Below are 55,983 nucleotides of genomic sequence, written 5' to 3'. Positions count from 1 at the left end.
CCGTGGCTTTGCCGACGGTGTCGGCCAGCACACTGGCCGCGGCCGGCCAGACTGCGGGCGACACCGCATTTACCATTCTGCTGACCAATTGCACGCCCGATACGGGGGCGGTGCGCACGCATTTTGAGGCGGGTGCAACCGTGAATTCCAATGGCCGCGTGACTCAGCAGACCGGTACCGCGACGCAGGTGGATATCCAGCTGCTGAACGGTGATGGTTCGGTGATCAAGGCCGGTGACCCTGTTGCGACGCAAAACTCGAAGTCGACCAACATCAATGCGGGTTCGGCATCGCTGCCGTACATCGCTCGTTACTTTGCGACTGGTCAAGCGACGGCCGGCACGGTGAGCACGATGGTGAATTACTCAATCGCCTATCAGTGACGATCTCAAGGTGAATTGAAGATGGTGTCTCGCGCACCATCTTCGTCCAGATTACCCCTCCAGGAAACATGATCATGAAGGCGAAGTATGTCTTTCGCTCCGTGCTGTGCGCGACGGTATTGGGCCTCGGTGCATTCAACGCATTGCAGGCGCATGCCTCTATCGTGATTGCGGCAACGCGGGTGATCTATCCGGCGAAAGAACGGGAGGTCATGGTCAAGTTGAGCAATGAAGGCAAGGGTCCCCGCCTGACCCAGGTATGGATCGACAATGGCGATGAGCGGGCCGGGCCTGCCGCGCAGGAAGTGCCGTTCACCATCGCGCCGCCCGTGGCACGGATCGATCCCGGCAAGACACAGACGCTGCGCGTTTCCTATACCGGAGAAGCGCTGCCTCAGGACCGCGAATCCGTGTTCTGGCTCAACGTTCTGGATATCCCGCCGCAAGTGCAGGACGATGGCGTCCAAGCCAACCTCTTGCAAGTCGCCGTTCGTTCGCGCATCAAATTGTTTTTCCGACCCGCAGGCTTGCCCGGCACCGCTGAAGAGGCCCCCGCCCGGATTCAGTGGCGGGTGGTGCCCGGTGGAATCGAGGCCAGGAATCCCTCTGCCTACCATGTGTCCTTTACCGAAATCGAGGTTGTTTCCAGTGCAAGGACAGCGACGTTCGATGAGGGTGGCATGGTATCTCCGGGACAGACCACAGTCTTCCCCTTGAAAGGGGACGTCCAGGCAAGCACCGCTACCAAAGTGCGATCACAGGCCATCAATGACTACGGTGGCGTGCAACGCAACGAGATTCCGTTGCTACGGCACTGAATGCACTGGGCGGTGACAGCGTCACTGCCCCTCCAACCCGATCCGTTTTCGAATGTGCACGATACCGCCTCTGGCTCGGTAGGGGCGTGTTCGGTCCAAGGCAAGGTTCACGATCATGCAAAAAGCCAAAAGTCCGCCGATTCCCCTGTCTCGGTACCCGATGCGGGCCGTGGTTGTGCCGATGTTGCTGGTTGGCGCCTCAGTCGCCGTCGCGGCGCCGGCCCACGCGCAGGTGGTTGCCGAGGTGCAGTTCAACGAAGGGTTCCTGCAAAGAGCGCCTGGTGAGGGTATCGACATCAGTCGTTTCAGCAAAGGCAATATCGCCGCGCCCGGGCAGTATCGTGCTGATCTATTCGTGAATCAGGTCTGGCAGGGGGCGATCGATGTCACGCTGCGCGCGCTCGGCGACGATAAGGCTGACGTGCAGCCATGTTTCGACCGTCCCTCGCTCGAACGCCTGGGGGTCGATGTCATGAAGATCCCGGAGCCGGCCGCTACATCGCTGGCAGGATCCCTTTGCGTGCCGCTTCCCGTGCTGATCGCGGATGCTACCGCCATCTATGACAGCAGTGAGCTGCGCCTGGATGTCAGCATTCCGCAGGCGTTCATGGCGCGTAACGCGCGTGGCTATGTCGACCCAAAATTCTGGGATGACGGCATCAATGCCGCCAAGCTGCAGTACAACGCCAGCACGTACCGGTCCGAAAGCTACGGGACCTCGTATTCGCAGAGTTATGTTGGTTTGAACGCCGGATTCAACGTCGGCCCTTGGCGATTCAATCACACGGGCAGCTATAGCCACAGTGATCTGAGCGGCAGCCAGTATCAGGCCATGCAAACCAATGTCAGGCGATCGATCGCCGCAGTCAAGAGCCAACTGACGGTCGGTGATGGCTATACCGACGGCGCGTTGTTCGAGTCCGTGGGCTTTCGCGGCTTGCAAATGGCCAGCGACGACCGGATGTACCCCGAATCCCAGCGCGGCTACGCCCCGCTTGTCCGTGGCATTGCCTCGTCGGCGGCCCGTGTTCAGGTGCGTCAGAACGGCAACATCATCTACGAAACAACGGTTCAACCGGGCGCGTTCGAAATCAACGACCTGTATGCCACTGGCTACGGTGGCGATCTGGAGGTGATCGTGACCGAAGCGAACGGCAGCGTGCACATCACGAAAGTGCCGTACGCCGCGGCTGTCAATGCGCTGCGCCCAGGCGTCACGCGCTATTCGGTCACGGGTGGACGCTATCGAAACATCAATACCGCCTACAAGCCGTTCATGCTTCAGAGCACCGTGCAGCACGGTATCTCGAACTTGGTGACGGGGTACGGCGGCGCCACATTCGCCGAGGACTACGGTTCCATCATGATGGGGGCGGCGCTGAACACCGACTATGGCGCATTTGGTGCAGACGTGACGTACGCGCGCACCAAGCTGCGCAACGAGCCGGACCGCAGTGGCCAAAGTTATCGGCTCAGCTATTCCAAACTGATCGATGCCACCAATACCAACTTGACACTGGCTGCATACCGCTACTCGACACGTGGCTATCTTGGGCTGGCTGATGCCATGGCGCTTTCGGACCTGGACCACCGAAACCTGGCACAGGACATGCTCGGCATTCAGCGCGGCCGTCTACAGCTGACCCTGAACCAGAATCTGGCACAGGGTTGGGGCAACTTCTACCTGACGGGCTCCACGCAGGATTACTGGAACCGTAGCGGTCGCGATACGCAGTTCACCTTCGGCTACAACAATTTCTATGGACGCATGAGCTACGGGATCGCCGCTTCACGCGAGTTCAACCTGACGCAACGAGAGTGGGGCAATCGCGTCATCCTTACGTTCGGCATTCCGCTTGGGAAAAGTGCCGGTGCGCCGATGTCGATGACCAGCCTGGAGCACGAATCGAGGGGGCTGACCAGTGTGCGCGAGTCGGTGAGCGGCTCCGTCGGTGACAACAACCAATTCAGTTACGGACTGAACGCGGCGCGATCCTCGGGAGGCGCAAGCCGCGTCAGCACGTCTGTGGGGGCCAGTGGCGCCTATGTGACGCCGATGACCACTTTGAGCGCCAGCGTCAGCAAGGGCAGCAACTACAACCAGTACAGCGCTGGCATGTCGGGCGGCATGGTTGCTTACGCCGGAGGCGTGGCGTTTACGCCAACTGCGGGAGAGACCATGGCGATTATCGAGGCAAAGGATGCGGCCGGGGCGCGCGTGATAAATGCTGCGGGTCTCAAGCTGGATCCTTGGGGGCGCGCGATCGCCGCCAACATGATTCCCTTCTCGCGTAATCAAGTCGAGATCGACCCGAAGGGCCTGCCGTTGAACGTGGAGCTCAAATCAACGACGGAAAGCACCAATCCCACTGCCGGGGCGGTGACCTTGGTGAAGTTCGATACGCAGAAGGTCGGCATGCCGGTGCTGATCCGGGCCAGACAAGCGAATGGGAAACCGTTGCCCTTTGGGGCTACCGTCCTGGATTCTGCCGGGATGGAGATTGGCGTGGTCGGCCAGGGCAGCAAGATCCTTGCTCGGATAAGCAAGAATGCCGACGATCTAACCGTTAGATGGGGAGATACCCAGGCCGGGCAATGTCGCTTGACGTACGCGGTTCCCGCGGCGGAATTCGACAGTGGCGACGCCCGCTCGTATCGCCAGGTGGAGGCGGTATGCGTATCTTGAATCAATCCATTCGGATGCTGGTCATTGCGGGTTGCTCCGCCTGGCTTGGATGTTCGGCTCCGCTATCCGAGGCATCGATCCTGATCGGGGGAACCCGTGTGGTCTACGACGAAGACCAGACGGAAGTGACGCTGAAGTTGGTCAACGAGGGTGACGAGCCAGCGCTCATACAGTCGTGGATCGATGCCGGCGACTTGCATGACATTCCCTCCAACGCTGAGACGCCGTTCATCATCACGCCTCCGATCATGCGGCTTGGGCCTTCCCGATCTCAGAGCCTGCGTATCGTTCATACAGGCGAAGGGCTGCCCCAGGACCGCGAATCCGTTTTCTGGCTGAATGTGCTCGAAGTGCCGCCAAAGCCGGCTGCCGATGCCAATCAGTTGCAGTTGGCCGTTCGTTCTCGCATCAAGCTCTTCTACCGGCCCGCACACCTGAAGGGCTTGGCGGAGGTCGCGCCTGCGGCCTTGACGTGGCGCCTGACGCGTATTGATGGACTGCCGGCGGTTCAAGCCCATAACCCGACGCCATTCAACGTGTCGCTGACAGAGATTCGCGTGACGGCTGGCGGCAATACCGCGCATTTCGGTGAAGGCGGCATGGTCGGCCCAGGGGCAACATTGGCCTTTCCCTTCAAGGACGGCAGCGTGGCAAGTGGCGAGACCCCTGCCACCGTGCACTACCGATCACTGGACGATATCGGCGCCCCGGTGGACAGCGAGGCACCGTTACAGACCCGCGCCGACTGATCCCCCCATCAGAAACGGAGCATGCAATGAGAAATAAGATGCGAACATTGATAGAGCGGATGACCTTGAGTAATAGTGCACGCCGTCAGAAGGCGTGGATGCTGGCGGCATTTCTAGGTTGGATGTTGCTCGGCTCTGACATGGCAGCCGCGCAATCCTGCACGGGTGCCGCGGAGTCGATTACCGTGCAGTTGCCAGCAACAGCCACCGTTGCTCGCGACGCACCGAATGGTACGACGTTGCTGACAAATTGGTTTTCGGCTGGCAACAACAGCTACTTCGTATGCAGGGGGTCGGATAGCGGTTCGGGTATGGGCTTTAGACCGCACGCTGGGCTCACCAAGTCTGGGATGATGGTCAATACCGCGGATGGAACCTATACGGTCTGGAATACCGACGTGCCTGGGATCGGCATCGCGATTGCGGTGCGTACCTTTGCAAATGGTTGTGGATTGCTGGCATGGCAGGACCTTGGTCACCCAAACAGCGGCGCATTTCCGCCCGGATGGGTAGGCCGTGGTTGCAACGAAAGGGGCACAGTCCGAAACGGTGGGTGGGTAAGGGTCGCGCTGGTTAAGACGGGCAGCGCTACCGGTGGCACTGTCACGGGCACGGTCACGGGCAGCAGTCTATTGGAAGGGGCATCAATGACGAGGGCCAACGGTGCTATTGCATATACCCCGGGCACGTCGAACATGAAGACCTTCGGGATTTCACCCATCAGGGTGACCGTCGCCGCCTGCACGACAGAGCCTGTTCCTGTCCCCATGGGTTCGTACCCACAGTCTGTATTCAAGGGCAAAGGCCTGGCCGCCAGCCCCGTTTCATTCAACGTCTTGGTCAATGCCTGCCCCGCCGGCCTCAATAGCGTTCAATATCAGTTCGTGCCCGTCAATGCCGTGCTCGACCCGGCGAACGGTGTTCTCGCGCTATCAAACGATTCGACGGCGACGGGCATCGGTCTGCAACTGAAGGATAGCAATGACACTGCAGTGCAGTACAACAAGCAATACACGCTGACGGCATACAGCAAAGCCACGGGCGGCTCGTATTCCATTCCTTTGAGGGCGGCCTATTATCAGACTGCCGACACGGTGACGCCGGGTAGCGCGAACGCGATGCTTACGTTCACGATGACCTATCAATAGCGCGTGGTCGACAGGCGGGTCGTTAAGCCGATCCGTATTGAAAGGACTTGAGGCCCTGTCGGCGTATCCGCGGGGCTTTAACTTGCCCACGCCGACGGAATTTCGGTGGCCCCGCCTCCGATCATGAGGTGAACAGTCCGTGGTGCACGCAGAACATGATCAGTTCATGGTCGTTCTCTGCACCCAGCTTGCGCATCGCGGCCATCTTGTGTGCGCTTACTGTGGTGACGCTGCGCTTCAGATGTGCTGCAATCTCGCTTACGCTCATGCCGGAAAACAGGTAGCGCAGGATTTCCATTTCCTTGCCCGTCAGTTGGGACACTTTTTCGTCCACCCCCTCGATCGTCCCGGCACGCGGCCGCAGCTTCGCGGCAGAAGCGCCGCCGCGCAAGATGGACGCAATCGAGGCTCCCAGTCCCACGAGATTGTCGCTTTTCAGGAGCACGCCCACCACGCCCAGCCGGTACAGGCTGGACGCGATCAGAGGCGAGGAGATCATCGTCAAGACCAGTAACCTGACCTCGGGATAGTTGTTGCGTATGTAGCCGATCAGTTTGGCGCCGTCGCCATAGCGGGTTGGGCCCGGCATGTTGTAGTCCGTGATGACGACGTGGGGACGCAACTTGATGATGTGGTCTATCAGCTCGTCGGACGAACGCGCCTCCGCCACGATTTCGTAGTCGGGGAACTGAGATAGGATGTGTTTCATGCCCACCGTCACGATGGGATGATCGTCGGCCAGCACGATACGCGTTTTGCCATGCATGTTGTTCTCCTGCTGCTAGCTATCCAGGATTCCGGGGCGGGCCATTGCCGCTCTCACTTCCTCGATCTTGCTCTGGAGGATGCCGATGAAGTGGTCGATGTCGATCTCAAATTCCGGCGTGATTCCAGAAGCGGTCAGGTCCGCCTCCATCGTGACACAGGCCTGCGACATTCCCGCGCTATTGGCCATCAACAATCCGCCACGGACCCGGTGCAGGATGTCCCGCACCGCCTGCGCATCCCGGTGCGCGACCGCCTCCCGCAGCGCCAACGTGTCCGCGGACATTGCGACAACGAAGGATTGGCGAATAAAGTCGGGCACATCATCGGCCGCAGCGTCGCCTGTCCCCGATGAGACCGCGTCGTTCGCAGACGCTTCGGAGCAGGCGTGGAGCAGGGCTGTCCTTAGCGCGTCGGCGGTCACGGGCTTCACCAGCCACGCATCCATCAAGACATCCGATTCGGTAGCAGCCAGTATCTCCGACACCGCATTGGCCGTCACGCAGACTGCCGGCCGCTTCATGCCCCGGCCCCGCAGCTGCGTCACCAGCTCGCGGCCGTTCATTGCGGGCATGTTCATGTCGGTCAGCAAGAGGTCGAAAGCCTCGTCCGACCAGCGTTCGAGCGCGTCTCGTGGATCGCCGCAGAGCGTGACCTCACAGCCCAGCGATTGCAGTTGGCGGCCTAGCACCTCCTGGTTGAGCGGGCTGTCGTCAACCACAAGCACGCGCAGCGCCAATCGGCTTGCCACCTGTTGGGGATCCGGTGCGCGCTCGGCCTCGTCTGGCGACATCAAGGAAGCCTGGCCGGCGGCCAGCTTCACGGCCAAGGCAATGGACCGGATGGCGTGGCTGTTCACCTGCCATCCGTGCAAGATGGGGTCGGGTTGCAAAGGGCCCGCCTGTATGCAGAACACTTGCCGCGCATGGGCCGGGAATGGGCTCATTTGCTCCGGCATGATCTGCAACAGCACCGCGCTGGCATCCATCTGTTGGCGCTCTACACCTATTATGTGGCACAGCGCACCCCATTTCCCCAACCAACTGCTGTAGTAGTCGCGCAGCTCCTGCGTCGGCGCCCGCACATAGACCTTAATGCCGTCCAAGGCGTGCGCCATCTGGGCGCGGGCGGCAGGGAGGGCTGCCGCGAAAGGGATTCTGACGAGAAAAGTGCTACCCACGTTGCGCTGGCTGACGACCTCGATTCCCCCGCCCATCAGTTGCGCCAATGTATGGCAGATGGCGAGGCCAAGTCCCGTGCCGCCTGCGGCGAGACGAGAGGATCGAGCTTGGTAAAACGGTTCGAAAACGTGGGGGAGCTCAGACTCAGACATGCCGACTCCACTGTCCGAGATGCGCCAAAGCAAGCGTGCCGAGCCATCCTCCAGACCTTCTGCCGTCAGCGCGACGACGATACGCCCGATCTCTGTGAACTTGATGGCGTTGCTGACAAGATTGGTCAGTATCTGGCGCAATCGGCCGGCATCCCCTGCCAGGAACTCGGGCACCGCGACGTCCACCACGCAATGCAGGAACAAGCCTTTATCGGCGGCCTTCGCGCCGTACATCTGAACCACGCCTTCGGTAAGGTCCAGCGGTGAAAACCGCTCCTCGTGCAAGGTCAGCCCGCCAGCCTCGATCTTCGACATGTCGAGCACATCCCCAATTACGTTAAGCAACTGGTCGGAAGAGGCCTGGATGGTGCGAACGAAACCGCGTTGGACCTCGGACATGGGGGTGGCTGCCAGCAATTCCAGCATGCCCAGCGCGCCGTACAGGGGCGTGCGGATTTCATGGCTCATCGTGGCGAGGAACGTGGATTTGGCGGCGTTGGACTCGTCAGCGGCCTGCCTGGCCCGGACCAGCGTCTCTTTCGCTTCCGCGTCGTCGCTCACGTCGCGAAAGGTGCAGAGCAAGGCGGCCTTGTCCTCATAGCGCGTTCGTTGATACGTGGCGAGAACGTGGCGTTGCCCAAGCATCAAGTGGAAACCCTCCTGCGACAGCGGATCCGCTTCGTCATGGGTGGTCGCGCATTTGACCGCGGCAGCACGGAGCGAGGCATCGCCTCCGAACCAATCGAACGCAATGTCGTTGGCGCGCAATACTCTGCCAGCCGGCCACTCGCAGACGATCACGGCCAGCTGAGCCGCATCAATGACTTGCCGACCGAACGCCTCGCTTTCCTCTATCCGCTTCCGTTGCCGTTGCCCCGGCTCGTAAAAGCGGCGCAAATACCATTTCGCCAGGAGCAGGGTCACGATACTGCTGATCAGCGTAAGAATGACGACGGCAGCCAGTCGTGGAATCAGTTCGTCCGAGTAGTAGCGGTAGGGAATCACGTAGCGGACTGACAGGCCGCTGCTACCGTCCACGCGATAAATCAAGCCCTCTGAGCGAAATGCCCATCCTGGACTGACGTCCGCCAGCGTGGATCGTTCGGCGCTCAGGCTGTGTCCCGCCCCATCGTAAAACTCCACACGGGAAACATGGCTCGGTCCCGCCCCGATTTCGCCGCCTGCGGCCTGCGCCAGCAGCGAATTCTCGATATCAATTGGCGCAACGGCAATCCACTTTTGGTTGACCAGGACCGGCGGAAATCCGGATTCTGAAACGTCGATCAATCGATATATCAGCCCCGCCGTCGAGCCATCGGGCAGCGTGATCACCGCGAACTGGACAGCATCCGTCGTGTTGACAGCGCGGCTCTCGATTTCATTCCAGACGAATTCCCGATTCCGGCACGCGTTCACGCGGCGGGCATGCAGTGTATTTTGGTTCAGCACGCAAGTCGTGCTGATCTTCACTTTCGCATCCTGGGACATGAGCATCATCGAGGGTGCGAGCGACGACGTCTGCGCAAGATGGCTATAGAACTGAAGCGCCGTTATCACGCCGAACATGCCGAACGCCGTATGCGCGGTATCGCTAGACGTCGGCGCCTCAAGCTGCAGGTTCAAATCGAATGAGCGATCGCTAACTTCATATCGTTGCGGCTCGCCGGAAGCGGGTATAGACGTGACCATCAAGCTGCGCTTGATGGAAGGGAAGAAATCCTGATCGCTGACCGGAGCAAGCCTGGCCAATGCCGTCTTGATGGCGTCGACGTCTTCTTGCAGGTGCTCCATGCCGTGCGTCAGCCGCTGACCGGCAATGCCGATTTCACGCTCTAGCGTGGCATAGCCCAGAGAGGTCGCCAGGACAAGCAAGGAAGCAAGGCTCAGAGCCGCGATTTGAATTTGCCGAGAGGTAATACCTGGCATAGGCTGTGGACGCATGATTGACGAGCGCAAACACGCTGAGCTTCCAAGAAGAAGAAAGGTGCGGCAACGACAGTATTATGAAACTGAAGTGAATAAATGCAATGGGTTGGGCCCTTTCTTTTGAGTTCAATGCCCGGTTATCGCACCCGCCATGCAGGTGGTCTTATTTTTGCTGGATTCGCCATTGTTTTGGTCGCCGCACCGGGCATCGCGGGTCTCGTTCTCTCCGGCCTTGCGCAGCAGCTGCAACAGCAGGGCCGCGCTCAATGCTCCCGAAACAAAAAATCCTTGCACCGCAAAACAGCCCAATTGCGCGAGGAGTTGGTGCTGCGTTGCCGTTTCAACCCCTTCGGCTACCACAGGCAACCCGAGGCGATCCCCGAGCATCACGGCACTTTCGACAATAGCTCGGCTTTTTTCATCGTCCACGAACCGCTGAATGAAGGAGCGGTCTATCTTGAGTTCCGTGAATGGCGTCGTGACAAGGTTGTATAAGGAACTGTAGCCTTGGCCAAAATCGTCTTGCGACAGGCCGAAGCCCATCATGCGCAAGCGGCAAGCGCCCGCGTAGTAGTCGCTGGCACGATTGGTCGTGCTGTTTTCCGTCAATTCGAAGCAAATCCGGGACGGGTCGCCTTGCAGGCTCCTGACCGCTTCGTAGAGCCGGTCAGGCAAGCCGCGGTCGTCCAGCAGGCGGGTGGGCAGGTTGACGGAAACGGTCAAGGAATAGCCGGCGGCCCGCCAAGCAGCCTGGTCACGCAGGCTTTGTTCCACAACGTGAAATGTGAGCTGCTCTTCCAGTCCATGCAAGGCCACGGCCGGCAGGAAGCTGGACGGCAACAATACGGTACCGTCGGGGCACAGCCAGCGGACCAGCGCCTCCACGCCATACACGGTGCCTTGAGCCAGCGCTTGTTTGGGCTGGTACCAGACCTGAATTTCACCGCTGGTAATGGCGCGGGCCATGCGGTCCCTGTCGCTGGAAATCGGCAAGGCCGCGGCCGCGAAGGGAGGCAATCCGGATCGGGCCTGACGCTTGATCAACGTCCGGATATCCTCCAGCAGGACGGGCTTGCAGAACTGTCCCACCACTTCGATGGACAACAGCTTTGCCAGCAGGCAAACCGTCCCGACCAGTTGCTTCGGCGACGAACTGATCAGCGCCAGCCGTGGCCGGCGCTCCAGCTCCGCGATGCGCTGAATCAGCTGCACGCCGTCGAAGCCCGGCATCATCAGGTCCGTCATGACCAGATCGAACGGCACCGCGCGAATCCGCTCCAGCGCGTCTGCGCCATTGGCAGCCGTTTCCACATAGGAAACGCCTTCGCCGCGCATCAGCCCGGATATGTACTCGCGCTGCAGATGTTGGTCGTCAACTATCAGAATCTTCATGGACACGTGGGCTCCCGAGTGCGGGGGAATTCGTGCCGCAGTCTACGTCCGTCCAGGCGTGTGACGCATCCGGACAATTCCGATTTTTACGCTGGTCGCCGCAGCGAATGTCGTCATGCCTGAGGAGCCTGCCGCCAACAGTGGGAGGCTTGGCCCGACGTTCGATTTCTCGGATTTCTCCTATTCAGCCGACCTGATTGACGTTGATAGGATGCGTTCCCGACAGACGGTCAACCCGGCTCACAAAAAATAGGCAAAGCCTGACCCCATGCCAGTCCATAAGATTTTTTTGATTCTTACCTTGATTCTCACCCTGATTTCCTGCGCTGCGGTATTCCTCTCCAGGAGAAAACCGGTCCTGATGCTGCTCTGCTTCGTTTCCTTACTGGTTTTGTCGACCTTGAGTTGCATGCAGGCAATGAGCTCGCATCTTGGCGGCTACTCCCGTTGACGCGGGTTGCAGCGTCGAATGCTCCCCATGCAATCCGTTCACGCCGGCATGTACGGCGCCAGCAGCGATCTGCCATAGGGCGAAGCCAGAAAAACAAAGACGCCAATATTGACCGCTACCGTGATCCAGAACACGGCGCGGAAGGCCGGCTTCACCGACTTGTGCCTGAGCCATTCCTGCGCGACCAACGCACCGGGCCAGCCCCCGATCAGCGCGAGGATATGCAAGGTCTTCTCGGGAATGCGCTGCCGGTTGGCGCGGGCGGCCGCCTTGTCGACGGCGTAGACCGTGAACGTGAGCGCGCTCAGCGCGAGATAGCCCAGCCCTACGGCGATCGGCACCCGCCACAGCAAGGCGGCCAGCCCATAGGCGAACACGAACGCCGCCGCCAGCAGCAAAGGCGGGCCGCTTTTGCGCCCTGTGCGAGGCCCTGACGGGCGTCGGGTCACGGCCTGTGGGCGACCCGCGCATGGAGTCGGGCGCGTCGCGATTGCGTGTGTTCCAGCATGCCGGCAGGCAGCGGTTGGAAATCGGCTTCGATGGCTTTGCTCATGCGTTCCACTTGCTCAAGTCATCGACAGGACGGGGCAGATAACCCTCCAGCGTCTGCGCGATCCATGCGGGGTCAATGTAGTTGTAGGTAGATTCGATCACCCAGGATAAGAACTCCTGTGGACCGCCATTCAAATAAGGAGGGGGAGACACCGGCTTGAAGACGGTCGGCAGTTTGTCATGCACCGACGCGTCGTTCAGCACGAACCCCAGCTCCTGCACGACTGGCCAGGCCAGCGGATGCTGCAGATCGATGGTCAGCTTGACCCACCAGTACGCGTCGGGCGTGACTTTCGAAGACAGCACGGTCGTCCCGGGCAGCCGCGACAGATAGTCCACCAATTGCGGCAATCCCACCTTCAGCACGTTGGGGTCGATCGCCTCGACGGGCGGGGTGACGGCTTCCAGCTTCTTCAGGATGTGCGCGTGCAGGGTGCGTTGCGCATCGGCGGCTTCGCGTTCAAGGGGCTTCAAGAGACTGGAGGGTAGGGTGAGTTCCATGGCTTCCCGGTTGTTGGACTCTGATGGGTCGGCCAATGTTAACCGCCCGTCTGCCGCACTCGTCCGCTACGGCCGGCACTAAGCGCCGCGATCGATTTCCACCACCGCCTTGCCGATCTGCACGCGGCTTTCGATGCGTTCGTGGGCTTGGGCGACCGTCTCCAGCGTGTAGCGTCCGGCGATTTCCATCGTCAACGCACCGGAAGCCAGGGCGGCCCACACCGCATCGGCGCGGCGTTGCACGGTCTGCGCATCTTGCATGTGATCGGCCAGCCTGGGACGGGTAAGGAACAGCGATCCGCTTTCGCCGAGTTCGATGGGATCCAGGTCCTGCAATGAACCCGACACGGATCCGTAATTGACGACCAAGCCCCGTGTGCGCGTCGCCCGGAAGCTGTCGCGCAGCGTCTTGCGGCCTATGGAATCGAACGCCACGTCCACGCCGCCGCCCGCGGTCGCTTCCAGGACGTCGTCGGCGAACTGGCCGTCACCATAGAGGAAGGCTGCGTCCGCGCCGCGCGCCATGGCGACGCTGCATTTTTCCGCATTGCTGGCGGTGGCGTAGACGGTCGCGCCCAGATGCTTGGCCCACTGGACCAATAGCTGTCCGATGCTGCCGGATGCCGCATGGATAAGGCACGTCGCGCCGGCTTGCAATCGCGCGACGTCCTGCACCAGATAGTGGGCGGTGCTTCCCTGGAAGATCGCTGCCGCCGCGACATCGTACGCAACGGTGTCGGGCAGGCGCGCGCACCGGGCGGCGGGGATACGCGCATAGTCCGCGTAGCTGCCCCATGCGATGCACCAGGCAACGCGATCGCCCGCCTTCACCGTCGTCACGTTGTGGCCGACGGCGATGACGCGGCCCGCGCCTTCCATGCCCAGCGTGCACGGCAAGCGCACGGGGTAGGTGCGCGACGCGGCGTACTTGCCTTGACGCGTGTGGATGTCCATGAAGTTGACGCCGGCATACGCGACGCGCACCAGGACGTCGTCCGGGCCGGGCTCGGGGACGGGCGCGTCCTGCCGCCATTGAAGGACGTCGGGGCCGCCGTATTGTTCGATAGAAATGGCTCTCATGATGGTTTCCGCTGCTGTGTGTGGAGTCGTGCTTTGTTGAAGAGTCGGGCGCGCCTGGCGCGCCGCTAGTTCACGGCGATGCCCGTCCGGGCGATCAGTGCCTGCCATCGGATGGATTCAGCACGCACCAGGTCGGTGAATTCCTGGGGCGTGCCGCCGCCAAGTTCATTGCCTTGCGCCAGCATCTGTTCGCGGATGCCGGGGTCTTGCAGGGCACGGTTCACCACCTCGTTCAGCTGCTGGATCACGGTGGGCGGCATGCCGGCCGGACCGATCAGTCCTTGCCAGTTTTCCATGTGAAAGCCGGGCACGCCCGCTTGCGCCATCGTAGGAACGTCGGGCGCGATCGGCGAGCGGTGTTCGCTTGTGATCGCCAGTGCGCGCAGCTTTCCGGACCGCGTGTAGGGAATCGCGGAGTACATGGGTTCGAACAGGAAATCCAGGTGGCCGCCGATCAGGTCGGTGACCGCCGCGGCGCCGCCCTTGTACGGCACGTGCGTCACGGGCGCGCCGGTCAGGCTTTTCAACAGTTCACCCGACAGGTGGTGGGCGCTGCCCACGCCGCTGGATCCGTAGGAAAAACCGCCAGGCTTTGCGCGGGCGGCTGCCAGCAGCGACGGGACGTCGCGTTGGGGCGAGTCCGCACTGACGACCAGCATCAACGGGCCGCGCTCGATCAGCGCGATCATCGTCAGTGACGACACGGGGTCGAACCCGCTGGCCGGCATCAGGCTGCGATTGACCGACAACGGGGCCAGGTTGCCCATGCCCAGGGTGTAGCCGTCGGGTTTCGCCCGGGCGACGGCTTCGGTGCCGATATTGCCTGCCGCGCCGGGGCGATTCTGCACGATCACGGGCTGGCCGAGCGCCTGCGCGATGAACGCGCCGAATTGGCGAGCGCGCTGGTCCGTGCTGCCGCCAGCCACATACGCCACGATCAAGGTGATCGGCGCGGCCGGGTAGGCAGGGGCGGCGCGGGCGGTGTTGAACAAGGCGGGCAGGGCGGGCAATGCCAACCCCGCGCGAAGAAAATGTCTGCGTTGCATGGAGGTCTCCTGGTCTTGTGCTCTGCATTCAGAGTCAGGGCAACCCTTGCAAAACCCGTGCCAGGGGTGCGGGATGGCCAGGTCCATTGATAAGAAAGGATTTTTTTAAATGGCGGGCATTTTCGGTAATCCGGGTTGATCTATATTTGAAACACAAGCATTCAAAAATGAGACAGCCCAATGCCAGCCCACCAGCCTTACCCGGCGCCGACGCCCAGCCCGGTTTCACTCTGGGCCGTCAGCGCCTATGAGCTGCTGCCCCTGGTGCAGCGTTGCGCGCCGGATTACGCGGAGCGCGCGCGCGTGCAGGTCCTGAAGGCCCATTTCGACGACGCCGTAGACATGATCCGCGCCAAGCTGCGCACGGAATCTTGCGATGTGATCCTGACGGCGGGCGCGAACGCCGATTATTTACGGTCGCAGTTGGACGTTCCGGTAGTCGCCGTTCGCGTGGGGGGGTACGACGTCATGGCCGCATTGGCGCGTGCGCGCCAGGTGTCAGACCGCATCGCATTGATGCTGTACCGGCTTGTGCCCGAGGAAATGCGGCAGTTCATCCAAGAGTTCGACCTGAAACTGGACGTGCGCGCCTACGACACCGAGAACGACGCCCGCAATACCGTGGCGGCATTGCGGGCCGACGGCGTGCAGGTGGTGATCGGCGCCGGCCTGGCCGTGCACCTTGCGCAGCAGCAAGGCATGGCCGGCGTGTTCCTGTATTCGCGCAATTCGGTCAACGCGGCGTTGGAAGACGCGATCAACCTGGTGGTGGCGCAGCAGGCCGAGAAGTCGCGCCGCATTACCTTGGCGAACGTGCTGGAGCACTTGCACGAAGGGGTCGTCGCCGTCGATGCGCGAGGCTGTGTCGTGGCGGCCAATCCGGCCGCGCAGATGCTGACGGGCAGTGCCCCGCCCTTGGCGATCGGCGCGCCGTTGAATGCAGGCGTGGCGGAACTCGATCCCGGCCCGGCATTGCGCAACGCATCGCGGGGCGGTTCGGGCGTGTTCACCTTTCAGGGGAGGCAGGTCGTGGTGGACAGCACGGTGCTGCACGAAGGCGGGGTGGCGGCAGGCGCGGTCTACACCTTGCGCGAATCCAACGACGTGCGGCAGGCATTCCACAAGCTGCGCCGCCACGAACGCCGCAAGGGCGCGGGCGCGAGCTATACGCTGGACCAGATCGTGCAGGCGTCGCCGACGATGCAGGCCGTGGTCCGCCGGTGCCGCATCTATGCCACGCGCGGGGAGGCGACGGTGCTGATCACCGGGCCAAGCGGAGTCGGCAAGGAGCTGCTGGCGCAGGGCATGCACCACGCCAGTCCGCGCCGTCACCATGCGTTCGTGGCGGTCAACTGCGGCGCGTTGACGGAAAGCCTGCTGGAAAGCGAGCTGTTCGGCTATGAGGAAGGGGCCTTCACCGGCGCGCGCCGGTCGGGCAAAGCGGGACTGGTCGAAGCCGCGCATCAGGGCACCTTGTTCCTGGACGAGATCGCGGAGCTGCCCTTTGCGCTGCAGACCCGCTTGCTGCGCGTGCTGCAGGAACGGGAAATCACGCGCGTGGGCGCGGTCACCGCTACGTCAGTGGACCTGCGCGTCATCGTGGCGACGCACCGCGACCTGTTGGCGATGGTGCGCGAGGGCACGTTTCGCGAAGACCTGTACTACCGCATTGCAGTCCTGTGCGTGGCCGTGCCGCCACTGAAGTCGCGGCCGGCCGATGTTGACGCGTTGTCGCGGCGATTCGTGTCGCAGGCGATGCGCGATGCGGGCCTGGACCAGTACGAACAAGCGGTGTTGGACGTTTTACCTGCGGCCCTGGCGGATCATGATTGGCCAGGCAATGGACGCGAACTGGAAAACGTGGCGCAGCGGATTGCGATGGCGTGTGCGGAACGGGATGCGCCGCTGGATGCGGCGGCAATCCGGGCATTGCTGGACAGGCCGGGCGGGCTGGGCGTGGACGATGCCGCCACGCTGACGTCTGTGCGGCGATCGGGGGAGCGAGAGTACGCGCAAGCGGTGCTTGCCGAGTGCGGAGGCAATCACGCCGCCGCGGCGCGTAAATTGGGCGTCAGCCGCAGCACGCTATGGCGCAAATTGCGCGGCTCAGGCGGCTAGCCGCCGTAACGTCTGGGCGCGGCCCACCCGGCAGTGGACGGGCCGCGCCCAGACGTCAATCATCCAGCGACGGCACCGTGCCGATCTGCATCAGGATGCGCGGCGATTCCATATCGCCGGTTTCTTTGTCGATCAACACTTCATAGGCGGCGACCCCCGCGAATTTGGAGGCCATGGAATTGGCGATCCGGATGGCTCCGAATTCGCTGCTGGCCGGACGGATTTCACCTGGCGCGACACCGTTGGCGGCGGCGCGGTAGGGAACGACGATGTACTGAACAAGATGAGCGGCTTCGGACACAGGATTCTCCTGGACGACAGTTTTTCGGGCGAGCGAAATGTATCACGTCGAACTGTGTTTTTGTACAGTATTTTTTGACACGGCGCCCACAAAATTTCGCTTGGCGGGAAAACCCCTAGCGCGCAACGATTGCCCGATTTCGGCCTCGCCTCTATTATTTTCGAAAATCTTCTGATTTTTATAAAAAGAGGGAAAGGGATGGAATCCAACCGGTACGACGCCTACCGCGAAGACACCGCAGGCCGCGCCAACGTGGCCGATTCGCCGGAGCGCATCGCCTATTACCAGGAGTTGGCGCGCCTGGAGACGGGCGCGCTGTGGACGGTGGCGAACAAGATCGAGCCCTGGGCGCCGCGGTCCGCCTCGGTGCCGGTGGTGTGGCGCTATCAGGACTTGCGCGGCCATGTGCTGCGGTCGGCCGAGCTGGTGTCGCCCGAAGAGGCGGGCCGGCGGGTCATCTATCTGAACAATCCCGGCCGGCGCGACGTGGCCGCCGCCGTGGGCTGGCTGTATTCGGGCCTGCAGGTGATGCAGCCCGGGGAACTGGCGTCTGCGCACAAGCATTCGCATTCCGCGCTGCGTTTCATCATGGAAGGGCAGGGTGCGTACACCGTGGTCGACGGCCACAAGATGACGCTGGGCGCCAACGATTTCGTGCTGACGCCCAACGGCACCTGGCACGAGCACGGCGTGTCCGAAGACGGCACCACCTGCATCTGGCAGGATGGGCTGGACATTCCGCTGGTCAACGCGCTGGAGGCCGGCTTCTACGCCGTGCATCCCGACCTGAACCAGACGGTGACGTACCCGGTGGATGACACCAGCGCGGCCTGGGGCCACGCGGCGTTGCGGCCGCAGGTGTCGGGCTGGACGAAGCCCTATTCGCCGCTGTTCAAGTATGAATGGGAACCCACCTACGAGGCGTTGCGCCGCTATGCGCGCACCACCGCCGGCAGCCCGTACGACGGCATTTTGCTGGAATACGTGAACCCGGCGACCGGCGGCCCCGTCATGCCCACCATCGGCGCCAGCATGCAGTTGCTGCGCGCGGGCGAGCACACCAAGGCGCACCGCCACACCGGCAGCTTCATCTATCAAGTCGCCAAAGGCAGCGGCTATTCCATCATCGACGGCAAACGCTACGACTGGACCGAACGCGACATCTTCTGCGTGCCGTCCTGGGCCATCCATGAACACGTGAACCTGTCGGCGAACGACGACGCCTGCCTGTTCTGCTTCAACGACCTGCCGGTGATGCGGTCGCTGGCGCTCTACCGCGAAGAAGCGGTCAAGGAAAACGACGGCCATCAAGTGCTGATCTAGCGTCGCCCGACCCCCTTTCAAATTTTCATCCGCCGCGCGGGCGCCGTTCCGCGCGCCTGACTCAACTCATCCTGAATTTATGGAGTTCCTATGCGTTTGGTGACTTTTCGCGCTCATCCCACCGCCGCCGCACGGCTTGGCGCGTTGGCCGAAGGCTATGTGGTGGACCTGGCCTTGCTGGGCGCCGCCGGCGGCGTGGACCTGCCCGACGACATGCTGGCCTTCATTGACCTGGGTCCCGTGGCGGTCGCGCAGGCCAGCCGGCTGATGGAGTCGTACCGCGGCAATTGGCCCGTTGGCACGGCGCTGCCGCAGGAAAACGTGAAGCTGCTGGCGCCGATCCCGCGGCCGCGCAAGAACATCTTCGGCATTGGCCTGAACTACGTGGAGCACGTCGCGGAATCCAGCCGTACGCTGGACACCTCGGCCGACTTGCCCAAGCAGCCGGTGATCTTTTCCAAACCGCCCACCACCGTCATCGGCCCGGGCGACGCCATCGAGCACAACGCCAAGATCACGCAGCAGCTGGACTGGGAAGTGGAACTGGCCGTGATCATGGGCCGGCGCGCACAGCGCGTGGCCGAGGCCGACGCGCTGTCCTACGTGTTCGGCTACAGCGTCATGCTGGACATGAGCGCGCGCGACTGCCGCCGCGCCGGGCAGTGGATCTATTCGAAGGGCCAGGACACCTACGCGCCGTTCGGCCCCTGCATCGTTACCGCCGACGAGATCCCTGATCCGCAGGTGCTGGACCTGTGGCTGACGGTCAACGGCGAAAAGAAGCAGGGATCCAACACGCGGCACATGCTGTTCAAGGTGCCGTTCCTGATCTCGGACATCAGCGCCGGCATCACGCTGGAGCCGGGCGACATCATCGCCACCGGCACGCCGGAAGGCGTGGGCGCGGGCCGCAAGCCGCAGGAATGGCTGTGGCCGGGCGATGTGGTGGTGGCGTGCGTGGAAGGTATCGGCACGCTGCGCCATCCGGTGGTGGCGGTCTAGCGCAACAGGCAATCGGGCCCGGCTGCCAGGCGGGCCACGCAGTCTTCAAGGGGAAAAACATGATCAAGAAACAGAAAAAAGGCGGCCTGTCCGCCGCGCTTGCCGCCGTAATGGGCACGGTTGCCGCGATGGGCGCGGCGCATGCCGCAGACCCCGTCAAGATCGGCTTCATCGCTACGTTGTCCACGCCGGCGGGCTATATCGGCGAAGACGAGCGCGACGCCTTCAATCTGGCGATCAAGCAAGGCGACGGCAAGCTGGGCGGCGTGCCGGTGCAACTGGTCATCGAAGACGATGGCTTGAAGCCCGCCAACGCCAAGCAGGCGGCCGACCGCTTGCTGCAATCGGGCGTGAAGCTCTTTACGGGCGTGAATTTCTCGAACGTGCTGGCCGCCGTCGTGCCCAGCGTGGTGAAGTCGGGCGCCTTCTACGTGAGCCTGAACCCCGGCCCGTCGAATTTCGCGGGCGAGAAATGCGACCCCAACTATTTCGTGGCGTCGTATCAGAACGATGCCTTCCATACGGCGGGCGGCGTGGCCGCCAACGAGCTGGGCTACAAGCGCGTGGTGCTGCTGGCGCCCAACTACCAAGCCGGCCGCGATGCGATCGAGGGCTTCAAGCGCACCTACAAGGGCGAGGTGGTGGCCGAGATCTACACCAAGCTCGACCAGTCCGACTTTTCGGTGGAACTGGCGCGGCTGCGTTCGCTGGCGCCTGAGGCCATCTACCAGTTCCATCCTGGCGGTACCGGCATCAACTTCGTCAAGCAGTACGCGGCGGCGGGATTGAACAAGAGCATCCCGATGCTGATGCCCAGCTTTTCGATGGATGCGCGCATGATCCAGGCAACCGGCGACGCGTCGGCGGGGTCCTACACCACCGGTATCTGGTCGCAGGACTTCGACAATCCGCAGTCCAAGGCGTTCGTGAAGGCGTTCAAGGAAGCCTATGGCCGCGTGCCGACGGACTACGCGATGCAGGCGTACGACACCGCCAACCTGATCGGCGCTGGCCTGAAGGCCACCGGTGGCGACTTGTCGAAGGCGGCGGAATTTCGCGCGGCGCTGCGCAATCCGGCGTTCACGTCCCTGCGCGGCAAGTTCAGCATGAACACCAATCAGCATCCCATCCAGGACCTCTACCTGATGCGGATCGGCAAGGACAGCGACGGCACGTTGTCGCCGCATCTGGTCCGCAAGCTGGTGTCCGACGATAAGGACGCCTACGCCCAATTCTGCAAGATGCCATCATGACGCTTTTGTTCGAACAGCTGCTGAACGGCTTGCAGTTCGGCGCCATGCTTTTCATGCTGGCGGCCGGACTGACGCTGATCTTCGGGATCATGGGGGTCGTGAACCTGACGCACGGGTCCTTCTACATGGTGGGCGCGTATTGCGCGGCCTACGCCATCGGCACCACCGGCTCCTTCCTGGCGGGCGTGCTGGCCGCCTTGCTGGGCGCGGGCCTGTATGGCGTGTCGGTCGAGGTGCTGGTGATCCGCAAGCTGTACAAGCGCGACCATCTCTACCAGGTGCTGGCCACGTTTGGCCTGCTGCTGTTTTCGAACGAAGCGGTCAGCCTGATCTTCGGCCGGCGCCCGCCGCTGGTGGGCATTCCGTCGTTCCTCGAAGGCGCGGTGACGCTGGCGCCGGGATTCCAGTATCCGGTGATCCGCCTGTCGTTCATCGCGATCGGCGCGCTGGTGGCGGTGGGCTTGTGGTGGCTGGTCAACCGCACGCGCATCGGCATGCTGATCCGCGCCGGCGCCGACGACCGCGAAATGGTGGACGCGCTGGGCGTCGACATCCGCAAGCTCTACACGCTGGTGTTCGGCCTGGGCGCCTTGCTGTGCGGGCTGGCTGGCGTGATGGCCGCGCCGTTGCTGGCCGTCGAGATCGGCATGGGCGAACGCATCCTGATCACGACCTTTGTCGTCATCGTGATCGGCGGCGTCGGTTCGGTGCGCGGCGCCCTGGCGGGCGCTTTGCTGGTGGGCATGGTGGACAGCCTGGGGCGGGCCTTCCTGCCGCAGCTGTTGTCCACGGTGTTCTCGCCCGCCACGGCGGACCCGTTGGCGGCTGGCCTGGCGTCGGCCAGTATCTATGTGCTGATGGCGATCGTGCTGATCGCCAAGCCGGGCGGCTTGTTTCCGGCGCGGGGATGATGATGGCAAAGACTCTTTCGAATCGCGCCCGCTGGGGCCTGGCCGGCCTGGCCGTACTGATCCTGTTGCCGGCCGCGGCGCTGGCGTCGGGTTCGCCGTTCCTGATCGGCGTGGTGACGCGCTTTTTGATCTACGGGCTGGCCGCGGTCAGCCTGGACCTGGTGATCGGGTACGGCGCCATGGTCAGCTTCGGCCACGCCATGTTCTTCGGACTGGGCGGCTACGCAGTCGGCATCATCGCCTTCCATACCGCCGAGGCGGGGCCGATCTTCGGTTGGGCGGGCAGCAACGCGGCGCTGGTGGTGTGGCCGATCGCGCTTGCCGTGTGCGCGCTGGCCGGCTGGATCTTCGGCTACCTGGCGCTGCGCACGCGGGGCGTGCAGTTCATCATGATCACGCTGGCGTTCGGCCAGATGGTGTATTTCGTGCTGGTGTCGCTGCAGTTCTACGGCGGCGACGATGGGCTGATGATCCCGCAACGCAACGTGCTGCCGGGCATCAACCTGGAAAGCCCGACGGTGTTCTATTACGTGTGCCTGGCCGTGCTGACGGCATGGACGCTGTTCTGCATCCGCGTCACCAACTCGCGTTTCGGCATGGTGCTGCAGGCGCTGCGCCAGAGCGAACGGCGCGCGGTGAACCTGGGCGTGGCGCCTACCCCGTACCGGTTGAGCGCCTTCGTGCTGTCGGCCGTGGGCACGGGCCTGGCCGGCGTGCTGTGGGCCAACTATGCGGGGCTGGTCACGCCCGACATGGCCGCGTGGACCAAGTCCGGAGAATTGATGGCCATCGTGATCCTGGGCGGCGTGGGCACGCTGCTGGGGCCGATCGCGGGCGCGGCGGTGTTCCTGGGGCTGGAGCAGTTGCTGTCGTCCTTGACCGAGCACTGGCTGCTGTACATGGGGCCGATCCTGGTGCTGGTGGTGTTGTGGGGCCAGAAGGGCCTGTTCGGGAAACTGCTGGAGACGCGCCATGCCGACTGATGCAAGCACAAGCCTGCTGCTTCTCACGCAGCTGCGGAAAGCCTTTGACGCGGTGGTGGCCACCAACGGCGTGGACCTGGACGTGCAGGCGGGCGAGATCCACGCCATCATCGGCCCCAACGGCGCCGGCAAGTCCACGCTGATCGCGCAGATCTGCGGCGAGATCCGGCCGGATTCCGGCAGTATCCATCTGAACGGCCAGGACGTGACGGCGTTGCGCGCTTTCGAGCGCGCCCGGCTGGGCTTGGGGCGGTCGTTCCAGATCACGGAGCTTTGCCACGAATACACCGCGCTGGAAAACGTGATCCTGTCGCGCATGCTCAAGGGCGGCCGGGCCTTCCAGGCCTGGACCAACCCGCGCCACGACGAGGCATTGAAGTCCGAGGCCATGCAATGGTTGACGCACGTAGGGCTGGAGGACCGCCGCCACGTGCGGTCGGCGGACTTGGCGCACGGCGAAAAGCGGCAGCTGGAGCTGGCCGTGGCGCTGGCGCGGTCGCCGCGGTTGTTGCTGCTGGACGAGCCGATGGCCGGCATGGGGCCCGAGGAATCGGCGCGCATGACGCGATTGCTGCAAGGCATGAAAGGCAACTACGGCATCTTGCTGGTCGAACACGATATGGACGCCGTCTTCGCCCTGGCCGACCGCATCAGCGTGCTGGTCTATGGGCGGGTGGTGTTCAGCGGCACGCCCGACGAGGTGCGCCGCCATCCCGAGGTGCGCGCGGCCTATCTGGGAGAAGAACATGTTGAAGGTTGACGGGCTGACCGGCGGTTACGGCTCCAGCAAGGTGCTGTTCGGCATGTCGTTCGAGGCCAGCGAAGGCGAGGTGATTTCGCTGATCGGCCGCAACGGCATGGGCAAGACCACCACCATCAAGACCCTGATGGGGATGCTGCCCGCTACCGGTGGCGCGGTGCAGTTCCGCGGCCGGACGCTGGGAAAGTCCGCGCCCAGTACCGTCGCGCGGCTGGGCGTGGGCCTGGTGCCTGAAGGGCGGCGCGTGTTCGGCTCGCTGTCGGTACAGGAGAACCTGGTGGCGACGGCGCGTTTCGCGGCGGGCGGCTGGGATCTGGAGCGCGTCTACGCGCTGTTTCCGCGCTTGAAAGAGCGCCGCGCGCAGTCGTCGCGCACCTTGTCCGGCGGCGAGCAGCAGATGCTGGTGGTGGGCCGCGCGCTGATGACCAACCCCAAGCTGCTGATCCTGGACGAGGCCACCGAAGGGCTGGCGCCGCTGATCCGGCAAGAGATCTGGCGCTGCCTGCGCGCGCTGAAGGGCGAGGGGCAGACCATCCTGGTGATCGACAAGAACCTTCCCGAGATGGCCACGCTTGTCGACCGCCACTACATCGTGGACAAGGGCCGGGTGGCGTGGTCCGGCAAGCCGGCCGAGCTGTCCGCGCAGCCGGAACTGGCGCAGCGCTATCTGGGGATATGACGCAGGTAGAATGACCCGCCCGCAAGCGGGCCGGCGGGCAAGCCGCCGACATCTGGAGAGCATGTTGAAGCCAAGAATCAAAGCTTCCCGCCCGGACGACACCGGATCGGACGGGAACGCTGAAGTAGAGGAAATCACGCTGTCCGAGCAGGTCTACCGCCTGCTCCGGCGCGACATCATGAGCGGCGTTTTCGCACCCGGCCAATCCCTGCGGCTGGAACTGCTCAAGCAACGCTACGGCAGCAGCTTTTCCCCAATCCGCGAGGCGCTCAACCGCTTGCGCAGCGAACGCATGGTCATCAACACCACCTCGCGCGGCTTCAGCATCGCGCCGTTGTCGGTGGAAGAAATGTGGGACGCCTGTGAAACCCGCATCCTGATCGATTGCGATGCGTTGCGGCGTTCGCTGGCCAATGCCGACGATGCCTGGGAAGCGCGGCTGGTCGGCGCCTTTCATGCCTTGACGTTGGCCGCGCAGCGCGCGGGCGACGCGCAGCCGCCTTCCGAAGAGCTGGAGGAATTGCTTGAGGCGCGGCACCTGGATTTCCACCATGCGCTGATCGGCGCGTGCCGCTCGCATTGGCTGCTGGACCTGTCCACGCAGCTCTATGCGCAAACCGAGCGCTACCGCCGTCCGGCGCGCGCCGGCGCCACGGCCTACGGGCCGGAACGCAATGTCGACGATGAGCACCGCCGGTTGCTGGACGCCGCGATCTCGCGCGACGTCGAAGGCTCGGTCGCCATGCTGGCCGCACATTACCGCAAGACCGCGCAATTCATCGAACGCATCATTTCGCAGCCAGACACGCAGGCCCGCCATGCATGACACGGATATCGACCTTTTCTTTCCCACCATCGCCGAACGCGAAGTCCAGTACAACGCGCGCGAATCGGTGCCGGATTTCGACGCTTGCGTGCGGCGCTACGCCGAGTCGTCGGCCCGGGTGCGCACGCGCCGCCCCGGCGTTCTGGACCTGCGCTACGGCATGGGCCAGGATGAACGGCTGGACTTGTTCCTGCCGGCCGCCTCGCGCGCGCCGGCGCCGCTGTTCGTGTTCATCCACGGCGGCTACTGGCGCGCGCAGCGCAAGGAAGACGCGCCGGTGATGGCCGAGGCGTTCAACGCCGCCGGCGCTGCCGTCGCGACGCTGGAATACACGCTGGTGCCCGAAGCCACGCTGGGCGAAGTGGTGCGTGAAGTGCGTTCCGCCGTGGCGTGGCTGTATCGGAACGCCGCCGCCTACGGGGTGGATCCGAACCGCCTGTATATCGGGGGCAGCTCGGCCGGCGGCCATCTGGCCGGCATGCTGGCCGCGCCCGGCTGGCCCGCCCGGTATGGCGTGCCGGACGACGTGATAAAGGGGACCCTGGCGCTAAGCGGCCTGTTCGACCTGCGGCCGCTGTGCGGCATCCTGCCCAACACCTGGCTACAGCTGACCCCCGAGCAGGCGGCGCATCAGAGTCCGATCTTCAATCTGCCTGAACGCGCCGGCCCGATGCTGCTGGCGGTGGGCGGGCTGGAGACGCAGGGCTTCAAGAACCAGACCGCGGCGTTTGAAGCGGCCTGGAACGGCGCGGGCCTGGCGTCCACGCGCATCCCCACGCCGCATTGCAACCACTTCGACCTGGTCAACGAACTGGAAGACCCGGACAGCGACCTGACCCGGGCCACGCTGGCCATGATGGGGCTGGCGGCGCGTTGATCCCGCAGGCTCGGCGACCCGGCTGCCGGCGGTCGGGCGGTCGGCCGATGGCGTAAGCTTGCGCCTCATGGCCGACCTGAAACTCCTTGAAGACCTGATCGCGCTGGCGCGCACCGGCAGCTTCGTGCGCGCGGCCGAACTGCGCCACGTGACGCATCCCGCGTTCGGGCGGCGGATCCGTGCGCTGGAAGCCTGGGCGGGGGCGTCGCTGGTCGAACGGCAGCATCTGCCGGTCACGCTGACCCCGGAAGGCGAGGCGCTGCTGAAGACCGCCACCCAGGTGGTCGAGCAGATGGGGCTGGTGCGCCACCGCATCCGCAGTTCGGGCGCGGGTGGCGAAGCCGTGCTGCGCATCGCCACGGGCCGCAGCCTGGCCCGCACGCTGGTGGCGGACTGGATCGCGCGTCTGCGGCACCGCACGCCCAAGGTGCTGACCGAAGGCACGCAGGTGGAGCTGTCCACCGGCAAGGCGCAGGACCTGGTGGTGCGGCTGGAGCAGGGCAAGGTGGACCTGCTGTGCTGCTACGAGCACCCGGCGCTGTCGGTGCCGCTCAGCCCGGCGCGCTACCGCTACATGACGTTGGCGACCGACAAGCTGGTGCCGGTCAGCCAGGTGGACGCGCGCGGCCGCGCCCGCTACACGCTGCAAGACGGCGGTCCGCCCGTGCCGTTGATCACGTATACGGGCGGCCTGGCGATGGAGCGCATCGTCGGCGACCGCCTGGAGACCACGCCTTACGCGCTGACCCCGTTTGTGCGCAGCGATTCCCTGGACGCCGCACATGGCGCGGTGGCCAAGGGCGTGGGCGTGGCGTGGCTGCCGTGGTCGATGGTGGCGGCCGATTGCCGCCGGGGCGCGTTGGCCGCGCTTGGCGGGCGCAGCGAAGAAATCGCCTTCGAGGTGCGGCTGTACCGACCCCGGGCCCGGCTGACGGACCTGGCGGAAGCGGCCTGGGAGGCCACCGCCAACCGCAAGGCCTGACCTGCAGGCAGGCGACCAAGCCGAATAAGCACGAAGATGTGCCGTTTTGGCACGGATGGCGTGTGCGCCGCCCGTGAAAATGTGGCGCTAAACCTCAAACGAGACGGCCACGCCGTCCACCTCCAGCACCCCAAGGAAGAAAACATGATGTCCATCCTGCATCCGCTGCGTGCAGCGCTTGTTGCGCTCTGTGCCGCCTCGGCCGTTGCCGCCGCACCCGCCGCCCTGGCGGCCGACTATCCCGCCCGCAGCGTGTCGCTGATCGTCGGCTACCCGGCCGGCGGCAGCCTCGACCTGACCGCCCGCCTGCTGGGTGAAGAACTGGGCAAGCGCCTGGGCCAGACCGTGGTGGTGGAAAACGTGGGCGGCGCCGGCGGCACGATCGGCGCGCAACGCGTGGCGCGCGCCGCACCCGACGGCTACACGATCTTTCTGGGCTCCACCAACGAAATGGTGATCGCCCGCATGATCAACACCGCGGTCAAGTACGACAGCGCGAAGGATTTCACCGCCCTGGGGCTGGTGGCCTCGCAGCCGATGCTGTTGGCGGCCAGCAAGAATTCGGGCGTGAAGACCGCCGCCGACTATCTGAAGAAGCTGCGCGGCGCAGAGCCGGGCACGTTCAACTATGGGTCGTCCGGCGTGGGCACCACGCTGCACCTGGCCGGCGAAATGATCAACCAGGCCACCGGCACCCGCGCCGAACACGTGCCGTACCGCGGGGTGTCGCCGCTGGTCACGGACCTGATGAGCGGCCAGCTGGATTACGGCATGCTGGTGCTGTCCTCGGGGCTGCCGCAAGTGCGCAGCGGCAACATCGTGGCGCTGGGCCTGACCGAGAACAAGCGGTCGCCGGCCGCGCCCGAGATCGCGCCGCTGGCCGCGACGCCGGGCTTCGAGTCGGTGGACATCAACCTGTGGTTCGCGCTGTACGGTCCCGCTGGCTTGCCCGAGCCCGTCGTCGCCAAGCTGCGCGGTGTGCTGGACGAAACGCTGAAGTCCGAAGCCTTCCGTGCCAAGATGCAGGAAGCTGGCGGCGAAGTGGCCAAGCCGGGCGTCGATCTGGCCGCCTATCAAGCCGAAGAGACGAAGAAGTACGGCGCGCTGGTCAAGGCGGCGAAGATCGAAGCGCAATAAATCAGACTCCGTCATTTCAGGCTTTCATCAATCGCAAGACCAGGCAGACAAGCGGACATCATCATGGAATTCAAGCTTCCCGTTCCCGACCTGAGCGCCGAGCGCGCCGGCAACACCGATACGCCGGGCGTCTGGCATTTTGATTCGGGCGTGCCGGGCCGGGCGCTGATGGTGTCCGCGCTGGTTCACGGCAACGAACTGTGTGGCGCCTGGGCGCTGAAAGACCTGCTGGCCGCCGGTGTGAAGCCGCGCCGCGGCAGTTTGACGCTGGCGTTCTGTAATCTGGACGCCTTCGACCGGTTTGATCACGCCAACCACGACGCCTCGCGCTTCGTGGCCGAAGACATGAACCGCGTCTGGAGCGCCGAGCGCCTGGACAACCCGACCACGCCGGACCGCCAACGCGGCGCGGCGCTGCGTCCCTGGGTGCAGCGCGCGGACTGGTTGCTGGACCTGCATTCCATGCATGAGCCGGGCGCGCCCCTGCTGTTGACGGGCGTCCTGCCGCGCAACATCGCGCTGGCGCGCCGCCTGAAGGCGCCGCAACACGTGATTGTGGACGCGGGCCACAAGGACGGCGTGCGCATGCGCGATTTCGCGCAGTTCGGCGACCCCGCGCGTGAAGACGCCTGCGCCTTGCTGATCGAATGCGGCTTCCACGGCGAGCTGGCCTCGCGCGACGTGGCGCGCGACATGGTGGCGCGCATGCTGGTCGAATCCGGGGTGGTCGATGCGGCGGACGTGCCCGCCGGTTGGCTGCTGCCCGATCCCGCCGCGCAGCGCGTGCTGGAAGTGACGAATGCGGTCGTCGCGCCGTCGATGGACGTGACGTTCTCAGAAGCCTGGACCGGTCTGGAAACGCTGGAAAAGGCGGGGGCCGTGATCGGCTGGGCGGATGGCCAACCCATCGTGACCCCCTACGACAATTGCACGCTGATCATGCCGTCGCTGCGCCAGCTGAAACCCGGCGTGACGGTGGTGCGCCTGGCGCGCGACTACGCGGGCTGATCCGTTCGCGCTATTTCTGCGGCGTGTAGCGCAGTTCGTCCAGCTGATAGCCTTGCGCCGTTGCGGCGGCCAGGGCCTTGTCCAGTTCTTCCTTGGGCAGTTGCGGGGAACGCGACAATATCCACAGGTACTTGCGGTCAGGCGTGCCGACCACGGACCAGCGGTACTCCGGGTCCAGGCCGATCACCCAGTAATCGCCCTTGAACGGCTTGACGAACGTCACTTCAAGCTTGGCGTTGTTGCTGCCTTCGACGACGGTCGCGGTGCCCGAGGCCGAATCGATATCGCCATCCTTGGTGCGGCAGCGGTTGTTCACGCCCACGGTGCCGTCGGCATGCGCGGTGTATTCGGCGGTGGTGTCTCCCACGCAGTTGCGCTGGAAGAACATGGGGAAATTCGCGATTTCGTACCACATGCCGGCGTAACGCTTCAGGTCCACCGATTCCACGGTCTGCATGGCCGGCGGCGCGGCATGGGCGATTCCCGCCATGCTGGCTGCCAGGGCCAGCAAGAATGTTGCAGTGCGGCGCATGGAAAAAACCTCCTGATTGACAGACGTGGTTCGCGGCGCCGGCTTGGCCGGCGCCGCGAACCCAAACCCTAACGATACGCCTTATTTGCGCGGGGCTTTCAGGGCCTCGTGGTAGCGCGCGACGTAGGTGGCGAAATCCACCGTGTCCGACTGTTCGATGCGCTGTTGCTCCATCGTGGACTGCGCCGCGGCTTGCTCATAGGCGGCAGCCAGATCCGAGGGCAGGGCTTGCGCGCGCAGCGTCTCGGCATGCTTGCGGCTTTGCTGCAGCGAGTAGTCGTGGAACGACAGGCCGCTGCGCTTGAGCGAGTCCAGCAGGCGGGCCGACGGCGTGGCGTCCGGCTGATCGAGCTTGGCGCGCTGCGCCTCCAGGGCCTCGGCGTAGGCGCTGCCGCCCAATGCGGAATCGAACAGCGCGGCGTACGGCGCAATCTGATCCAGCAGTTCGTGGCCCCATTGCGCCAGCGTCACGGACTGGCCTTCGCGGTCCAGCGTCAGGCCCGGCTTGCGGCCTTGCTTGACGACTGTCGAGAAATTGTCGGCGCTGCGCTGACAGTAGCCGTTGGCGGGGAAGAAGGGGCTGTCGGAGGCGGTGCAAAACAGCAGGAACGCGTCGACGAAACGGCTGGTGCTGGCGTCGATGCCGACGGGCGAGTCCGGATCGATGTCCAGGCACCGCACTTCCACGTATTGCACGCCGCGTTCGGCCAGCGCCGTGATGGGGCGTTCGCAGCGGCCGGTGGCGCGCTTGGGGCGGATGCTGGAGTAGTACTCGTTTTCAATCTGCAGCACGTTGGTGTTCAGCTGGATCCATTCCCCGTTCCGATGCGTGCCCAGCTTCTGGTAATCCGGCCAGGGCTGGGTCACGGCGTCGTACAGACGGCCCAGGAACGTGTCCAGGTCGTTGTAGCAAAGCTTCAACTGCGACTGCGCCTTGTTCTGGTAGCCCAGGTCGCTCATGCGCAGGCTGGTGGCGTAGGGCAGATACAGCGTGTGGTCACCCAGGCTTTCAAGCGGATGCTCGCGGCCGCGCAGGAAGTCGCTGGCCAGCGCGGGCGCCGCGCCGAACAAGTACATCAGCAGCCAGGAGTAGCGCGTGAAGTTTCGGATCAGTCCGATATAGCCGCGCGAACGGCGGTCTTGCACCGAGCCCGGCTGCGTATCCAGCACGGACCAGAGGTCTTCGGCCAACGAAAAGTTGTAGTGCACGCCGGCGATGCACTGCATCGTCTTGCCATAGCGTTCCGCCAGCCCGCGGCGGTACACGTGCTTGAGCATGCCGGTGTTGGACTTGCCGTACCAGGCGATGGGGATGTCCGCTTCGGCGGGAAGCGTCGCGGGCATGGACTGGTTCCAGATCAGTTCATGGTCCAGCACGCTGTAGACGTGGCGGTGGGTATTGGTCAATTCGGCCAGCAGCGCGTCCACATCCGTGTGCGTACCGGTGATCAGTTCCAGCAGCGACTCGGAATAGTCGGTGGTGACGTGTTCGTTGGTCAGCGCCGAACCCAGGCCGGCCGGGTGCGGCGTGCGGGACAGGATGCCCTGCTCGTCCACGCGCAGGCCTTCTTTCTCGATGCCTCGCAGCGTCTGGGTCAGCAGCGAGCGGTTGGCCTCTAGGCGGGAGAGGCGGTTGGCGGCGGTATCAGTCACGGATTCTTCTCGTTGGGGTCTGTCGCCGGATTTTACGGGGTGCCGGCTTCCTGTGCCGAGGGAGCCAGTACTGGGCGCAGGGACAATACCTGCGCCGTGCGGGCCAACCACTCGTCCAGATCAGCATAAACCGGATCGGAAATGGGGGCCGTTTCATTGAAGATCTCGTGCCAGGCGGTGTCGTACCAGCGCAGCGTCAGCAGTTCGGCCGGAGCGCGCTGGGCGAACTGGCGGCTGCCCTCGGCGGCGACGATGGCGTCGTCTCCGGCCACCATCAACAGCGTGCGGCAGGGCAGCAGTCCGGATTCGCGCAGGGCCTCCTGGCCGCTTTCGTCCACGAAGCGGGCCAGCCTGCCCGTCATGCGGCGCCGCACCAGCGGGTCTGCGCGGTAGGCCTTCACCACGGCCCGGTCGTGCGAGATCCGGGCGGGCGCCAGGCCGTGGGGCACGCGGAGGTCGGGCGCGTGCAGGGACATCCAGGTGAGGGTGCGGCGCACCCACTGTGGCACGTGAACCACGAACGGCGGCGAACTCAGCACCAGGGCGTCCAGCTCGGCCATGCGGCGCAGCGCGATTCGCACCGCTACCAGCGCGCCCAGGCTGTGGGCCAGCAGGATCGGCGGCCGGCCTTGGGCGAGGGTCCAGGCGTGCAGCCGGTCGACGGCGTCGGTAACGAGGTCTTCCTGGTGGCTCAGCGTGGCGGCCGCGCCGCCCGAGCGGCCGTGGCCGCGATGGTCGTGCGCGCCCACGGCCCAGCCGCGGGCGGTCAGCCAGCGGGCCAGGCGGTCATAGCGCCCGGCGTGTTCGCTCAGGCCGTGCATCAGGTAGATGCTGGGCGTGCCCGGGCCTGTGATCGGCGGCGGCACGTTCGGGGCGGCGGACCAGACATAATTGGCCAATAGGGTGCCGTCGGGCGCGGGGGTCATGGAAATCGGCGACAATTTCTGGATTCCTTGAAATGGATAGACCGTCCAGGTCCTCGGGTAATGACGATTTCATCGCTGTTTCGTTTCATGTTCAAGAAAGCCGGCGTCTTTGTGGGGTTGGCGCTGGTGCTGGCCGCGTGTTCGCCCCGTTACAACTGGCGGGAAGTCGATGTGGCGGACGGCCATGTGCGGGCCGCCTTCCCGGACCGGGTCATGACGGATACCCGGGATCTGCGCCTGGATACCCATTCCTTGCGTTTTACCCTGGCGACCGCCACCGTGGGGGAAGCCGTGTTCGCGATCGGGTCGGCCCCGCTGCCCCCGGAGATCGCGGCCGACCCAGGGGCCAGGCAGGCGCTGGGCAGGGCGCTGGTGGCGTCGCTGTACGCCAACATGCAGGCCCCGCCGCCTACGGCGTGGCCGGCCAACGGCGAGGAGATCGAGGTGCATGGCAAGGCCATGGGCAAGCCGGGATGGTTGCAGGCCAGGGTTTGGGTGACCGACACCATGCTGATCGAAGCGGTGGCCGCGGGCACGCAGGAAAGCCTGCCGGCGGAACGGGCGCGCGAGTTCCTGCGGTCGGTGGTGGTCAACCCGACCCAACCCGTCAAACCGTGACGCCGTCCAGCAAGCCCTGGCGCAGCGCCGCGACCACGGCGGCCCGCCGGCCGCGCACGCCGAGCTTGGCGCAGGCGTTGCGCAGATGGAAGTTCACCGTGCTTTCGCTGACGCCCAGGATGCGGCCGGTTTCCCAGCTGGTCTTGCCCGCGGCGGACCAATACAGGCAGGCGGCCTGGCGGTCGGACAGCGTTTTCGTCGCGGGCGGCGCGGACAGCGAGGCCAGCGGCGCGATCGGCGGATTCAGCGCGGATAAAGGCGCGGATAAAGGCTTGGACAAGGGCGTGGACGGCGTTTGCAAGGACGCCTGCAACAAGGGGCGGTACGCGGACAAGCGGCGAAGGGCGGTCATGGCGGCTGTGGGCGGGACGCCCTGTAGTTGACGTGTTGTCCCATGCTGCGGTCGCGGCCGCCGGCAGGCAAGCATTGATGCCGCGGTGCATCAAACTCTTTATCTCTGACGGAATAGTCGTATGTTGGCCATCACCCAGTTCTACCTGTCAGCCATCGTGCTGATGCTGCCGTTGCTCTTCTGCGTGGGCATCGGGGTGTTCTGGGGCAAGCGCGACATTCCTTTCGGCGGCGCGTTCATCACCACGCTGGTGACGTCAGTGACGACGCCGGCCCTGGTGTTCCACACCTTCGTCACCACCCACCTGGACGACCGCGCGCTGGCTGATGTGGCGGCGGCCACGCTGCTGGCGCTGCTGCTGTGCGCGGGAGTCGCCGCGTTGCTGCTGAAAGTGTGGAAATTGCCGGTGCGCACCTTGCTGCCCACGGCCTTTTTGCCCAACGCCGGCAACCTGGGGCTGCCGATTTCGCAATTGGCGTTCGGCGATGCCGGCCTGTCGGTGGCGGTGGCCTTCTTTGCGGTGAACTCGTTCGTCATGCACACCGTCGCCGTGCGGTTGTTGCCTGGGGTGAACACCAAGGGCAGCTGGAAGAGCCCCATCCTGCTGGCCTCGGTGGTGGCGGTGGGGCTGCGCATGCTGCACATTCCCGTGCCGGAATGGCTGATCGAGACGGCCCGCATGCTGGGCGCCGTGACGGTGCCGCTGATGCTGCTGAGCCTGGGCCACGCCCTGGCGCTGATCCCGTCCAACGGCCTGCGCGATGGCGCCAAGGTGGGCGCGATCCGGTTGGGCGTCGGCCTGGCGGCGGGGCTGGCCGTCGTCTGGGCGCTGGACCTGGAGCCCATCCTGGCGGGGGCGCTGACCCTGCAGATGGCGATGCCGTGCGCGGTGGTCAGCTACATGTACGCCAAGCGCTATACGCCGCTGGGCGATACCGCGGCGGGCGCGGTGCTGGTGTCCACGGTGGTGTTCCTGCTGCTGGCGCCGCTGATGCTGTGGTTCACCCGCGCCGGGGCATAGATGCGGGCGGGCACCGCGGCGGCCGCCTCAGGCCACGCCCGCCATCGTCCGCAGTTGCGCCATGAGCGCGTCCGGGATATCCACGCCGTGCTTCACGGCTTCGTCGCGCAGTTTGCGGCGGCGGTCGCCAGGCAGGCGCACCCCGTCGTCCTCCAACATGGCGTCCACCAGCGTTTCGACGCGTTCCAGATAGGTGTTGTTGCCGGCCAGCGCGCCCGGATCGATTGCCATGAAAGCCTGGCCCAGCCGGGCAGGGCCGCCCGCGTCGACGAAGAATGATTCCGTCTCGAAGCCGAAATGCGCGCCTGTGAGGGCGCAGGCCAGCAGTTCGACGATCAGCGCCAGCATCGCGCCTTTGACGCCGCCGGCCGGCAGCATGCTGCCGGCCAGCCCCGCCTTGGGGTCGGTCGTGGGCTGGCCGTTCGCGTCCAGCGCCCAGCCCAGCGGAATGGGCTGGTTGTCGCGCGCGGCGATCATCAGTTTGCCGCGTGCCACTTGCGACAGCGACAGGTCGATCACCAGGCGCGCGCCGTTGCGGCGGGGAAAGACCGCGGCGATGGGGTTGGTGCCGAAAAGCGGGCGCTTGCCGCCCCAGGCGGGCATGGCGGCCGGCGAATTGCTGAGCGCCAGCGCCACCAGCCCGGCATCGGCCAGGGCTTCCAGGTGGTAGCCGGCCTCGCCGAAATGGTGGCTGTTGGCCACGCCGATGAAGGCGATGCCGTGTTCGCAGGCCCGCGCGGCCGCCTGCTCCACCGCCAGCGCGCAGGCCGGGAAGGCCAGGCCCGAGCCGGCGTCGATCAGGGCCGCGCCGCCGCGCTCATGCACGATGCGCGGCACCGCCGAACCGATGGCGCGGCCCGCGCGCAGGTGGCCGGCATAGAACGGCACGCGCGACAGGCCATGGGAACCGAGGCCCTGGCTTTCGGCGAAGACCAGCGCGCGGGCGGTGCTGTCCGCCATCGCCGGGTTGGCGCCGGCGGCGGCCAGGCCGGCCGCTGCCAGGAGTTGAAGTTCGTCCAGATAGATGTGAGCCATATCCTTCCCGTCAGGGGGGGCGCGCCGCGTCGGGGTGGGGGGCGCCGCCGGTAATGGCTATTGTCCCACCGGCGCACGGGCTGTGGCCGCGTGCGCAAGCAGTGCTAGAATTCTTTTCGCAGTACTGATTGCATCACCCATATTTCGGCGCCGATTTGCCTGATCCGCTTGCGGGCGCCTTCCAATAAATCCAGCTAAAGAGGTCCGTATGACCACTCCTGCCCAACATTTGGCCGGTGATTCGGCCAGCGGGTTCGTTCCCGCAACCGTCACGACTTCCGACACCGTTGATCCCGGTTCCGTCGGCCTTGTCGCACCCACTTTCATCCGTTTCGATGAGCCGCTGCCCTTGCTTAGCGGCCAGTCGCTGGCCGCCTACGAACTTGCCGTGGAAACCTATGGCACGTTGAACGCCCAGCGCACCAACGCGGTCCTGATCTGCCATGCGCTCAATGCCTCGCACCACGTGGCGGGGCAGGCGGCGGACAACCCCAGCGACCTGGGGTGGTGGGACAACATGGTCGGCCCCGGCAAGCCGGTGGACACCAACCTGTTTTTCGTGATTGGCGTGAACAACCTGGGTTCGTGCTTCGGGTCGACCGGCCCGGCCAGTATCAACCCGGCCACCGGCAAGCCCTGGGGCGCCGCGTTCCCGGTGCTGACGGTGGAAGACTGGGTGCGCGCGCAGGCCCGCGTGGCCGATCACTTCGGCATCGAACGCTTCGCGGCGGTGATGGGCGGATCGCTGGGCGGCATGCAAGCGCTCAGCTGGGCCATCACGCTGCCCGAGCGCGTGGCCCATTGCGTGGTGATCGCCAGCACGCCGCGCCTGTCGGCGCAGAACATCGGCTTCAATGAAGTGGCGCGCCGCGCCATCATCACCGACCCGGATTTCCATGGCGGCGACTACTACGCGCAGGACACCGTCCCGCGCCGCGGCCTGTCGGTGGCGCGCATGATCGGCCATATCACCTACCTGTCGGACGACGACATGGCCGAAAAATTCGGCCGCGCGCAACGCGCGCCCGCCGAGAACGGGGCCTACCACTACGGCTACGACGTCGAGTTCGAGGTGGAGTCGTACCTGCGCTATCAGGGCGAAAAATTCACCCGATACTTCGACGCGAACACCTATCTGCTGATCACGCGCGCGCTGGATTATTTCGATCCGGCCCGCACGACCGGCGGCGATCTGGCGCGCGCGCTGGCGCCGGCCAAGGCCGACTTCCTGCTGGTGTCGTTTTCGACCGACTGGCGCTTCCCGCCCGAGCGTTCGCGCGAGATCGTGCGCGCGCTGCTGAAGAACGCCAGCCCCGTCACCTACGCCGAAATCGACGCACCGCACGGCCACGACGCCTTCCTGCTGGAAGATGCGCGCTACCATGCCGTGGTGCGCGGCTATTACGAACGCATCGCGCGCGAGCTTGGGCTTGGCGACGCCGCTGCTGCGACCGAAGGACGCTCCGAATGACCCCTGTGACCCCCCGCTATGCCCACAGCGCGCTGCGGCCCGACCTGGCGCGCATCGCCGGATGGATCGAGCCGGGCAGCCGCGTCCTGGACTTGGGCTGTGGCGACGGCGCGCTGCTGGCGCACCTGCGCGACCACCGCCAGGTGCGCGGCGCGGGCGTCGAACTGGACGACACCTGCGTGATCGCCTGCGTGCGCCGCGGGGTCGAGGTGATCCAGCAGAACCTGGAAGACGGCCTGGCGCTGTTCGACGACAAGCAGTTCGACACCGTGGTGTTGTCGCAGACCTTGCAGTCCATGCATCGCACCGAGCACATCCTGCGCGAGATGGCGCGGGTGGCGCGCTACGGCATCGTGTCGTTCCCCAACTTCGGCTACTGGCCGCACGGCTGGGCCATCCTGCGCGGCCGCATGCCGGTGACGGGCCAGATGCCCTACCAGTGGTACAACACGCCCAACATCCACCTGTGCACGCTGCGCGACTTCGAACAGCTGGCGGGCGTCGTGGACGTGCGCATCCTCGAACGCGCGACCTTCAACGAAGGCCGCGAGGTCAAGCTGTTCCCCAGCTGGCGCAGCACGCTGGCGGTCTACCGCTTCGCGTCGCCCTGACATCCCGACACCGAACGTCCTGACGGCGCGGGCGAACAAGCCCTAAAATGCCGACAACTCCGCGGCGCGATGCCAGTTGCGCCGCGCCGGCCGAGTTTCAGGAGACCGTCATCACCGCTGTATCCAACGTCTATACCAGCCCCCGCGTGGCCCCCTTGCTGGTCCTGGGCTTTGCCAGCGGATTGCCGTTGGCCTTGACCAGCGGAACCTTGCAGGCCTGGGCGACCGTCGAAGGCGTGCCGCTTCAGGAAATCGGTTTCCTCACCCTGGTAGGCACGGCCTACACCATCAAATTCCTGTGGGCACCTCTTGTCGACCGGTATGTGCCGCCCTTGCTGGGCCGCCGCCGCGGCTGGATGCTGGTGACGCAGCTGCTGCTGGCCTTGACCATCATGGCGATGGGCATGCTGTCGCCCTCGACGGCGCTCATGCCGTTGGCCATGCTGGCCGTGTTGGTGGCTTTCCTGTCGGCTACGCAGGACATCGCGTTCGACGCGTATTGCACGGATGTGCTGCGCAAGGAGGAACGCGGCGCCGGCGCCGCCGTCAAGGTCATGGGCTATCGCCTTGCCATGATTGCCTCGGGCGGGCTGGCGCTGATCCTGGCGGACCAGTGGATCGGCTGGGGCTACACCTATGTGCTGATGGGCGGCCTGATGCTGCTGTGCGCGGTAGCGACCTTGCTGGCCCCCGAACCCGAGCACGTCGCCCGCGCGCCGCGCAATCTGCGCGAGGCCGTCGGTGAACCGCTGCACGAATTCTTCACGCGGCGCGGCGCGCTGGCGGTGCTGTTGCTGATCGTGCTGTACAAGCTGGGCGACGCCTTCGCGGGCGCCTTGTCCACCACCTTCCTGATCCGCGGGGCGGGCTTTACGCCCACCGAAGTCGGCACGGTGAATAAGGTGCTGGGGCTGGCCGCCACCATCGTGGGCGCGCTGGCCGGCGGGACGCTGATGTCGCGCTGGGGCCTGTACCGGTCGCTGATGGCCTTCGGCCTGCTGCAGGCCGTGTCCAACCTGGCGTACTGGCTGATCGCGGTCAGCCCGAAGAACCTGTGGCTGATGGCGGCCGGCGTCGGCATCGAGAACCTGTGCGGCGGGTTGGGCACTGCGTCTTTCGTGGGCTTGTTGATGGCGCTGTGCCGTCAGCGGTTTTCCGCGACGCAGTTCGCGCTGCTGTCGGCGCTGTCGGCGGTGGGCCGCACGTATCTGGCCGGGCCGCTGACGCCGCCGCTGGTGGGGTACATGGGCTGGCCGGGCTTCTTCCTGCTGACGGTGGTGATCGCGCTGCCGGGCCTGGTGCTGCTGAAGATCCTGCGCGGCACCATCGAAACCATGGAAAGGCAGGGCGACCAGGCGTAAGGCGGGCCGGCCCGTCTCGCGGGGATCCGCTCTGTCCAGACGAAAAACGGCGCCCGAATTCCGGGCGCCGTTTTTCCTGACGCGCCGGCTTATTCTTTTTCGGTCAGCCGGACGATCAGCACGTCGCTGGGCAGGGACTCCAGCAGCCGCTCGGCCACGCTGCCGATGGCGGTGCGCAGGATGCCGGTGCGGCCGTGGGTGCCCGTCACGACCAGGTCGGAGCGGTGATTGAATGAGTATTCCGACAGCACGGTTTCGGGCTGGCCGGCTTCCAGCACGATGTGGGGCGTCTTGCCGGCCAGTTCGGGCGTGTCGGCCGTGAATTCCTGCGCGCTTTGTTCGGCGCCCTTGTAGAAGCTGCGCGTGATGGCGTCGTCGGGCACGCTCTTGCCCTGGAACGGCACGTCGTAGGCGTGGAACAGCGTCAGGTTGGCGTTGGGCACCAGTTGCAGCGCGGCGCGCAGGGCCTGGCGCGAGCCGGGCGAGAAATCGGTGGCGACCAGCACGTCGCGGTACGGCTTGCGCGGACGGGTCTTGACCACCAGCACCGGCTGGCGCGCCTGGCGGGCCAGCTTTTCGACAGTGGTGCCCAGCAGCAGCCGGCCCAGCGTCTCGTCGCGGGCGATGCCGGTGACGATCAGCGAGCAGCCGAAGCTGTCGGCGGTTTCCATGATGCGGGCCAGGGGATCGCCGGATACGACGACGACTTCGGACGGCACGTCGGCGGCGGCCAGGTCTTCCGCCAGCTCGCGTTCGGCCAGGGCCTTGTGGTCGGTCGACAGGCGCCGCCAGACCGGCGTGGTCAGGCGGGCAGGCGTGGCATGGCTTTCCATGACATGCAGGACGATCAGCTTGGTATTGAGCTCTTTGGTGAGCTGGAGCGCGCGGTCCAGGGCACGGTCGCCCCGCGCGCTCAGGTCCGTCGCCAATAGGATGGGGCCTGTTTGCTGTGTCATACGTTATCTCCCGGTTCAAGCCAGGCTGCCGGCTCCCGCGTCCGGGCAACCTGGCGGTTGCCGCCCGTGAGGGCATACCCCCATTGTCCCGCCGCGACGCGGCCGGGGGATTGATCGATATCAACGCACGGTCCAGCGTACGGGATGCGGCGCCCGCAGGCAATGGCGGCTTGCGCAAGGTCAGGGTCAATACAATGGGGCCTGCCGTACCTTGAGTCCGGGTCGAGTCCCGATCCGATCATTGTCTTATTTCCGCCTTTCCCATGCTCTCCGATATTTCTCCTGCCCTGCTGCACACGCTATATCTGGTCGCCATCGTGGCCGAAGCCATGACCGCGGCGCTGTCGGCCGGCCGACGCGACATGGACTGGATGGGCGTGTGCATCATCGCCTGCGTGACCGCCCTGGGCGGCGGTTCGCTGCGCGACGTGCTGTTGGGACACTACCCGCTGACATGGGTCATCCACCCCGAATACCTGTGGATGACGGGCGGCGCCGCGATCCTGACTGCACTGATCGCGCCGGTCATGCGGCGCCTGCGCAGTGTGTTCCTGCTGGCCGACGCCCTGGGATTGGTGGCGTTCACCGTCATCGGCTGCCAGGTGGCGCAGCTGATGCAGCTGCCGATCACGGTGGTGCTGATCAGCGGCATGATCACGGGCTGCGCCGGCGGGGTGCTGCGCGACGTGCTGTGCAACGAAGTGCCGCTGCTGTTCCGCAAGGAGCTGTACGCCAGCGTGTCGGTCGTAACCGGGGCGCTGTACCTGGGCGGCCAGTCGCTGGGCCTGTCGGCCAACGCTGCCGTGCCCGTGGCGCTGGCCGCGGGGCTGGCCTTGCGCATGCTGGCCCTGCGCTTCAATTGGCAGATGCCCAAGTTCGTCTACCGTGACGATTGGCACTGAACCCCTGGGGGGCGTAGCAGAAGCGAATCCCCAGCCGGGCGTAACAGAAGGCGATTTCGTCTCTGCAACAATATTCCTATTTGTGTTTCAATAGATTTCTAGTATCTTCTCCCTGTCTCAACCACGCATCGCGCAGTACAAGGGGAGCCGATTGGACGTCAAAGCGCCCGCCACGATTCCGTATTTCCTACAGGAACAGATTCGTGAGTTGATAGTGGATGGCACTATCCGGCCCGGGCAGCCCTTGCGGGAGCAAGAACTAGAGCAGCGTTTCGGCACCAGCCGCAGCCCGATCCGGGAAGCGCTGCGCCTGCTGGAACTGAGCGGCCTGGTCACGCATATCCAACGCAAGGGCTTCAGGGTCACCCTCTATACCGAAACGCAGATCCGCCACCTGTACATGCTGCGCGCGGAGCTGGAGGCGTATTGCATCCGCCAGTTGGCGGACATGCGAGACCTGGCGCCGCTGGTGGCCGAACTGCGCAGCTATGACGAAGCCATCGCGGCGGCCGTGGCCAAGCGTGACATCCGCGCCGCTATCGCGGCGTCGCGCGAGTTCTATCTGGCGGGGGCCCGCTACACGGGCAATACGCCGCTGACCAGCATGCTGAGCAAGCTCTACGAACAGGTGGAGCCGCTGCGCTATCTGCTGGCCCGGCGCTCGCTCGAAACCAACACCCTGCAGATCTACACGCACGGCATCACGCAGGCGCTGGCCGTCCGTGATTTCGAGCGCGCGGCGAACCTGACGCGCACCTATGTGGTGGAAGTGCTGCCGGGCATCTTGCAGGCTTACCGCGACGCCGCCGAACAGGCCGGCGAAGACCTGGCGCCGCGCTACGGCCGCGCCTGATCCGGCCCAAGCCGCAGGTCAGGTCCGGGCCGGGGTGCGGACGTCGATGCCCGCCTGCTCCAGCGCCTGGCGGATGCCGTTGGCGAACAGCAAGGCGTTGGGCTGGTCGCCGTGGATGCAAAGCGTGTCGGCCACCACCGGCACGTCGTGCCCGTCGACGGAACGCACCTTGCCTTCGCGCACCATGCGCACCACTTGCGCGACCGCCTGGTCCAGGTCTTCGATCATGGCGCCGGCGCGCGTGCGCGGCGTGAGTGAACCGTCGTCCTGGTAGGAGCGGTCGGCAAACACTTCGCTGGCCGCCGACAGGCCGATCGCGCGCGCCGCGTCGATCAGCTTGCTGCCCGCCAGCCCGTACAGGATCAGCGACGCGTCCACGTCCTTGACCGCCTGGCAGATGGCGCGCGACAGCCCTTCATCGCGGGCCGCCATGTTGTACAGCGCGCCGTGCGCCTTCACATGGTGCAGCCGCGCCCCTTGCGACGCGGCCACGCCGGCCAGCGCGCCGATCTGGTAGACCACGATGTCATAGGCTTCGTCCGGCGTGATCTGGATGACGCGGCGGCCAAAGCCCGCCAGGTCCTGCAGGCTGGGGTGGGCGCCCAGCGCCACGCCCTGCTTGAGCGCGGCGGCGACGGTCTTGCGCATGGTGGCGGGGTCTCCGCCATGGAAGCCGCAGGCGATGTTGGCGGAGCTGACGTATTGCAGCACCGCCGCGTCGTTGCCCATGGTCCACGCGCCATAGCTTTCGCCCATGTCGCAGTTCATATCGATGCGGGTGGTCATAGCGGTTTCCTTGTTGCCCGGGACAGCAGCGCGCGCAGGGGGGCCAGCGCTTCTTGCAATTGTACGAATGCACGTTCGCGCGCGCCGTCCAGGCGTTGTGCCTCGTCCAGGCCGATCAGCTGGAAGCGCAGGCTCTGGCCCGGTGCGGCTTGCGCCAGCGCGGACAGGTCCACCGTCGCGATCTGCGCGATCTTGGGATAGCCGCCGGTGGTTTGCCGGTCGGCCATGAGGATGATGGCTTCGCCGCCTGCGGGCACCTGCACGGTGCCGAAACTGGCGGCCTCCGACAGCATCTGGCGCGGTTGGGTCATGGATAGCGCCGGGCCCGTCAAGCGGTAGCCCATGCGGTCGGATTGAGCGCTGACGCGGAATTCGGCGTCTGTGAAGGCGTGCCGCGCGGCGGTCGAGAATGCTTCCCAGTGCATGCCGGGCAGGAAGCGGATGGCGCCGCGCCGTTGGCCGCCCAGGGGGGCGGGCAAATAGGCCTGGATTTCCCAGAGCGCGGATCGCAGCGCGTCCAGGCGGTGGCCGTCCAACGCGGCGCGCAGCGGGACGCAGTCGCCTTTGGCCAGCGCGCGGCCCTGGAATCCGCCGAAGCCGCTGCGCAGGTAGGTCGCCTCGCTGCCCATGACGGCAGGCAGCGCAAAGCCGCCATGCACCGCCAGATAGCCGCGCACGCCCACGGCGGGCCGGGCGCCGAAGGCCAGGGTGTCGCCTGCGCGTGCCACCAGCGGGCGGTGCAGGGGGATGTCTTCGCCATTGAGGGTTGCGCCCAGGTCGGCGCCGGCCAGCGCGAAGCAGGCGGGGGCGTCAAAACGCAGCGTGGGGCCAAGCAGGGTCATTTCCAGCGTGGCTGGGTCGCTGGCATTGCCGGCAAGCGCGTTAGCCAGGCGGTGCGCGCGTTCGTCCATGGCGCCCGCGACCGGAATGCCTTCGTGCTGGAAGCCGTCGCGGCCGCGGTCCTGAAAGCTGGACAGCATGCCGGGCTTGATGACGGTCACGCTCATGGCCGGGCTTCCCGGATGCGCTCGAACTCCTCCGGGCTGATCGGTACGAATCGGACCGAATCACCGGGTTGAAGCAAGGAGGCGGGCGCGCGTTCGGGGTCGAACAGGGTCAGCGGCGTCGCGCCAATGATGTTCCAGCCGCCGGGCAGCCGGTTTGGGTAGATCACGGTCTGCCGGTTGGCGACGGCCACGGCGCCCGTCGGTACCACGGTGCGCGGGGAGGGACGGCGCGGGATATCCAGTTTTGGGTCGTGCACGCCCAGGTAGGCGTGGCCGGGCGCGAAGCCCAGCATGAACACCATGCAGCGGGGCTGGCTGTGCAGGGCGACGATTTCGTCTTCCGTCACGCCGGCCGCGCGCGCCACCTCGGGCAGGTCGGGGCCGTGCTCGCCGCCGTAGCAGACGGGAACATCGATCAGGCGCCCGTCCAGGGCGTCGGCGGCGATGCCTTCGGCCAGCAGGGCGTTGATGCTTGCGGTCAAGCGCGTACAGGAGGGGCCGTTGCCCCGGCCGTCGGGACGGTAATGCACCGCCACCGCGACGAATGAGGGCACGACATCGGTGACGCCGGGAAGCTGTGCGGCGCGCAGTTTGCGCGCCGCGGCCAGACAGGTCCGGCCGACCGAGGCGTCGATCCTGTCGCCGAAGGAAATGATCAGGCAGCGATCACCCTGGGGCAGGATGCGCCAAGCGGTTTCGGCCGGACAAGGGGGGTCTGACGGGGCGTTCAACGGCGCGCAACCTCTGGCGGCGGATTACTTGGCGAACAAGGAATCCATGTTCTTGAAGGCCTTGAATTCCAGCGCGTTGCCCGACGGATCCAGGAAGAACATCGTGGCCTGCTCGCCCACTTCGCCCTTGAAGCGGATGTAGGGCTCGATGACGAACTCGGTGCCTGCGTCGATCAGGCGCTTGGACATGGCTTCCCATTGTTCCATGGAAAGCACGGCGCCGAAATGGCGCACGGGCACGTTGTGGGAATCCACGGCGCTGGTGGCCTTGTGGCCGCATTCGCTGGGCGCCAGGTGGGCGACGATCTGGTGGCCGTAGAAATTGAAGTCGATCCATTCGGGCGAGCTGCGGCCTTCCGGACAGCCCAGCTTTTCGCCGTAGAAGGCGCGGGCTTCGGCCAGGTCGCGGACCGGGAAGGCCAGGTGGAACGGCGGCAGATTGGTTTGGGCGGTCATGAAAAACTCCGGGTCATTCAAAAAGTGATCGGTTGGCGGGCGGCCTGCGGGCAGCGGGCTGCTTTAGCACCAGGACATAGTTTAGGTATTGTTTTTTTGATTGAAAAACGATATTTTTTGTGTCTTAGCATCGAAAATATTGATTGTGATCAAAGAATTCAAAACCTTCATCGCTGTCGCGCGCGACGGGACGTTCACCGGCGCCGGCGCCCACCTGGGCCTGACGCAGTCGGCGGTCAGCGCCCAGATCAAGCGGCTGGAGGAATACCTGGGCGTGGCGCTCTTCGACCGCGGGGCCCGGGCCGCCGTACTGAACGGGCCTGGCCGCGAGATGCTTGCGCAGGCGGAAGAGTTGGTCGCCATGGCCGAACGCATGGTCACGACGGCGGGGGCGGGCCACGTCAGCGGATCGTTGCGCATCGGCGCCATCGCTTCGGTGCAGCAGGATCTGCTGGTGCGCGCCGTGGGCCGGTTCCGCGCCGTCTATCCCGATGTGCGAGTACGCATCGTGCCCGGCGTCTCGCTGTCGCTGCTGGGGCAGGTGGATGCGGGCGAAGTGGACATGGCCGTGCTGATCCGCCCGCCGTTCACGCTGCCGCCGGAGCTGGGCTGGCATCGCCTGCTGAACGAGCCGGTGGTGCTGGCCGTGCCGGAATCCGTGCCCGAAGCGCCGTGGCGCGAGCTGCTGGCGACGCAGCCCTTCATCCGCTATGACCGGGCGTCGTTCGGCGGGCGGGTGGTGGATATTTTCCTGAAGAAGCACCGCATCCATGTGCACGAAGCGGTGGAACTGGACGAAATCGAAGCTATCGCCAACATGGTGCGCCACGGCCTGGGCGTGGCGCTGCTACCGCAGCTGCGGCGGTTGGACGTGACGGGGTTGCGGCTGGTGCCGCTGGCCGAACAGGCCTTTCACCGGGAAATCGGCATCATCGGCCGCCTGCCGTTCGACGCGGGCAGCGTGCGCGAGAAGATGGCGGAATGCCTGATGGCGGCGGCGGCCGAACCTTGAGGTCGATGCGGGTCCAGGCCGTGCCGGACAGCGCCGGCCAGGAAAAAAAAGCGCCCCGCGAAGGGGCGCTTTCCGTTTCGGCGCAACCGGGATCTACAGCCGGTCGCAGCGGACCGTGATGGGGTGATCGCGCAGCGTGGTCATCACTTGGTCGTCGACCTGGCCTTCCACGTCGGTGATCACGTAGCCGATCTGACCCTTGGTCTGCAGGGTCTGGCTGACGATGTTCAGGCCGTGCTGCGCCATCAGGTTGTCCAGCGTGCCGAGCGCGCCCGGGGCGTTGCGGTGCACGTGCAGGATGCGCGTGGCGCCGGCCGGCTCCAGGTAGGGCAGTTCGGGGAAGTTGACCGCGCCCTTGGTCGTGCCAGCCTGCATGAAGCGCACCAGCTTTTCGGCCACTTCGCGGCCGATGTTCTCTTGCGATTCCTGCGTGCTGCCGCCGATGTGCGGGGTCAGGATGACGTTGGGCAGGCCGATCAGCGGGCTGGCCAGCGGTTCGTCCGCGCCCTTGGGCTCGGTGGGGAATACGTCCAGCGCGGCGCCGGCCAGGTGGCCCGATTTCAGCGCGGCGTGCAGGGCGTCGATGTCCACCACCGTGCCGCGCGAGGCGTTGATGAGGATCGCGCCGCGCCGCATGCGGCCGATGGTCTCCGCATTCATGATGTTCTCGGTGGACTTGCCGCCCGGCACGTGCAGCGTCACCACGTCGGCCTGCTCCAGCAGGTCGTTGAGCGACCCGGCGGGGCGGGCGTTGCCCAGCGGCAGCTTGGCTTCCACGTCGTGGTAGACGACGCGCATGCCCAGGCCTTCGGCCAGCGTGCTGATCTGCGAGCCAATGTTGCCGTAGCCCACGATGCCCAGCGTCTTGCCGCGCGTTTCAAAGGCGCCCGAGGCGCTCTTGTCCCAATGGCCCAGGTGCACGCGGGCGTTCTTTTCGGGAATTCGGCGCAGCAGCAGGATGGCTTCGCCCAGCACCAGCTCGGCGACCGAACGGGTGTTGGAGAACGGCGCGTTGAACACCGGAATCCCGCGTTGCATGGCGGAATCCAGGTCGACCTGGTTGGTGCCGATGCAGAAGCAGCCTACGACGCGCAGGTCGGGGCTGGACAGCAGGGCGGCGTCCAGGTGCGTGCGAGAACGGATCCCCGCCACGTGCACGCCACGCAGGGCTTCCTGCATTTTCGCCGGCGGCAGGGCCGCGGTGTGCGTGACGATGTCGGTGTAGCCGGCGGCTTCGAAGACGGTGCGCGCGCTCGGGTGGATGTTCTCGAACAGGACGATTTTTGCCATGACTGCCAAGGGGTGGGTAAGAAATGCGTTTTATTTATTGTGGCGCATTTTTGCTGCGGTGCAAGGAGTAGCCATTGAGGCGGTGTGGATGAATTGTTTCAATGGCCTGCCCACCCCTGGGTCCTACCGGTATGCCTGGAACACGTTGGCGCTGCCCTGCTTGTCCACCAGCAGGATATCGTGCGGGGTCTTGCGGCCGCCGTATTCGGGGCCGTCCATGCCTGGGGACCCTAACGGCATGCCCGGGGCGGCCAGGCCGGCGGCGTCCGGCTTTTCCAGAAGCAGCCGGCGGACGTCGCTGGCGGGCACGTGGCCTTCGACCGCGTAGCCGTCCACCACGGCGGTATGGCAGGACCCGTAGTCCGCCATGCCCGCATTGCGGCGGATGGGGCCGGTGTCGTCCACGTCATGGGTCGTGACGGCGAAGCCGCTGTCGCGCATGTGCTTGACCCAGTCTTCGCAGCAGCCGCAGGTGGGCGTCTTCCAGACCTCGACGCGCGCGGGCGTCTGCGCCGTGGCGAAGACGGGGGCGCCAAGGGCCGCGGCAAGGATCAGGCGGTGCGTGATGCGGGGAATGTTCATGATGCTCCGTGCACGAATAGGGGTGGGAAGGGCGCGATGCCGCGTCAGAACCAGAACCGCACGCCCGCCATGACGGCGGTCTGGGACCGGCTGGCCCCGGCGTCCGAGGCGTAGCTGGCGGTTTGGCCGAACTTGCGTTCGAAGGAGACGCCGACGTAAGGGGCGAATTCGCGCGTGACCTCATAGCGTAGCCGCAAAGAGAGCGACCCGGTCGACAGGCCCGAGCCGATGCCGCGTTCGGGGTCGCGCTTGCCGTACAGGCTGGCCTCGATTTCCGGCGTGAGGACGAGGCGCTGCGTCAGCAGCAGGTCGTACTCGGCCTTGAGCGCCAGCGCGGTGCGGCCCGACGATCCCACATAGGCGGTGGTCTCCAGTTCGATGTTGTAGGGCAGCAGGCCCTCGACGCCGAACGCGGCCCAATTGCGCTTGGGGCCCGTGCCGATGTCCCGGCGCGCGCCCAGCTGCAGGTTCCAGAAAGGCGATACGGCATGGCTCCAGTAGGCTTCGACCTTGCCGTCCGAGCCGCCGCCGCTTTCGCGTTCGCCCTCGCTCTTGATAAGCAGGCGGTCGGTGGCCGAGCCGATCCAGAAGCGGCCGTCCCAGTCCAGCGCGTTTTCGCCGTCGCGGTTGCGTGTGACGCCGAACTTGTCGAACAGCACCTGCCAGGTGGACGCGTTGTCCATCATGTGCGGGTGGATGCCGTAGCTGTCGTAGCCGCGTTCGCCCGCGCCGTCGCTCGTCGGCAGGCTGCCGATCGGCGGTGCGTTCGATGCGGGGGCGCTGCCGTGTTCCATCGTCGTGTGCCCCATCGCCCCGTGGTCCATGGCGGCGGGCGCCGGCGCGGGGGCGGACGGCATGGCGCCGTGATCCATGCCGGGCATGCCGGAATGGTCCATCGCGGCGGGCTGCGCGTGGACGCCCGATGCGCCCAGGGCCAAGGCCAGGGCGCAGGCGCCCAGCAGTTTGCGTTGCGTCGTCATCGCTTACTCCACCACGACCGCTCTGAACATGCCGGCCTCCATGTGATACAGCAGGTGGCAGTGGTAGGCCCAGTGTCCGCGCGCATCGGCGCTGACGCGATAGCTCAGCCGCTGCGCCGGGTTGAGGGTGATCGTGTGCTTGCGCACCTGGAACGCGCCGTCGGGCGATTCCAGGTCGCTCCACAGGCCATGCAGATGGATCGGGTGCGTCATCATCGTGTCGTTGACCAGCACGAAACGCACGCGCTCGCCGTAGCGCAGCACGATGGGCTTGGCGTCCGAGAACTTCACGCCGTTGAACGACCACATGTAGCGTTCCATGTTGCCGGTCAGGTGCAGTTCGATCTCGCGCGAGGGCGCGCGGTTGTCTTCGGGTTCGCGGATGGAATGCAGGTCCGCGTAGGTCAGCACGCGGCGCCCGTTGTCGCGCAGCCCCACGCCCGGGTCGTCCAGCCGCGTCGACACCACGTCGGGCAGCATGGAATTGCTGACGCCGCGCTCGGTCGGATAGGGGTGCTTGACTTCGACCATGCCGCCTTGCCCGGTGGCTGACGCGCCATGGCCGCCGTGGTCCATGCCGGGCATGCCGCCGGGGCTGGGTGCGCCGGGCGCGCCCATCGCGGCCATGTCGTGCCCCGCGCCTGCCATGTCATGCGCCATGCCCATGTCCATCATGCCCAGCAGTTGCACGCGGTCCAGCGCGGGCACGTCGGCCTGCATGCCGGCGCGCGGCGCCAGCGTGGCGCGGGCAAAGCCCGAGCGGTCCATCGCCTGCGAGAAGATCGTGTAGGCGCGCTCGTCCTGCGGTTCGACGATCACGTCATAGGTTTCGGCCACGCCGATCCGGAATTCCTCCACGTCCACGGGCCGCACGTCTTGCCCGTCGGCGGCCACCACCGTCATCTTCAGGCCGGGGATGCGCACGTCGAAGTACGTCATCGCCGATCCGTTGATGAAGCGCAGCCGGATGCGTTCGCCCGGCTTGAACAGCCCGGTCCAGTTGCCCGAGGGCGTGGCGCCGTTGGTCAGGTAGGTGTAGGTGGCGCCGGACACGTCGGCCAGGTCCGTCGGCGTCATGCGCATCTGTTCCCACATCAGGCGTTCGGACAGCGCCGCGCGCCAGCCGCGTTCCTGCGCGTCGGCGGCCAGGCTCTGGACGCTGGGCTGGATGCGGTTGTAGTACTCGGGCATCACCTTCAGCTTGTTGAAGAGCCGCATCGGGTCTTCGTCCGTCCAGTCCGACAGCAGCACCGTGTAGTCGCGGTCGGACGTGATGGGATCGCGGCGGCGCGGGTCGATGACGATGGCGCCGTACAGGCCGGTCTGCTCCTGGAAGCCCGAGTGGCTGTGATACCAGTACGTGCCGCTCTGGCGCACCGCGAAGCGGTAGGTGAAGGTCTGGCCCGGATCGATGCCGGGAAAGCTCAGGCCGGGCACGCCATCCATGTCGGTTGGCAAAAGGATGCCGTGCCAGTGAATGGAGGTCTGCTCGCGCAGCCGGTTGGTGACGTGCAGGGTCACCGTGTCGCCTTCGCGCCAACGCAGGAGGGGGGCGGGCACCTGGCCATTGACGGTGGTGCCGATGCGCGCGGCGCCCGTGAAGTTCACGGGCGTCTCGCCGATTTCCAGGTGGAATTCCGTGCCACGCAATTCAGCGGCCGGCGCGGGCGCGGCCAATGCGGCGCGCCAGCCGCCCAGCGCAGCCAGCGCGCCGCCGGCGGCCAGGCCCTGCACGAAGCGGCGGCGGGCAAGAGGAGGGGATGTGCTCATGGGAGGAAGGCGCCGGGGGTCAGAGGACCGACACCGCGCCCTTCATGCCGGCGCTGTAGTGACCCGGTTCCAGGCAGCCGAAGGACACCGTGCCGGCCTTGTCGAAGCGCCAGACGATCTGGCCGGACTTGCCGGCGTCCAGCGACACCGCGTTCGCCTCTTCGTGGCGCATGCCGGGGTCTTTCATCATCATGTCGTAGTGCGCCTTCAGGTCCGCATCGGTGCCCAGCACCAGCTCGTGGCGGATCTTTCCCGAATTGCGCACATTGATGCGCACCGTCTCGCCTGCCTTGACCTCGATGCGGTCGGGCGTGAAGCGCATGGCGTCGGTCATGTCGACATCGATCGTGCGCGTGGCGCGGGCGGCGTCGCCCGGCTTGCCGATGGGGGTCGAGGCGGCCGGCATGGACATGCCGTGGCCGGCGTGTTCGCCCGCGGCCTGCGCGGCGCCGGCAACCAGCAAGGCCAGCGCGGCGGCTTGGGTAAAGCGGATCAGGGTGTCTTTCACGAGAATCCTCAAGAGGGGTGACCGTGATGACACTGTAGGAAAGCGGGGGTGACCCGATTCTGTCGTCCGGATTACGGTTTTGTAATGTTTCCGGAACCCGCCTGCGGCGCCGGCCCGCGCAGCGTGATGCCGACCACCGTGCCGTAGGCGTCCGACACCGCGTCGACGTCACCGCCGTGCATGCGGGCGATGGCGCGCACAATGGCCAGGCCCAGGCCATGGCCTTCGCTGCGCGGCGCGCGTGCCTGCCCCGACCGGAAGAAACGGTCGAAAATGCGGGGCAGGTCGGCGGGCGGAATGGGTGGGCCGGGGTTGCGCACCTCCACCCGCGCGCCCGACGGCGACGCCGAGCAGCGCAGCACGATGTCGTGCCCGGCGGGCGTGGCCTTGATGGCGTTGGAGATCAGGTTGGCCAAGGCGCGGCGCACCAGGCCGGGGTTGGCGGCCACGGTGGCGTCGCCCTCGCAGTGCAGGCGCACGCCGTGCTCGTCCAGCATGGCTTCGTAGTATTCGGCCACGCGGCGGGCCTCGGCCGCCAGCGACACCGGGGCCAGGTCGGCGGCCAGTTCGCCGCGGTCGGCGCGGGCCAGGAACAGCATGTCGTTGACCAGCTTCTTCAGGTCTTCGAGCTCTTCCAGATTGGATTCCAGGGCGTCGCGCAGTTCGGCGGCGTCGCGCGGCGACGACAGCATGACCTGCGCGCCGTTGATCAAGGTGGCCAGCGGCGTGCGCAGCTCGTGCGCCACGTCGGCGTTGAAGCCTTCCATTTGCTGGTAGGCCGCCTGCAGCCGTTCCAGCGTGCGGTTGAACGACCGCACCAGTTCATGAAGCTCTCGGTCGGTGTCTTCCAGCGGCAGGCGCCGCGCCAGGTTGTCGGGCTGGATGCGCGCGGCCTGTTCCGACAGCCGGCGCGTGGGCGCCATGCTGCGGCGCACGGCCCAGGCCGCCAGCACCACCGTCGCGCCCACCCACAGCGCGCAGATCAGCACCAGGGCGGTGCCGTAGGCGTACAGGAACTGCGAGCTGGTGCGGGTGCTGACCGCCACGGTCAGTTGCGCGCCGGGCAAGATGCGGTCGTTCATGGCGACCCGCAGGCCGCGCATGCGTCCGCCGTCCGCCGCCTGCAGCACGACCTGGTGGCCATCCGTGGCGTCCAGCGTTTCGGGGGCGGGGCCGCCGTAGACGGCCTTGCCTTCGGCGTCCACGATCCAGATGCCCAATTGGCCCTGGCCGGTGCGCATTTCGTCGAAGGTGGCGGCCAGGTCTTGCAGGCCGTTGGCGCTGTTCTGCATGTCGATCAGATGGTCGATCAGTTCCAGCTTGCCGTTGACCTCGGTGATTTCCTGGCGCTCGACCTCGCGCTTGAGCGCCCAGAACAGCGTGGCCCCGGCCAAGCTGGAGACCAGCAGCGCAATGGCGCCCAGCAACAGCGTCAGCCGCGCCTGCATCGAGCGCATGCGCGGCGGCTTCATTCAGGGTGGGGCGCCGGACGCGGTTCCAGGCGCGACTCCAGCACGTAGCCCATGCCGCGCACGGTGTGCAGCAGTTTGGCGTCGAACGGGTCGTCCAGCTTGCTGCGCAAGCGCCGCACTGCCACGTCGATGACGTTGGTGTCGCTGTCGAAGTTCATGTCCCAGACCTGTTCGGCCAGCGTGGTGCGCGACAGCACCTGCCCCTGGCGGCGCAGCAGCAGCGCCAGCAGGCTGAACTCCTTGGCGGTCAGGTCCAGCCGGCGTCCGCCGCGCTGGGCGCGCCGGCGCGCCAGGTCCAGTTCCAGGTCGGCCAGGCGCAGCAGCGTGGGCTCTTGCGTGCGTCCGCGGCGTAGCAGCGCCTGCACGCGCGCCAGCAGCTCCGAAAACGCGAAGGGCTTGACCAGATAGTCGTCGGCGCCGCCTTCCAGGCCGCGCACGCGGTCTTCCACCGCGTCGCGCGCCGTCAGCATCAGGATGGGGGTGTCTTTCTGTGCGCGCACGGACGCCAGGATGCCGAAGCCGTCCACGCCCGGCAGCATCACGTCCAGCACGATCAGGTCGTAGGCGCCTTCCAGCGCCAGATGCAGGCCGTCCACCCCGTCGCGGGCCAGGTCCACGACATGGCTTTGTTCCGACAGCCCCTTCTTCAGGTAGTCGGCCAGTTTGGGTTCGTCTTCGATGACCAGGATGCGCATGGCCCGGAATTTACCATCCGCGCCGGACGGCGCGGAAGGTTCCAACATGGCAACGTTTATGCGGGTTCGTCGATGGCGATGCGCTCGGCCGGAAAGCGCAGCGCGAAGACGCTGCCCTTGCCCGGTTCGCTGGTGATGAGCAGTTCGGCGTCGTGGCGCATGGCGATGTGCTTGGTGATCGCCAGGCCCAGGCCAGTGCCGCCCACGGCGCGCGAGCGGCCGCGGTCAACCCGGTAGAAGCGTTCGGTCAGGCGCGGCAGGTGGCGGGCGGGGATGCCGATGCCCGTGTCCTGCACGCTGTAGCGCGCGCCGCCGTCCGCTTCGCGTTCCCAGCGAACGGTGATCTTGCCGCCGTCCGGCGTGTAGCGCACCGCGTTGGTCAGCAGGTTCGACAGCGCGGACGTCAGCTCGGTTTCGGCGCCCAGCACGTCCAGCGTATCGTCGATATGCCATTCCAGCACGTGGCGTCCGCCCGACAGCGCTTCGATCTGCTGGCGCGCCTTCTGCAGCAGCGCGCCCATGTTGATGGCGCGCGGATCGCTGCCTGGCGAAGATTCCAGCGTGGACAAGGTCAGCAGGTCTTCCACGATGGCCTGCATGCGCTGGGCCTGCTCGTGCATCATGTCGATGTACTGCGCGCGCTGTTCTTCGGGCAGCGCGTCGGCCGGCATGTCGCGCAGCGTTTCCAGGAACCCGGCCAGCACGGTCAGCGGCGTGCGCAGTTCGTGCGAGACGTTGGCCACGAAGTCGCGGCGCGTGGTTTCCAGGCGTTCGATCTGGGTGACGTCGCGGGTGATGAGCAGACGCTGATTGCTGGCGTAAGCGGTCAGCTGCATCATCATCAGGCGTTCCTGGCCGTTCTGGCCCAGGCGCACCAGGATCGGCTCGGGCCAGGCCGGGCGATGCGCGTATTCCACGAATTCCGGCGCGCGCAGCAGGTTCAAGAGGTTATGGCCGCGGTCGGCCGGCAGGCGCAGGCCCAGGTGCTGGCGCGCCATGCGGTTGCACCAGTCGATCTGGAAGTCCGCGTTCAGCGTGACGGCGCCGTCCGGCAAGGCCTGGGCGGCGGCCAGCATGCCTTGCATGGTGTCGCGGGTTTCGGCCAGTTCGCGGGCGCGGGCGCGGGTATAGCGGTAGAGCGGGGCAAGGATGTCGTCCCAGGGCCCGACGGAAGCGGGGGGAGAGGTGTCCGGGTGGTTGGCCCATTGCGAGACCAGCGTCAGCCTCCAGCTGCGCCAAAGCAGCATGGCGGTCAGCGCGGCTGAAAACACGATCCAGCCCGCCGGGTCTCCTATGAGCCATTGCGCCAGTAGTGAAATCACCGCCCACAGGGCGACCAGGAAAAGTGTGCGCAGCCAGATCATCGTGCGGCAGTTTTACCGCGTCGGGAGCTGGGCCGTAAACCGGTAGCCGCTGCCGCGCACCGTTTCCACGTGCGCGTCATGGCCGCTGGGCTCCAGGGCCTTGCGCAGGCGGCGGATATGGACGTCCACCGTGCGTTCTTCGACGAACACGTGGTCGCCCCAGACCTGGTCCAGCAGTTGCGAACGCGAGAACACGCGCTCGGGGTGGGTCATGAAGAAATGCAGCAGGCGGAATTCGGTGGGGCCGATCTGCAGCGACTGGCTGTTGCCCGACAGGCGATGCGTCACCGGATCCAGCTTCAGGCCGCCCACGTCGATCACGTCGTCGGTCAGCTGGGGCGCGCGGCGGCGCAGCACGGCCTTGATGCGGGCCATCAGCTCTTTCGGCGAGAAAGGTTTGGTGATGTAGTCGTCGGCGCCAGCCTCCAGGCCGTCCACCTTGTCCTGCTCGGAGCCTTTGGCGGTCAGCATGATGACCGGGACGGCGCGGGTGCGCTCATCGTTGCGCAGCTTGCGCGCCATGGCCAGGCCGGACGTGCCGGGCAGCATCCAATCCAGCAGGATCAGATCGGGGAGTTCGGCGCGGATCAGGGTCTGGGCCTGGTCGGCGTCGAAGGCGCGCAACACTTTGTGCCCCGCGAAAGACAGGTTGACGGCGATCAGTTCCTGGATTGCGGGTTCGTCTTCGACAACGAGGATAGTGCTGGACATGGCGAATTTGGCACACTTCGGAGCGCCGGCGCGGCGCGAACATTGCGATAGTATGGCCGCAATATTTCAGGTATGTGACCGCAGGGTGCCGCCGGGGCAGGTTCACTGGCCGCCGCCAGGTGCCCGATAGGCTACCATTGAACGATATATCGGGAATTTCACCATGCAAAACCCCTCCGAATCGCAACATTCCGCCGACGCCAACCCGCAATCCACGCATTTCGGCTTCCAAACAGTGCCGGAAGGCGAAAAAGCCCGCAAAGTCGCTGAAGTCTTCCATTCGGTCGCCCAGCGCTACGACGTCATGAACGATTTCATGTCCGCCGGCCTGCACCGTGTCTGGAAAGCCTTCACCATTGGCCGCGCCGCCATCCGCCCCGGCATGAAGGTGCTGGACATCGCCGGCGGCACGGGCGACCTGGCAAAGGCCTTCGCCAAGCGCGCCGGCCCCACGGGCGAAGTCTGGCTGACCGACATCAACGATTCCATGCTGCGCGTGGGCCGTGACCGCCTGACCGACGCCGGCCTGCTGCTGCCCACCGCCGTCTGCGACGCCGAACGCCTGCCGTTCCCCACCGGCTACTTCGACCGTGTCAGCGTGGCCTTCGGCTTGCGCAACATGACCCACAAGGACCGCGCCCTGGCCGAAATGGCCCGCGTGCTGAAACCGGGCGGCAAGCTGCTGGTGCTGGAGTTCTCGCGCGTGGCCAAGCCGTTGTCGCCCGCCTATGACTGGTATTCGTTCAACGTGCTGCCGTGGTTGGGCAAGAAGATCGCCAACGACGAGGCCAGCTACCGTTACCTGGCGGAATCCATCCGCATGCATCCCGACCAGGAAACCCTGGCCGACATGCTGCGCACCGCCGGGCTGGACCGGGTGCAGTACTTCAACCTGACCGCCGGCATCGCCGCGCTGCACGAGGGCGTGCGCCTGGGCTGAATCCAGCCTGTCCATAGGATGTTTCGTCACCCCACGGGGAACTTGTGGGCGGGCGTCTTGTCCGTTATTCTTACGACATTCAGATTACTGTAAGAAAAGTCGCGACTATGGTCCCGCTGTCCGTGGGACTCCCTGCTGCTCGGGGCAGCAGGGGCGCGAGTACGAGGAGCAAAACTCTATGACCAAATTCTGTTTTTCGCGGTTTGTCGCCGCGGCGCTCATCGCCATCTCCGGCGCGGCGTTGGTGACGGCGTCGTTTGACGCCGAAGCCCGTCGTGCGGGCGGCGGCAGCAGCGTCGGCCGTCAATCCTCCAATGTGACCCAGCAGCGCCAGGCGACCACGCCTCCGGCCGCCGCGAACAATACGGCAGGCGCCACCGCCGCCCCGGCAGCCGCCG

Annotated in this window: 54 protein-coding genes, 1 pseudogene and 1 riboswitch (1 of these 56 only partly in view); of the genes and pseudogenes, 28 read left to right on the top strand and 27 right to left on the bottom strand. The window is 65.6% G+C overall.

What is annotated here, in order from left to right; genetic code table 11:
- From HG262_RS13425 to HG262_RS13405, 5 genes are all read left to right on the top strand, one after another.
- Nucleotides 1–383: the 3' portion of a fimbrial protein gene (locus tag HG262_RS13425; RefSeq protein WP_169271496.1), read on the top strand. The gene continues 151 nt to the left of window position 1, outside the view; 383 of the gene's 534 nt are visible here — the last part of the coding sequence; the start codon falls outside the window, past its left edge; it ends in the stop codon at nt 381–383.
- A 74-nt stretch (nt 384–457) separates the two neighbouring features.
- On the top strand, nt 458–1,201 hold the full coding sequence (locus tag HG262_RS13420) for a fimbria/pilus periplasmic chaperone (protein WP_169271495.1): 744 nt from the start codon (nt 458–460) through the stop codon (nt 1,199–1,201).
- A 115-nt stretch (nt 1,202–1,316) separates the two neighbouring features.
- A complete protein-coding gene (locus HG262_RS13415) occupies nt 1,317–3,887 on the top strand; it encodes a fimbria/pilus outer membrane usher protein (RefSeq protein ID WP_169271494.1) in 2,571 nt (856 codons plus the stop codon).
- A complete protein-coding gene (locus tag HG262_RS13410; protein ID WP_248293351.1) occupies nt 3,875–4,636 on the top strand; it encodes a fimbria/pilus periplasmic chaperone in 762 nt (253 codons plus the stop codon). The genes HG262_RS13415 and HG262_RS13410 overlap by 13 nt, the downstream gene beginning before the upstream one ends.
- 26 nt (nt 4,637–4,662) lie before the next feature.
- Nucleotides 4,663–5,784 (top strand): fimbrial protein, encoded by a 1,122-nt coding sequence (locus HG262_RS13405; RefSeq protein ID WP_169271493.1) that lies wholly within the window; start codon nt 4,663–4,665, stop codon nt 5,782–5,784.
- A 121-nt stretch (nt 5,785–5,905) separates the two neighbouring features.
- Here the strand turns inward: HG262_RS13405 and HG262_RS13400 are convergent, their stop codons facing one another.
- The 7 genes from HG262_RS13400 to HG262_RS13370 form a co-directional block, all read right to left on the bottom strand.
- Nucleotides 5,906–6,550 carry a response regulator transcription factor gene (locus HG262_RS13400; protein WP_169271492.1) on the bottom strand — a complete coding sequence of 215 codons (645 nt, stop codon included), beginning with the start codon at nt 6,548–6,550 and terminating at the stop codon, nt 5,906–5,908.
- Nucleotides 6,551–6,565: 15 nt separating this feature from the next.
- Nucleotides 6,566–9,754, bottom strand: coding sequence for a hybrid sensor histidine kinase/response regulator (locus tag HG262_RS13395; protein WP_169271491.1), 3,189 nt, complete (start codon nt 9,752–9,754; stop codon nt 6,566–6,568).
- A 180-nt stretch (nt 9,755–9,934) separates the two neighbouring features.
- Nucleotides 9,935–11,200, bottom strand: coding sequence for an EAL domain-containing protein (locus HG262_RS13390; protein WP_169271490.1), 1,266 nt, complete (start codon nt 11,198–11,200; stop codon nt 9,935–9,937).
- A gap of 489 nt (nt 11,201–11,689) precedes the next feature.
- Entirely contained in the window at nt 11,690–12,049 is a 360-nt protein-coding gene (locus HG262_RS13385) for a DUF1294 domain-containing protein (RefSeq protein ID WP_169271489.1), read from the bottom strand.
- A gap of 151 nt (nt 12,050–12,200) precedes the next feature.
- On the bottom strand, nt 12,201–12,704 hold the full coding sequence (locus HG262_RS13380; protein WP_169271488.1) for a hypothetical protein: 504 nt from the start codon (nt 12,702–12,704) through the stop codon (nt 12,201–12,203).
- Between the two features lie 78 nt (nt 12,705–12,782).
- A complete protein-coding gene (locus HG262_RS13375; RefSeq protein WP_169271487.1) occupies nt 12,783–13,784 on the bottom strand; it encodes a quinone oxidoreductase in 1,002 nt (333 codons plus the stop codon).
- A gap of 65 nt (nt 13,785–13,849) precedes the next feature.
- Nucleotides 13,850–14,830: a tripartite tricarboxylate transporter substrate binding protein gene (locus tag HG262_RS13370; protein ID WP_169271486.1), complete on the bottom strand. Its 981-nt coding sequence runs from the start codon at nt 14,828–14,830 to the stop codon at nt 13,850–13,852.
- A gap of 180 nt (nt 14,831–15,010) precedes the next feature.
- Here HG262_RS13370 and prpR point away from each other — a divergent pair, with 180 nt between their 5' ends.
- Entirely contained in the window at nt 15,011–16,948 is a 1,938-nt protein-coding gene (prpR, locus tag HG262_RS13365) for a propionate catabolism operon regulatory protein PrpR (protein WP_169271485.1), read from the top strand.
- Between the two features lie 55 nt (nt 16,949–17,003).
- On the opposite strand, the gene HG262_RS13360 is transcribed toward prpR, so the two are convergent.
- A complete protein-coding gene (locus HG262_RS13360) occupies nt 17,004–17,249 on the bottom strand; it encodes a hypothetical protein (RefSeq protein WP_006227235.1) in 246 nt (81 codons plus the stop codon).
- A 198-nt stretch (nt 17,250–17,447) separates the two neighbouring features.
- Between HG262_RS13360 and HG262_RS13355 the strand changes: the two genes are divergently transcribed.
- The 12 genes from HG262_RS13355 (at nt 17,448) to HG262_RS13300 (ending at nt 28,990) form a co-directional block, all read left to right on the top strand.
- Complete coding sequence (locus HG262_RS13355; RefSeq protein ID WP_169271484.1) at nt 17,448–18,572, top strand: cupin domain-containing protein; 1,125 nt, start codon at nt 17,448–17,450, stop codon at nt 18,570–18,572.
- Nucleotides 18,573–18,662: 90 nt separating this feature from the next.
- The gene (locus HG262_RS13350) at nt 18,663–19,574 is read left to right on the top strand and encodes a fumarylacetoacetate hydrolase family protein (protein ID WP_169271483.1); all 912 of its coding nucleotides are present in this window, start codon (nt 18,663–18,665) and stop codon (nt 19,572–19,574) included.
- 59 nt (nt 19,575–19,633) lie between these two features.
- Nucleotides 19,634–20,827 carry an ABC transporter substrate-binding protein gene (locus HG262_RS13345; RefSeq protein WP_169271482.1) on the top strand — a complete coding sequence of 398 codons (1,194 nt, stop codon included), beginning with the start codon at nt 19,634–19,636 and terminating at the stop codon, nt 20,825–20,827.
- Nucleotides 20,824–21,738 carry a branched-chain amino acid ABC transporter permease gene (locus tag HG262_RS13340; protein WP_169271481.1) on the top strand — a complete coding sequence of 305 codons (915 nt, stop codon included), beginning with the start codon at nt 20,824–20,826 and terminating at the stop codon, nt 21,736–21,738. The genes HG262_RS13345 and HG262_RS13340 overlap by 4 nt, the downstream gene beginning before the upstream one ends.
- Nucleotides 21,735–22,721 (top strand): branched-chain amino acid ABC transporter permease, encoded by a 987-nt coding sequence (locus HG262_RS13335; protein WP_169271480.1) that lies wholly within the window; start codon nt 21,735–21,737, stop codon nt 22,719–22,721. Before HG262_RS13340 ends, HG262_RS13335 begins: the two co-directional genes overlap by 4 nt.
- Nucleotides 22,711–23,481: an ABC transporter ATP-binding protein gene (locus HG262_RS13330; protein ID WP_169271479.1), complete on the top strand. Its 771-nt coding sequence runs from the start codon at nt 22,711–22,713 to the stop codon at nt 23,479–23,481. Before HG262_RS13335 ends, HG262_RS13330 begins: the two co-directional genes overlap by 11 nt.
- On the top strand, nt 23,468–24,160 hold the full coding sequence (locus tag HG262_RS13325) for an ABC transporter ATP-binding protein (protein WP_169271478.1): 693 nt from the start codon (nt 23,468–23,470) through the stop codon (nt 24,158–24,160). The genes HG262_RS13330 and HG262_RS13325 overlap by 14 nt, the downstream gene beginning before the upstream one ends.
- A gap of 64 nt (nt 24,161–24,224) precedes the next feature.
- On the top strand, nt 24,225–24,986 hold the full coding sequence (locus HG262_RS13320; protein WP_169271543.1) for a GntR family transcriptional regulator: 762 nt from the start codon (nt 24,225–24,227) through the stop codon (nt 24,984–24,986).
- Nucleotides 24,979–25,863, top strand: a complete 885-nt coding sequence (locus HG262_RS13315) for an alpha/beta hydrolase (RefSeq protein WP_169271477.1) — start codon at nt 24,979–24,981, stop codon at nt 25,861–25,863. Before HG262_RS13320 ends, HG262_RS13315 begins: the two co-directional genes overlap by 8 nt.
- Nucleotides 25,864–25,930: 67 nt before the next feature.
- The gene (locus HG262_RS13310) at nt 25,931–26,845 is read left to right on the top strand and encodes a LysR family transcriptional regulator (protein ID WP_169271476.1); all 915 of its coding nucleotides are present in this window, start codon (nt 25,931–25,933) and stop codon (nt 26,843–26,845) included.
- Nucleotides 26,846–26,989: 144 nt separating this feature from the next.
- Nucleotides 26,990–27,982 carry a tripartite tricarboxylate transporter substrate binding protein gene (locus tag HG262_RS13305; protein WP_169271475.1) on the top strand — a complete coding sequence of 331 codons (993 nt, stop codon included), beginning with the start codon at nt 26,990–26,992 and terminating at the stop codon, nt 27,980–27,982.
- A 63-nt stretch (nt 27,983–28,045) separates the two neighbouring features.
- Nucleotides 28,046–28,990 carry a succinylglutamate desuccinylase/aspartoacylase family protein gene (locus HG262_RS13300; protein ID WP_169271474.1) on the top strand — a complete coding sequence of 315 codons (945 nt, stop codon included), beginning with the start codon at nt 28,046–28,048 and terminating at the stop codon, nt 28,988–28,990.
- A gap of 10 nt (nt 28,991–29,000) precedes the next feature.
- Here HG262_RS13300 and HG262_RS13295 read toward each other — a convergent pair whose 3' ends face one another.
- The 3 genes from HG262_RS13295 to HG262_RS13285 form a co-directional block, all read right to left on the bottom strand.
- The gene (locus HG262_RS13295; RefSeq protein ID WP_006227222.1) at nt 29,001–29,522 is read right to left on the bottom strand and encodes a lipocalin family protein; all 522 of its coding nucleotides are present in this window, start codon (nt 29,520–29,522) and stop codon (nt 29,001–29,003) included.
- An 81-nt stretch (nt 29,523–29,603) separates the two neighbouring features.
- The gene (gene gshA, locus HG262_RS13290; RefSeq protein ID WP_169271473.1) at nt 29,604–31,175 is read right to left on the bottom strand and encodes a glutamate--cysteine ligase; all 1,572 of its coding nucleotides are present in this window, start codon (nt 31,173–31,175) and stop codon (nt 29,604–29,606) included.
- 32 nt (nt 31,176–31,207) lie between these two features.
- Entirely contained in the window at nt 31,208–32,101 is an 894-nt protein-coding gene (locus tag HG262_RS13285; RefSeq protein WP_211187273.1) for an alpha/beta hydrolase, read from the bottom strand.
- A gap of 60 nt (nt 32,102–32,161) precedes the next feature.
- Between HG262_RS13285 and HG262_RS13280 the strand changes: the two genes are divergently transcribed.
- On the top strand, nt 32,162–32,719 hold the full coding sequence (locus HG262_RS13280) for a hypothetical protein (RefSeq protein WP_169271471.1): 558 nt from the start codon (nt 32,162–32,164) through the stop codon (nt 32,717–32,719).
- On the opposite strand, the gene HG262_RS31195 is transcribed toward HG262_RS13280, so the two are convergent.
- Nucleotides 32,709–32,936 carry a helix-turn-helix domain-containing protein gene (locus tag HG262_RS31195; protein WP_348984389.1) on the bottom strand — a complete coding sequence of 76 codons (228 nt, stop codon included), beginning with the start codon at nt 32,934–32,936 and terminating at the stop codon, nt 32,709–32,711. The genes HG262_RS13280 and HG262_RS31195 overlap by 11 nt on opposite strands.
- Nucleotides 32,937–33,192: 256 nt before the next feature.
- On the opposite strand from HG262_RS31195, the gene HG262_RS13270 reads away from it, so the two are divergent.
- Nucleotides 33,193–34,092 carry an AEC family transporter gene (locus tag HG262_RS13270; RefSeq protein WP_169271469.1) on the top strand — a complete coding sequence of 300 codons (900 nt, stop codon included), beginning with the start codon at nt 33,193–33,195 and terminating at the stop codon, nt 34,090–34,092.
- Nucleotides 34,093–34,119: 27 nt separating this feature from the next.
- Here the strand turns inward: HG262_RS13270 and HG262_RS13265 are convergent, their stop codons facing one another.
- Nucleotides 34,120–35,127 carry an Ldh family oxidoreductase gene (locus tag HG262_RS13265; RefSeq protein WP_169271468.1) on the bottom strand — a complete coding sequence of 336 codons (1,008 nt, stop codon included), beginning with the start codon at nt 35,125–35,127 and terminating at the stop codon, nt 34,120–34,122.
- 137 nt (nt 35,128–35,264) lie between these two features.
- A riboswitch (SAM riboswitch) is annotated at nt 35,265–35,346 on the top strand.
- Between HG262_RS13265 and HG262_RS13260 the strand changes: the two genes are divergently transcribed.
- The 3 genes from HG262_RS13260 to HG262_RS13250 all read left to right on the top strand — a co-directional run bounded on the left by HG262_RS13260 (nt 35,336) and on the right by HG262_RS13250 (nt 38,570).
- On the top strand, nt 35,336–36,598 hold the full coding sequence (locus tag HG262_RS13260) for a homoserine O-acetyltransferase (protein WP_211187271.1): 1,263 nt from the start codon (nt 35,336–35,338) through the stop codon (nt 36,596–36,598). Its footprint overlaps the riboswitch before it by 11 nt.
- Nucleotides 36,595–37,209: a methionine biosynthesis protein MetW gene (metW, locus tag HG262_RS13255; protein WP_006227214.1), complete on the top strand. Its 615-nt coding sequence runs from the start codon at nt 36,595–36,597 to the stop codon at nt 37,207–37,209. Before HG262_RS13260 ends, metW begins: the two co-directional genes overlap by 4 nt.
- A gap of 47 nt (nt 37,210–37,256) precedes the next feature.
- Complete coding sequence (locus tag HG262_RS13250) at nt 37,257–38,570, top strand: muropeptide transporter (RefSeq protein WP_211187269.1); 1,314 nt, start codon at nt 37,257–37,259, stop codon at nt 38,568–38,570.
- Between the two features lie 89 nt (nt 38,571–38,659).
- Here the strand turns inward: HG262_RS13250 and HG262_RS13245 are convergent, their stop codons facing one another.
- Complete coding sequence (locus HG262_RS13245; protein ID WP_169271467.1) at nt 38,660–39,526, bottom strand: universal stress protein; 867 nt, start codon at nt 39,524–39,526, stop codon at nt 38,660–38,662.
- Between the two features lie 263 nt (nt 39,527–39,789).
- On the opposite strand from HG262_RS13245, the gene HG262_RS13240 reads away from it, so the two are divergent.
- Nucleotides 39,790–40,428 carry a trimeric intracellular cation channel family protein gene (locus tag HG262_RS13240; RefSeq protein WP_169271466.1) on the top strand — a complete coding sequence of 213 codons (639 nt, stop codon included), beginning with the start codon at nt 39,790–39,792 and terminating at the stop codon, nt 40,426–40,428.
- Nucleotides 40,429–40,579: 151 nt separating this feature from the next.
- A complete protein-coding gene (locus HG262_RS13235) occupies nt 40,580–41,281 on the top strand; it encodes a GntR family transcriptional regulator (RefSeq protein WP_248293350.1) in 702 nt (233 codons plus the stop codon).
- An 18-nt stretch (nt 41,282–41,299) separates the two neighbouring features.
- Here HG262_RS13235 and HG262_RS13230 read toward each other — a convergent pair whose 3' ends face one another.
- The 4 genes from HG262_RS13230 to HG262_RS13215 are packed head-to-tail and all read right to left on the bottom strand — an operon-like array spanning nt 41,300 to nt 44,261.
- On the bottom strand, nt 41,300–42,067 hold the full coding sequence (locus HG262_RS13230) for a 5-oxoprolinase subunit PxpA (protein ID WP_169271465.1): 768 nt from the start codon (nt 42,065–42,067) through the stop codon (nt 41,300–41,302).
- Nucleotides 42,064–43,074: a biotin-dependent carboxyltransferase family protein gene (locus HG262_RS13225; protein WP_169271464.1), complete on the bottom strand. Its 1,011-nt coding sequence runs from the start codon at nt 43,072–43,074 to the stop codon at nt 42,064–42,066. The genes HG262_RS13230 and HG262_RS13225 overlap by 4 nt, the downstream gene beginning before the upstream one ends.
- Nucleotides 43,071–43,805, bottom strand: coding sequence for a 5-oxoprolinase subunit PxpB (gene pxpB, locus HG262_RS13220; protein WP_169271463.1), 735 nt, complete (start codon nt 43,803–43,805; stop codon nt 43,071–43,073). Before pxpB ends, HG262_RS13225 begins: the two co-directional genes overlap by 4 nt.
- A 24-nt stretch (nt 43,806–43,829) precedes the next feature.
- Nucleotides 43,830–44,261: a VOC family protein gene (locus HG262_RS13215; RefSeq protein ID WP_088590995.1), complete on the bottom strand. Its 432-nt coding sequence runs from the start codon at nt 44,259–44,261 to the stop codon at nt 43,830–43,832.
- Between the two features lie 145 nt (nt 44,262–44,406).
- Here HG262_RS13215 and HG262_RS13210 point away from each other — a divergent pair, with 145 nt between their 5' ends.
- The gene (locus tag HG262_RS13210; protein WP_169271462.1) at nt 44,407–45,273 is read left to right on the top strand and encodes a LysR family transcriptional regulator; all 867 of its coding nucleotides are present in this window, start codon (nt 44,407–44,409) and stop codon (nt 45,271–45,273) included.
- Nucleotides 45,274–45,366: 93 nt separating this feature from the next.
- On the opposite strand, the gene serA is transcribed toward HG262_RS13210, so the two are convergent.
- From serA to phoB, 9 genes are all read right to left on the bottom strand, one after another.
- Nucleotides 45,367–46,563 (bottom strand): phosphoglycerate dehydrogenase, encoded by a 1,197-nt coding sequence (gene serA / locus HG262_RS13205; protein WP_169271461.1) that lies wholly within the window; start codon nt 46,561–46,563, stop codon nt 45,367–45,369.
- A 123-nt stretch (nt 46,564–46,686) separates the two neighbouring features.
- On the bottom strand, nt 46,687–47,145 hold the full coding sequence (locus HG262_RS13200) for a DUF411 domain-containing protein (RefSeq protein ID WP_169271460.1): 459 nt from the start codon (nt 47,143–47,145) through the stop codon (nt 46,687–46,689).
- Nucleotides 47,146–47,189: 44 nt separating this feature from the next.
- The gene (locus HG262_RS13195; RefSeq protein WP_169271459.1) at nt 47,190–48,125 is read right to left on the bottom strand and encodes a copper resistance protein B; all 936 of its coding nucleotides are present in this window, start codon (nt 48,123–48,125) and stop codon (nt 47,190–47,192) included.
- A gap of 3 nt (nt 48,126–48,128) precedes the next feature.
- The gene (locus HG262_RS13190; RefSeq protein WP_169271458.1) at nt 48,129–49,895 is read right to left on the bottom strand and encodes a copper resistance system multicopper oxidase; all 1,767 of its coding nucleotides are present in this window, start codon (nt 49,893–49,895) and stop codon (nt 48,129–48,131) included.
- Nucleotides 49,896–49,914: 19 nt separating this feature from the next.
- Nucleotides 49,915–50,403, bottom strand: coding sequence for a cupredoxin family protein (locus HG262_RS13185; RefSeq protein ID WP_169271457.1), 489 nt, complete (start codon nt 50,401–50,403; stop codon nt 49,915–49,917).
- A 71-nt stretch (nt 50,404–50,474) separates the two neighbouring features.
- Entirely contained in the window at nt 50,475–51,875 is a 1,401-nt protein-coding gene (locus HG262_RS13180) for a heavy metal sensor histidine kinase (RefSeq protein ID WP_169271456.1), read from the bottom strand.
- A complete protein-coding gene (locus HG262_RS13175; protein ID WP_169271539.1) occupies nt 51,872–52,570 on the bottom strand; it encodes a heavy metal response regulator transcription factor in 699 nt (232 codons plus the stop codon). Before HG262_RS13175 ends, HG262_RS13180 begins: the two co-directional genes overlap by 4 nt.
- 56 nt (nt 52,571–52,626) lie before the next feature.
- Entirely contained in the window at nt 52,627–53,934 is a 1,308-nt protein-coding gene (gene phoR, locus HG262_RS13170) for a phosphate regulon sensor histidine kinase PhoR (protein WP_169271455.1), read from the bottom strand.
- Nucleotides 53,935–53,946: 12 nt separating this feature from the next.
- The gene (phoB, locus tag HG262_RS13165; RefSeq protein ID WP_006227196.1) at nt 53,947–54,645 is read right to left on the bottom strand and encodes a phosphate regulon transcriptional regulator PhoB; all 699 of its coding nucleotides are present in this window, start codon (nt 54,643–54,645) and stop codon (nt 53,947–53,949) included.
- Between the two features lie 163 nt (nt 54,646–54,808).
- Between phoB and ubiE the strand changes: the two genes are divergently transcribed.
- Together ubiE and HG262_RS13155 are read left to right on the top strand one after the other, a co-directional pair.
- The gene (gene ubiE, locus HG262_RS13160) at nt 54,809–55,585 is read left to right on the top strand and encodes a bifunctional demethylmenaquinone methyltransferase/2-methoxy-6-polyprenyl-1,4-benzoquinol methylase UbiE (protein ID WP_169271454.1); all 777 of its coding nucleotides are present in this window, start codon (nt 54,809–54,811) and stop codon (nt 55,583–55,585) included.
- A gap of 178 nt (nt 55,586–55,763) precedes the next feature.
- Nucleotides 55,764–55,983, top strand: a pseudogene (locus tag HG262_RS13155) (Tim44 domain-containing protein); the annotation flags it as partial.

Origin of the sequence: Achromobacter sp. Bel (assembly GCF_012928505.1) — a bacterium.
Classification (GTDB): Bacteria; Pseudomonadota; Gammaproteobacteria; order Burkholderiales; family Burkholderiaceae_B; genus Achromobacter.
Note: the sequence above shows the minus strand (reverse complement) of the source record. Positions and strands in the feature narration are given on the sequence as shown.

Excerpts from the sequence above, each read along its gene's own strand:
- prpR (WP_169271485.1), top strand. The coding sequence starts at position 15,011 with ATGCCAGCCCACCAGCCTTACCCGGCGCCGACGCCCAGCCCGGTTTCA.
- HG262_RS13355 (WP_169271484.1), top strand. The coding sequence starts at position 17,448 with ATGGAATCCAACCGGTACGACGCCTACCGCGAAGACACCGCAGGCCGC.
- HG262_RS13245 (WP_169271467.1), bottom strand. The coding sequence starts at position 39,526 with ATGACACAGCAAACAGGCCCCATCCTATTGGCGACGGACCTGAGCGCG.
- HG262_RS13295 (WP_006227222.1), bottom strand. The coding sequence starts at position 29,522 with ATGCGCCGCACTGCAACATTCTTGCTGGCCCTGGCAGCCAGCATGGCG.
- HG262_RS13175 (WP_169271539.1), bottom strand. The coding sequence starts at position 52,570 with ATGCGCATCCTGGTCATCGAAGACGAACCCAAACTGGCCGACTACCTG.
- HG262_RS13250 (WP_211187269.1), top strand. The coding sequence starts at position 37,257 with ATGCCGACAACTCCGCGGCGCGATGCCAGTTGCGCCGCGCCGGCCGAG.
- HG262_RS13410 (WP_248293351.1), top strand. The coding sequence starts at position 3,875 with ATGCGTATCTTGAATCAATCCATTCGGATGCTGGTCATTGCGGGTTGC.
- HG262_RS13260 (WP_211187271.1), top strand. The coding sequence starts at position 35,336 with ATGACCACTCCTGCCCAACATTTGGCCGGTGATTCGGCCAGCGGGTTC.
- HG262_RS13375 (WP_169271487.1), bottom strand. The coding sequence starts at position 13,784 with ATGAGAGCCATTTCTATCGAACAATACGGCGGCCCCGACGTCCTTCAA.
- HG262_RS13415 (WP_169271494.1), top strand. The coding sequence starts at position 1,317 with ATGCAAAAAGCCAAAAGTCCGCCGATTCCCCTGTCTCGGTACCCGATG.
- HG262_RS13370 (WP_169271486.1), bottom strand. The coding sequence starts at position 14,830 with ATGCAACGCAGACATTTTCTTCGCGCGGGGTTGGCATTGCCCGCCCTG.
- ubiE (WP_169271454.1), top strand. The coding sequence starts at position 54,809 with ATGCAAAACCCCTCCGAATCGCAACATTCCGCCGACGCCAACCCGCAA.
- HG262_RS13330 (WP_169271479.1), top strand. The coding sequence starts at position 22,711 with ATGCCGACTGATGCAAGCACAAGCCTGCTGCTTCTCACGCAGCTGCGG.
- metW (WP_006227214.1), top strand. The coding sequence starts at position 36,595 with ATGACCCCTGTGACCCCCCGCTATGCCCACAGCGCGCTGCGGCCCGAC.
- HG262_RS13190 (WP_169271458.1), bottom strand. The coding sequence starts at position 49,895 with ATGAGCACATCCCCTCCTCTTGCCCGCCGCCGCTTCGTGCAGGGCCTG.
- phoB (WP_006227196.1), bottom strand. The coding sequence starts at position 54,645 with ATGTCCAGCACTATCCTCGTTGTCGAAGACGAACCCGCAATCCAGGAA.
- HG262_RS13335 (WP_169271480.1), top strand. The coding sequence starts at position 21,735 with ATGATGATGGCAAAGACTCTTTCGAATCGCGCCCGCTGGGGCCTGGCC.
- HG262_RS13345 (WP_169271482.1), top strand. The coding sequence starts at position 19,634 with ATGATCAAGAAACAGAAAAAAGGCGGCCTGTCCGCCGCGCTTGCCGCC.
- HG262_RS13240 (WP_169271466.1), top strand. The coding sequence starts at position 39,790 with ATGCTCTCCGATATTTCTCCTGCCCTGCTGCACACGCTATATCTGGTC.
- HG262_RS13310 (WP_169271476.1), top strand. The coding sequence starts at position 25,931 with ATGGCCGACCTGAAACTCCTTGAAGACCTGATCGCGCTGGCGCGCACC.
- HG262_RS13315 (WP_169271477.1), top strand. The coding sequence starts at position 24,979 with ATGCATGACACGGATATCGACCTTTTCTTTCCCACCATCGCCGAACGC.
- HG262_RS13300 (WP_169271474.1), top strand. The coding sequence starts at position 28,046 with ATGGAATTCAAGCTTCCCGTTCCCGACCTGAGCGCCGAGCGCGCCGGC.
- HG262_RS13270 (WP_169271469.1), top strand. The coding sequence starts at position 33,193 with ATGTTGGCCATCACCCAGTTCTACCTGTCAGCCATCGTGCTGATGCTG.
- HG262_RS13340 (WP_169271481.1), top strand. The coding sequence starts at position 20,824 with ATGACGCTTTTGTTCGAACAGCTGCTGAACGGCTTGCAGTTCGGCGCC.
- phoR (WP_169271455.1), bottom strand. The coding sequence starts at position 53,934 with ATGATCTGGCTGCGCACACTTTTCCTGGTCGCCCTGTGGGCGGTGATT.
- HG262_RS13420 (WP_169271495.1), top strand. The coding sequence starts at position 458 with ATGAAGGCGAAGTATGTCTTTCGCTCCGTGCTGTGCGCGACGGTATTG.
- HG262_RS13230 (WP_169271465.1), bottom strand. The coding sequence starts at position 42,067 with ATGACCACCCGCATCGATATGAACTGCGACATGGGCGAAAGCTATGGC.
- HG262_RS13400 (WP_169271492.1), bottom strand. The coding sequence starts at position 6,550 with ATGCATGGCAAAACGCGTATCGTGCTGGCCGACGATCATCCCATCGTG.
- HG262_RS13325 (WP_169271478.1), top strand. The coding sequence starts at position 23,468 with ATGTTGAAGGTTGACGGGCTGACCGGCGGTTACGGCTCCAGCAAGGTG.
- HG262_RS13200 (WP_169271460.1), bottom strand. The coding sequence starts at position 47,145 with ATGAACATTCCCCGCATCACGCACCGCCTGATCCTTGCCGCGGCCCTT.
- HG262_RS13390 (WP_169271490.1), bottom strand. The coding sequence starts at position 11,200 with ATGAAGATTCTGATAGTTGACGACCAACATCTGCAGCGCGAGTACATA.
- HG262_RS13225 (WP_169271464.1), bottom strand. The coding sequence starts at position 43,074 with ATGAGCGTGACCGTCATCAAGCCCGGCATGCTGTCCAGCTTTCAGGAC.
- HG262_RS13305 (WP_169271475.1), top strand. The coding sequence starts at position 26,990 with ATGATGTCCATCCTGCATCCGCTGCGTGCAGCGCTTGTTGCGCTCTGT.
- HG262_RS13215 (WP_088590995.1), bottom strand. The coding sequence starts at position 44,261 with ATGACCGCCCAAACCAATCTGCCGCCGTTCCACCTGGCCTTCCCGGTC.
- HG262_RS13265 (WP_169271468.1), bottom strand. The coding sequence starts at position 35,127 with ATGGCTCACATCTATCTGGACGAACTTCAACTCCTGGCAGCGGCCGGC.
- HG262_RS13180 (WP_169271456.1), bottom strand. The coding sequence starts at position 51,875 with ATGAAGCCGCCGCGCATGCGCTCGATGCAGGCGCGGCTGACGCTGTTG.
- serA (WP_169271461.1), bottom strand. The coding sequence starts at position 46,563 with ATGGCAAAAATCGTCCTGTTCGAGAACATCCACCCGAGCGCGCGCACC.
- HG262_RS13280 (WP_169271471.1), top strand. The coding sequence starts at position 32,162 with ATGACGATTTCATCGCTGTTTCGTTTCATGTTCAAGAAAGCCGGCGTC.
- HG262_RS13380 (WP_169271488.1), bottom strand. The coding sequence starts at position 12,704 with ATGGAACTCACCCTACCCTCCAGTCTCTTGAAGCCCCTTGAACGCGAA.
- HG262_RS13195 (WP_169271459.1), bottom strand. The coding sequence starts at position 48,125 with ATGACGACGCAACGCAAACTGCTGGGCGCCTGCGCCCTGGCCTTGGCC.
- HG262_RS13405 (WP_169271493.1), top strand. The coding sequence starts at position 4,663 with ATGAGAAATAAGATGCGAACATTGATAGAGCGGATGACCTTGAGTAAT.
- HG262_RS13285 (WP_211187273.1), bottom strand. The coding sequence starts at position 32,101 with ATGACCCCCGCGCCCGACGGCACCCTATTGGCCAATTATGTCTGGTCC.
- HG262_RS13350 (WP_169271483.1), top strand. The coding sequence starts at position 18,663 with ATGCGTTTGGTGACTTTTCGCGCTCATCCCACCGCCGCCGCACGGCTT.